Source organism: Halomonas sp. MMH1-48, assembly GCF_022348105.1.
Taxonomy (GTDB): Bacteria; Pseudomonadota; Gammaproteobacteria; order Pseudomonadales; family Halomonadaceae; genus Vreelandella; species Vreelandella piezotolerans.
Genome location: NZ_JAKRFL010000008.1, coordinates 1 through 57,671 on the forward strand (window position 1 = coordinate 1; position 57,671 = coordinate 57,671).

General features: G+C 58.8%; 51 protein-coding genes, 1 pseudogene and 1 riboswitch (1 of these 53 running past the window's edge). Of the genes and pseudogenes, 24 read left to right on the top strand and 28 right to left on the bottom strand.

The genetic code is table 11. The features are described from left to right. Window positions 1-210: 210 nt before the first annotated feature. A complete protein-coding gene (locus tag MHM37_RS09120) occupies window positions 211-1,119 on the bottom strand; it encodes a protein kinase (RefSeq protein ID WP_239284928.1) in 909 nt (302 codons plus the stop codon). 226 nt (window positions 1,120-1,345) lie between these two features. Here MHM37_RS09120 and MHM37_RS09125 point away from each other — a divergent pair, with 226 nt between their 5' ends. From MHM37_RS09125 to thiC, 3 genes are all read left to right on the top strand, one after another. Continuing rightward, window positions 1,346-2,290, top strand: coding sequence for an integron integrase (locus MHM37_RS09125; RefSeq protein WP_239284912.1), 945 nt, complete (start codon window positions 1,346-1,348; stop codon window positions 2,288-2,290). Between the two features lie 91 nt (window positions 2,291-2,381). Continuing rightward, window positions 2,382-2,535: riboswitch (TPP riboswitch) on the top strand. Between the two features lie 82 nt (window positions 2,536-2,617). Further along, window positions 2,618-3,286: a thiaminase II gene (tenA, locus tag MHM37_RS09130; RefSeq protein WP_239284910.1), complete on the top strand. Its 669-nt coding sequence runs from the start codon at window positions 2,618-2,620 to the stop codon at window positions 3,284-3,286. Between the two features lie 25 nt (window positions 3,287-3,311). Beyond that, on the top strand, window positions 3,312-5,228 hold the full coding sequence (gene thiC, locus MHM37_RS09135) for a phosphomethylpyrimidine synthase ThiC (protein WP_239284893.1): 1,917 nt from the start codon (window positions 3,312-3,314) through the stop codon (window positions 5,226-5,228). Between the two features lie 17 nt (window positions 5,229-5,245). Here the strand turns inward: thiC and MHM37_RS09140 are convergent, their stop codons facing one another. The 9 genes from MHM37_RS09140 to MHM37_RS09180 form a co-directional block, all read right to left on the bottom strand. Beyond that, a complete protein-coding gene (locus MHM37_RS09140; protein WP_239296419.1) occupies window positions 5,246-6,325 on the bottom strand; it encodes an NAD(P)-dependent alcohol dehydrogenase in 1,080 nt (359 codons plus the stop codon). A 143-nt stretch (window positions 6,326-6,468) separates the two neighbouring features. After that, on the bottom strand, window positions 6,469-6,654 hold the full coding sequence (locus MHM37_RS09145) for a CsbD family protein (RefSeq protein WP_139525293.1): 186 nt from the start codon (window positions 6,652-6,654) through the stop codon (window positions 6,469-6,471). A 106-nt stretch (window positions 6,655-6,760) separates the two neighbouring features. Next, window positions 6,761-7,879, bottom strand: coding sequence for a DUF2955 domain-containing protein (locus tag MHM37_RS09150; RefSeq protein WP_239296420.1), 1,119 nt, complete (start codon window positions 7,877-7,879; stop codon window positions 6,761-6,763). Further along, window positions 7,869-8,930 carry an HlyD family secretion protein gene (locus MHM37_RS09155; RefSeq protein WP_062361374.1) on the bottom strand — a complete coding sequence of 354 codons (1,062 nt, stop codon included), beginning with the start codon at window positions 8,928-8,930 and terminating at the stop codon, window positions 7,869-7,871. The genes MHM37_RS09150 and MHM37_RS09155 overlap by 11 nt, the downstream gene beginning before the upstream one ends. A 168-nt stretch (window positions 8,931-9,098) precedes the next feature. After that, entirely contained in the window at window positions 9,099-10,427 is a 1,329-nt protein-coding gene (locus MHM37_RS09160) for a TRAP transporter large permease subunit (RefSeq protein WP_172515557.1), read from the bottom strand. Next, the gene (locus MHM37_RS09165) at window positions 10,424-10,939 is read right to left on the bottom strand and encodes a TRAP transporter small permease subunit (RefSeq protein ID WP_172515556.1); all 516 of its coding nucleotides are present in this window, start codon (window positions 10,937-10,939) and stop codon (window positions 10,424-10,426) included. The genes MHM37_RS09160 and MHM37_RS09165 overlap by 4 nt, the downstream gene beginning before the upstream one ends. Before the next feature lie 78 nt (window positions 10,940-11,017). Continuing rightward, a complete protein-coding gene (locus MHM37_RS09170; protein WP_153842251.1) occupies window positions 11,018-12,070 on the bottom strand; it encodes a C4-dicarboxylate ABC transporter substrate-binding protein in 1,053 nt (350 codons plus the stop codon). Between the two features lie 230 nt (window positions 12,071-12,300). Beyond that, on the bottom strand, window positions 12,301-12,810 hold the full coding sequence (locus MHM37_RS09175; RefSeq protein WP_239296421.1) for a porin family protein: 510 nt from the start codon (window positions 12,808-12,810) through the stop codon (window positions 12,301-12,303). Window positions 12,811-12,941: 131 nt separating this feature from the next. Continuing rightward, on the bottom strand, window positions 12,942-13,862 hold the full coding sequence (locus MHM37_RS09180; RefSeq protein ID WP_153842249.1) for a DMT family transporter: 921 nt from the start codon (window positions 13,860-13,862) through the stop codon (window positions 12,942-12,944). Window positions 13,863-14,014: 152 nt separating this feature from the next. Between MHM37_RS09180 and MHM37_RS09185 the strand changes: the two genes are divergently transcribed. Both MHM37_RS09185 and pta read left to right on the top strand, forming a co-directional pair. After that, window positions 14,015-15,199: an acetate kinase gene (locus MHM37_RS09185; protein WP_239296422.1), complete on the top strand. Its 1,185-nt coding sequence runs from the start codon at window positions 14,015-14,017 to the stop codon at window positions 15,197-15,199. Further along, window positions 15,196-17,379, top strand: a complete 2,184-nt coding sequence (gene pta, locus MHM37_RS09190; protein ID WP_239296423.1) for a phosphate acetyltransferase — start codon at window positions 15,196-15,198, stop codon at window positions 17,377-17,379. Before MHM37_RS09185 ends, pta begins: the two co-directional genes overlap by 4 nt. Before the next feature lie 95 nt (window positions 17,380-17,474). Here the strand turns inward: pta and cyoE are convergent, their stop codons facing one another. The 6 genes from cyoE to MHM37_RS09220 form a co-directional block, all read right to left on the bottom strand. Next, a complete protein-coding gene (cyoE, locus tag MHM37_RS09195; protein WP_139525284.1) occupies window positions 17,475-18,398 on the bottom strand; it encodes a heme o synthase in 924 nt (307 codons plus the stop codon). Then, entirely contained in the window at window positions 18,356-18,682 is a 327-nt protein-coding gene (cyoD, locus tag MHM37_RS09200) for a cytochrome o ubiquinol oxidase subunit IV (protein WP_074210925.1), read from the bottom strand. The genes cyoE and cyoD overlap by 43 nt, the downstream gene beginning before the upstream one ends. A gap of 1 nt (window position 18,683) precedes the next feature. Then, window positions 18,684-19,295, bottom strand: a complete 612-nt coding sequence (cyoC, locus tag MHM37_RS09205; protein WP_044629016.1) for a cytochrome o ubiquinol oxidase subunit III — start codon at window positions 19,293-19,295, stop codon at window positions 18,684-18,686. Continuing rightward, a complete protein-coding gene (cyoB, locus tag MHM37_RS09210; protein WP_239296424.1) occupies window positions 19,295-21,322 on the bottom strand; it encodes a cytochrome o ubiquinol oxidase subunit I in 2,028 nt (675 codons plus the stop codon). The genes cyoC and cyoB overlap by 1 nt, the downstream gene beginning before the upstream one ends. Window positions 21,323-21,324: 2 nt before the next feature. After that, window positions 21,325-22,371 (bottom strand): ubiquinol oxidase subunit II, encoded by a 1,047-nt coding sequence (gene cyoA / locus MHM37_RS09215; RefSeq protein ID WP_239296425.1) that lies wholly within the window; start codon window positions 22,369-22,371, stop codon window positions 21,325-21,327. Window positions 22,372-22,670: 299 nt separating this feature from the next. Next, window positions 22,671-23,438 carry a DeoR/GlpR family DNA-binding transcription regulator gene (locus MHM37_RS09220; protein WP_062374779.1) on the bottom strand — a complete coding sequence of 256 codons (768 nt, stop codon included), beginning with the start codon at window positions 23,436-23,438 and terminating at the stop codon, window positions 22,671-22,673. 291 nt (window positions 23,439-23,729) lie between these two features. On the opposite strand from MHM37_RS09220, the gene MHM37_RS09225 reads away from it, so the two are divergent. The 7 genes from MHM37_RS09225 (at window position 23,730) to cdd (ending at window position 30,714) form a co-directional block, all read left to right on the top strand. After that, the gene (locus tag MHM37_RS09225) at window positions 23,730-24,575 is read left to right on the top strand and encodes an outer membrane protein OmpK (protein ID WP_139525281.1); all 846 of its coding nucleotides are present in this window, start codon (window positions 23,730-23,732) and stop codon (window positions 24,573-24,575) included. A 34-nt stretch (window positions 24,576-24,609) separates the two neighbouring features. Further along, window positions 24,610-25,893 (top strand): NupC/NupG family nucleoside CNT transporter, encoded by a 1,284-nt coding sequence (locus MHM37_RS09230; protein ID WP_139525280.1) that lies wholly within the window; start codon window positions 24,610-24,612, stop codon window positions 25,891-25,893. Window positions 25,894-25,976: 83 nt separating this feature from the next. Continuing rightward, window positions 25,977-26,783, top strand: coding sequence for a deoxyribose-phosphate aldolase (gene deoC, locus MHM37_RS09235; protein WP_153842241.1), 807 nt, complete (start codon window positions 25,977-25,979; stop codon window positions 26,781-26,783). Continuing rightward, on the top strand, window positions 26,784-28,136 hold the full coding sequence (gene deoA / locus MHM37_RS09240) for a thymidine phosphorylase (protein WP_239296426.1): 1,353 nt from the start codon (window positions 26,784-26,786) through the stop codon (window positions 28,134-28,136). Further along, on the top strand, window positions 28,136-29,380 hold the full coding sequence (locus tag MHM37_RS09245) for a phosphopentomutase (RefSeq protein WP_139525277.1): 1,245 nt from the start codon (window positions 28,136-28,138) through the stop codon (window positions 29,378-29,380). Before deoA ends, MHM37_RS09245 begins: the two co-directional genes overlap by 1 nt. Before the next feature lie 164 nt (window positions 29,381-29,544). Continuing rightward, on the top strand, window positions 29,545-30,270 hold the full coding sequence (gene deoD, locus MHM37_RS09250; protein ID WP_239296427.1) for a purine-nucleoside phosphorylase: 726 nt from the start codon (window positions 29,545-29,547) through the stop codon (window positions 30,268-30,270). A gap of 36 nt (window positions 30,271-30,306) precedes the next feature. Next, the gene (gene cdd, locus MHM37_RS09255) at window positions 30,307-30,714 is read left to right on the top strand and encodes a cytidine deaminase (protein ID WP_139525275.1); all 408 of its coding nucleotides are present in this window, start codon (window positions 30,307-30,309) and stop codon (window positions 30,712-30,714) included. Here the strand turns inward: cdd and MHM37_RS09260 are convergent. The 5 genes and pseudogenes from MHM37_RS09260 to MHM37_RS09280 all read right to left on the bottom strand — a co-directional run bounded on the left by MHM37_RS09260 (window position 30,711) and on the right by MHM37_RS09280 (window position 36,485). Next, on the bottom strand, window positions 30,711-31,700 hold the full coding sequence (locus MHM37_RS09260) for a LacI family DNA-binding transcriptional regulator (protein ID WP_239296429.1): 990 nt from the start codon (window positions 31,698-31,700) through the stop codon (window positions 30,711-30,713). The two genes, cdd and MHM37_RS09260, sit on opposite strands and share 4 nt — an antisense overlap. 84 nt (window positions 31,701-31,784) lie before the next feature. Then, window positions 31,785-33,047 (bottom strand): annotated as a pseudogene (locus MHM37_RS09265) (ABC transporter substrate-binding protein). Between the two features lie 64 nt (window positions 33,048-33,111). Further along, window positions 33,112-34,161 (bottom strand): Gfo/Idh/MocA family oxidoreductase, encoded by a 1,050-nt coding sequence (locus tag MHM37_RS09270; RefSeq protein ID WP_239296430.1) that lies wholly within the window; start codon window positions 34,159-34,161, stop codon window positions 33,112-33,114. Next, window positions 34,158-34,937 (bottom strand): ThuA domain-containing protein, encoded by a 780-nt coding sequence (locus MHM37_RS09275; protein WP_239296432.1) that lies wholly within the window; start codon window positions 34,935-34,937, stop codon window positions 34,158-34,160. The genes MHM37_RS09270 and MHM37_RS09275 overlap by 4 nt, the downstream gene beginning before the upstream one ends. A gap of 138 nt (window positions 34,938-35,075) precedes the next feature. Beyond that, the gene (locus tag MHM37_RS09280) at window positions 35,076-36,485 is read right to left on the bottom strand and encodes a hypothetical protein (RefSeq protein ID WP_239296434.1); all 1,410 of its coding nucleotides are present in this window, start codon (window positions 36,483-36,485) and stop codon (window positions 35,076-35,078) included. Window positions 36,486-36,596: 111 nt separating this feature from the next. Here MHM37_RS09280 and MHM37_RS09285 point away from each other — a divergent pair, with 111 nt between their 5' ends. Next, entirely contained in the window at window positions 36,597-37,565 is a 969-nt protein-coding gene (locus MHM37_RS09285) for a DnaJ domain-containing protein (RefSeq protein WP_239284820.1), read from the top strand. A 31-nt stretch (window positions 37,566-37,596) separates the two neighbouring features. After that, window positions 37,597-38,028 carry a hypothetical protein gene (locus tag MHM37_RS09290; RefSeq protein ID WP_239284803.1) on the top strand — a complete coding sequence of 144 codons (432 nt, stop codon included), beginning with the start codon at window positions 37,597-37,599 and terminating at the stop codon, window positions 38,026-38,028. On the opposite strand, the gene MHM37_RS09295 is transcribed toward MHM37_RS09290, so the two are convergent. After that, complete coding sequence (locus MHM37_RS09295) at window positions 37,945-40,371, bottom strand: mechanosensitive ion channel family protein (RefSeq protein ID WP_239284800.1); 2,427 nt, start codon at window positions 40,369-40,371, stop codon at window positions 37,945-37,947. The two genes, MHM37_RS09290 and MHM37_RS09295, sit on opposite strands and share 84 nt — an antisense overlap. A 126-nt stretch (window positions 40,372-40,497) precedes the next feature. Between MHM37_RS09295 and MHM37_RS09300 the strand changes: the two genes are divergently transcribed. Together MHM37_RS09300 and MHM37_RS09305 are read left to right on the top strand one after the other, a co-directional pair. Beyond that, entirely contained in the window at window positions 40,498-41,505 is a 1,008-nt protein-coding gene (locus tag MHM37_RS09300) for an amidoligase family protein (protein WP_139525266.1), read from the top strand. A 46-nt stretch (window positions 41,506-41,551) separates the two neighbouring features. Further along, window positions 41,552-42,235, top strand: coding sequence for a type 1 glutamine amidotransferase (locus tag MHM37_RS09305; RefSeq protein WP_239284785.1), 684 nt, complete (start codon window positions 41,552-41,554; stop codon window positions 42,233-42,235). Here MHM37_RS09305 and tpx read toward each other — a convergent pair. After that, entirely contained in the window at window positions 42,225-42,728 is a 504-nt protein-coding gene (gene tpx / locus MHM37_RS09310; RefSeq protein ID WP_239284769.1) for a thiol peroxidase, read from the bottom strand. The two genes, MHM37_RS09305 and tpx, sit on opposite strands and share 11 nt — an antisense overlap. A gap of 112 nt (window positions 42,729-42,840) precedes the next feature. On the opposite strand from tpx, the gene MHM37_RS09315 reads away from it, so the two are divergent. Further along, on the top strand, window positions 42,841-43,551 hold the full coding sequence (locus MHM37_RS09315; protein WP_139525263.1) for a glutamine amidotransferase: 711 nt from the start codon (window positions 42,841-42,843) through the stop codon (window positions 43,549-43,551). On the opposite strand, the gene nfi is transcribed toward MHM37_RS09315, so the two are convergent. Continuing rightward, window positions 43,548-44,252 (bottom strand): deoxyribonuclease V, encoded by a 705-nt coding sequence (gene nfi, locus MHM37_RS09320; RefSeq protein ID WP_239284751.1) that lies wholly within the window; start codon window positions 44,250-44,252, stop codon window positions 43,548-43,550. The two genes, MHM37_RS09315 and nfi, sit on opposite strands and share 4 nt — an antisense overlap. A gap of 133 nt (window positions 44,253-44,385) precedes the next feature. Next, window positions 44,386-46,098: a DEAD/DEAH box helicase gene (locus MHM37_RS09325; protein WP_139525261.1), complete on the bottom strand. Its 1,713-nt coding sequence runs from the start codon at window positions 46,096-46,098 to the stop codon at window positions 44,386-44,388. A 519-nt stretch (window positions 46,099-46,617) separates the two neighbouring features. On the opposite strand from MHM37_RS09325, the gene MHM37_RS09330 reads away from it, so the two are divergent. Further along, window positions 46,618-46,815 (top strand): CsbD family protein, encoded by a 198-nt coding sequence (locus MHM37_RS09330; RefSeq protein WP_139525260.1) that lies wholly within the window; start codon window positions 46,618-46,620, stop codon window positions 46,813-46,815. A gap of 96 nt (window positions 46,816-46,911) precedes the next feature. Beyond that, window positions 46,912-47,391, top strand: a complete 480-nt coding sequence (locus MHM37_RS09335) for a PRC-barrel domain-containing protein (protein ID WP_219863009.1) — start codon at window positions 46,912-46,914, stop codon at window positions 47,389-47,391. 78 nt (window positions 47,392-47,469) lie between these two features. Here MHM37_RS09335 and MHM37_RS09340 read toward each other — a convergent pair whose 3' ends face one another. Together MHM37_RS09340 and MHM37_RS09345 are read right to left on the bottom strand one after the other, a co-directional pair. Beyond that, window positions 47,470-48,468 carry a glutathione S-transferase family protein gene (locus MHM37_RS09340; RefSeq protein ID WP_153842227.1) on the bottom strand — a complete coding sequence of 333 codons (999 nt, stop codon included), beginning with the start codon at window positions 48,466-48,468 and terminating at the stop codon, window positions 47,470-47,472. Window positions 48,469-48,549: 81 nt separating this feature from the next. After that, the gene (locus MHM37_RS09345) at window positions 48,550-49,470 is read right to left on the bottom strand and encodes a LysR family transcriptional regulator (protein ID WP_139525664.1); all 921 of its coding nucleotides are present in this window, start codon (window positions 49,468-49,470) and stop codon (window positions 48,550-48,552) included. A 617-nt stretch (window positions 49,471-50,087) separates the two neighbouring features. On the opposite strand from MHM37_RS09345, the gene MHM37_RS09350 reads away from it, so the two are divergent. Then, window positions 50,088-51,782, top strand: a complete 1,695-nt coding sequence (locus tag MHM37_RS09350; RefSeq protein WP_239296436.1) for a peptidoglycan DD-metalloendopeptidase family protein — start codon at window positions 50,088-50,090, stop codon at window positions 51,780-51,782. A gap of 88 nt (window positions 51,783-51,870) precedes the next feature. Here the strand turns inward: MHM37_RS09350 and MHM37_RS09355 are convergent, their stop codons facing one another. Beyond that, complete coding sequence (locus MHM37_RS09355) at window positions 51,871-53,502, bottom strand: L,D-transpeptidase family protein (RefSeq protein ID WP_153842225.1); 1,632 nt, start codon at window positions 53,500-53,502, stop codon at window positions 51,871-51,873. A 170-nt stretch (window positions 53,503-53,672) separates the two neighbouring features. On the opposite strand from MHM37_RS09355, the gene MHM37_RS09360 reads away from it, so the two are divergent. From MHM37_RS09360 to MHM37_RS09375, 4 genes are all read left to right on the top strand, one after another. After that, window positions 53,673-54,401, top strand: a complete 729-nt coding sequence (locus MHM37_RS09360; protein ID WP_153842224.1) for a murein L,D-transpeptidase catalytic domain family protein — start codon at window positions 53,673-53,675, stop codon at window positions 54,399-54,401. 154 nt (window positions 54,402-54,555) lie between these two features. Beyond that, entirely contained in the window at window positions 54,556-55,653 is a 1,098-nt protein-coding gene (locus MHM37_RS09365; RefSeq protein WP_153842223.1) for a CZB domain-containing protein, read from the top strand. An 84-nt stretch (window positions 55,654-55,737) separates the two neighbouring features. Then, on the top strand, window positions 55,738-56,757 hold the full coding sequence (locus tag MHM37_RS09370) for a patatin-like phospholipase family protein (RefSeq protein WP_219863002.1): 1,020 nt from the start codon (window positions 55,738-55,740) through the stop codon (window positions 56,755-56,757). Window positions 56,758-57,093: 336 nt separating this feature from the next. Further along, window positions 57,094-57,671, top strand: partial view of a NarK family nitrate/nitrite MFS transporter gene (locus MHM37_RS09375; RefSeq protein ID WP_139525252.1) — the 5' portion only. 775 nt of this gene lie beyond the right edge of the window; the window shows 578 of its 1,353 coding nt (coding positions 1-578); its start codon is at window positions 57,094-57,096; the stop codon falls past the right edge of the window.

Genomic DNA, 57,671 nt, shown 5'->3' on the forward strand with positions numbered 1-57,671 from the left:
CACGCAACAAAATGCGACTCTAAAAGTCTGTGTAACCGCTCATCGATCAAAGCCGCGCCGACCAAGGCCGCGCCCCGATCGGTCTCCCCTTGAAATTCACCGAGGAACTGCGAGAAATACTCTACGTGCTCATCCCGCACTCGACTCTCCTTCTGCCCTTAACGCTTCAAACACCGGCGGAGCGTAGCGACGTCCGAGTGCTTTGACTTGTTAGCCCATGAAAGATACGCCATGAAACGCCTCATATTCTTTTGCATAAGTCTCAACAAGACCTGTGAAACGTCCAAGTGCTGTGCTTATGGAGCACCTGTTTTCTGGTTTGAGAGAGGTCATTTCCATTATGGTTTTGGCTACTAGCCCCCCATGCTTCCCCGGGACGTGCCCAATGTTTTCCAGCTCTATATCAGACAGGCTATCTTCCATATACACGAGAGGATTTCTACCAGTGAACATTTGAGCAATAACAAGGCCTAGCTGGAAGATGTCTGACCTCAGATCTAGTGCACCTTGCCTTTTGGCGTAAGCAACCAATTCTGGCGTGCGGTAGTATTTCGGCATCGCAAAATACCCCTCAAAGTCATTCCTGTCTTGTTCGTCATGTGCCGTGTCTATCTTTTTGAGTAACCCAAAGTCACCCATGTAGATAGTTAGATTATCGACAAATATGTTTTGAGGCTTTATATCTCGATGTATGAAAGATTGGGAATGCAATGCCTGCAAAGCAGAAAGCAATTGGCAGGAAAATAACAATGCCTTGCCAAATTCAATCGATTTTCCGTCTAGCTCTCGGTGAAGCGTTTTTGGCATATAGTCTTGTACGACAAAAGGGTGACCTGCATACGTTCCTTCGTCTAATTGCTTCATTAAATTTGGGTGATTGCTAGATTTGAGAAATTTTACCTCTTCAAGAAATCTTTCCTGCCTCCTTTCAGAAGAAAGCATATGGAAGACTTTTAAGGCAAACAGACCGCCTCGCAAAGGCCCATCAGTAGCCATAACTAAAAATGCAGTCCCATTCCCACCTTTCCCCAGAAATTTTAAGTTCTTAAACCAATTTTCTGTGGCGTGAACGCTCTTATATGGTTCCAAGTAAAATCCATCTTTCTTTTGCTCTGTCAAAATAGACTCCTAAAGGGCTAACAGTGATTATACCCCCTGCCATGAAACCTCAATGAACGTGACATCACAATGACTGAGGTTTCATAGCCAGCAAATTGAATCTACCTCATTGATTCTACAGCGTGCAAAGAGAATTTCGGCGATATAGCCAACATTCGCGGGCTTGCGCGTTTTGCTCGTCTCAATAATACTGTTTTTATATACAGTATTATTGAGGCATCCTGCTATGAAACTGATGGAACGCGTCAAGGCAACCATGAGGGTCAAGCGCTATAGCTTGCGCACCGAGAAAACCTATTGCTACTGGATTCGCTTTTACATTCGGTTCAATAACTTACAACACCCTGCTACCCTAACAGATCATGAAGTACGGCAATTTTTGGAGTATCTGGCAATCGAAAGGCACGTGGCGGCGGCGACACAGAATCAAGCACTCAATGCCATCGTCTTTCTTTATCGCCACGTGCTGGAGCAACCGCTTGGAGAGATTGGTCAATTTAGCCGAGCCAAGCGCCCTCAGCGCTTACCAGTAGTGCTTTCCCATCAGGAGGTAATGGAGGTATTTCAGCACTTGTCTGGCTCTATGCTTCTCATGGCCTCACTGATGTACGGCTCAGGTTTACGTGTCTCCGAAGCTTGTCGGCTTCGCGTCAAAGATATTGATTTCTCACGGCAAATCATCACTGTGTATTCTGGCAAAGGCAACAAAGACCGCACCACGCTACTGCCACCTTCGTGTATCCAGCCATTACATACGCATATACAAATGGCAGAACAACAGCTGAACGCTCGCATTGAAGACAACGCTATTCCTGTGTCACTGCCTTATGCTCTGGACCGTAAATACCCGAACGCAGGTGTTTCACTTGCATGGCAGTGGCTATTCCCTTCCTCCAAGCCTTGTTTCGATGAGCGGGGCCGCGTCGTTCTACATCACATTCATGCCTCTGCCGTCCAGAGAGCCGTCAAATATGCCATGCGCTCATCTTCTTTAACACGCCCTGGCTCATGCCATTCCTTGCGGCACAGTTTCGCCACTCAACTACTAAGCCAAGGTACTGACATTCGCACCGTTCAAGAGCTGCTGGGCCACAAAAGTATCGAAACCACCCAGATATACACCCATGTGCTCGGCAATGGCTTTGCGGGCGTTAGAAGTCCATTGGGTTAGTGAAGGATAGTCATCCTTCAATGAAGCCCGTGGTCTATCAAGTTAGCGCCCCCTTGCATCTCCCCCACCCGCCTCCTACACTCCATCGACGAACAGCTTGACGGGGTGCCGGTGATATCCGGCTGAGATGGCGCAGGGTGGGCTTTTGGCTACCGAGCGCTGGTCCCGCTGAACCTGATCCGGCTAATGCGCTGCTCTTTTACGAGCGCGCGGGTACCGGCGTAGGGATCAAGCGATGGCCGCGGCGCTCCTTTACGCCACCCTTCCGTGCCACTCCCTCGATCTTTCTCGCCCGCCCTCCGGATCATTACCCCCCGGAGGCACACAATGGGCTACCGCTTTACCGATCTCACCACCGCTTGCCAGCAAGATTGGCGCGCCTATATCGAGCACGACTTCGTGCGCCAGCTGGCCAACGCCACGCTGCCTGAGGCGTCGTTTCGCCACTACCTGAAACAGGATTACCTGTTCCTGATTCACTTCGCCCGCGCCTACGCGTTGGCCGCCTACAAAAGCCCCACCCTAGCGGATTTGCGCCAGGCCCATGAAGGACTGAAAGCCATTGTGGATGTGGAGCTGGGCCTGCACGTGGGCTTTTGCCAGGAGTGGGGCATCAGCGAACAGGAGCTTGCCGAACTCCCCGAAGCCCGCGCCACATTGGCCTACACCCGCTACGTGCTGGATACCGGCAACCGTGGCGACCTGCTGGATTTGCACGTGGCGCTGGCCCCGTGCCTGGTGGGCTACGGCGAAATCGCCAACTGGCTCAACGCGCAGTCTTCTACGCTGCGCGGCGCGCAGAACCCGTTCGATGCCTGGATCGCCATGTACGAAGGCGAGGAGTTTCAGGCCGCCATGCAGGCAGAGCTTGCGTGGCTCGATGCCCGCCTGGCGGATATCGCCCCCGCCCGTTTTGCTGAGCTGAGCAAGATCTTCCGCGATGCCACCCGCCTGGAAATCGACTTCTGGCAGATGGGTATAGACCTTTCTGAATAACCTCCTACAACACAGAGCAACCGTCATGACCAAGACCGTCAAAAGCAACACCGCGCACTTTTTAGCCGAAACCGCCCAGGTCGATGCCGCCGCCGTGGCGCCGCTGCCCGGCTCGCGCAAGGTGTACGTGGAAGGCTCGCGGCCGGATATTCGCGTGCCGTTTCGGGAAATCTCCCTCTCGCCCACCAAAACCAGCGGCGTGGATGAGCAGAACCCGCCGCTGCTGGTGTACGACACTTCCGGCCCCTACACCGACCCTAACGCCCGCATCGATTTGCGCCAGGGCCTGCCGGAGCTGCGCCGGGCCTGGATCGAAGAGCGCAACGACACCGAGTTTTTGGATGGCCCCACCAGCCAGTATGGCCAGCGCCGCGCCAACGACCCTACCCTTGCCCAGCTGCGCTTTGATTTAAGCCGCACACCCCGCCGGGCGAAAGCGGGCAAGAACGTGACCCAGCTGCACTACGCCCGCCAGGGCATCATCACGCCGGAAATGGAGTTCATTGCCCTGCGGGAAAACCAGCGCCGCCAAGCGTTGGGAACGGCAGAAGTAGAGCGCATTCTGGGCCATCAGCATGCGGGCCAGAGCTTCGGCGCCAGCCTGCCCAAGGAGATCACCCCGGAGTTCGTGCGCGATGAGGTGGCTCGCGGGCGGGCGATCATTCCCAACAACATCAACCACCCGGAAAGCGAGCCGATGATCATTGGCCGCAACTTCCTGGTGAAGATCAACGGCAACCTGGGCAACTCGGCGGTCACCTCTTCCATCGAGGAGGAAGTGGACAAGATGACCTGGGGCATCCGCTGGGGGGCGGATACCATCATGGACCTCTCCACCGGCCAGAACATCCATGAAACCCGCGAGTGGATCATCCGCAACTCGCCGGTGCCGATTGGCACGGTGCCCATCTATCAGGCGCTGGAGAAGGTCAACGGCATTGCCGAAAACCTCACCTGGGAAATCTTCCGCGATACGCTGATCGAGCAGGCGGAGCAGGGGGTGGATTACTTCACCATCCACGCGGGGGTGTTGCTGCGCTACGTGCCGCTCACCGCCAACCGTGTCACCGGCATCGTCAGCCGTGGCGGTTCCATCATGGCGAAGTGGTGCTTGTATCACCATCAGGAGAGCTTCCTGTACACCCACTTTGAGGAGATCTGCGAGATCTGCAAGCAGTACGATGTGGCGTTCTCACTGGGCGACGGCCTGCGCCCCGGCTCCATTGCCGATGCCAACGATGAAGCGCAGTTTGCTGAACTCGAAACCTTGGGTGAACTGACCAAGATTGCTTGGAAGCACGACGTGCAGGTGATGATCGAAGGCCCCGGCCACGTGCCCATGCACCTGGTGAAAGAGAACATGGACAAGCAGCTAGAGTGCTGCGACGAAGCGCCCTTCTATACGCTTGGCCCACTGGTGACGGATATCGCCCCCGGCTACGACCACATTACCTCGGGCATTGGGGCGGCGATGATTGGCTGGTTTGGCTGCGCGATGCTCTGCTACGTGACGCCGAAAGAGCACCTGGGCCTGCCCAACAAGGACGACGTCAAAACCGGTATCATCACCTACAAGATTGCCGCCCACGCGGCGGATTTGGCCAAGGGCCACCCGGCGGCCCAGCGTCGCGACAACGCCCTTTCCAAGGCGCGCTTCGAATTCCGCTGGGAAGACCAGTTCAACCTGGGGCTGGACCCGGACACCGCCAGGGAATACCACGATGAAACCCTGCCGAAGGACTCCGCCAAGGTAGCCCACTTCTGCTCCATGTGCGGGCCGAAGTTCTGCTCCATGAAGATCAGCCAGGAAGTACGCGACACCTACCGCGACCGCACCCCGGAAAACGCCGCTGAAAGCGACGCCGAAGCAGTTAAGCGCGGTATGCAGGAGCAGGCGGAGAAATTCCGCCGGGAAGGTAGCGAGCTGTACCAAGAGGTATAGCCCGCTACCGGTGGCGCTTAGCCAGCGCTAAGCGCCACTTTTAGCACGCCATCGCGCTGGTGGGAGAAGAGGTCGTAGGCTTCCACGATCTCCTCCAGCGCGTAGCGGTGCGTAACTAGCGGGCCCAGATCTATGCGGCCTGATGCGATCATGCTCATCAGCCTGCGCATGCGCTCTTTGCCGCCCGGGCACAGCGAGGTAATGATTTTATGATCGCCCAGCCCTGCACAAAACGCACCCAGCGGAAGGGTGAGGTCTTCGGAGTAGACCCCCAGGCTCGAGAGCGTGCCGCCGGGTTTTAGCACCCGTAGCGCGGCCTCAAAAGTTTGCTGTAGGCCCAGCGCTTCGATGGCGGCGTCTACCCCCCGACCACCGGTGAGTTTCAGCACCTCTTCCACCACATCGACCTTGCGGAAATCCAGCGTTACATCCGCGCCCATCTGCTTGGCCATGTGCAGGCGCTCATCCACACCGTCTACGGCGATAATCATGCCCGCCCCCCGCAGCCGCGCGCCTGCGGTGGCGCACAGGCCAATTGGCCCTTGGGCAAACACCACCACCGTATCGCCTATTTTAATGCCTGCGGATTCCGCACCGGCAAACCCCGTCGACATAATGTCTGGGCACATCAGCACCTGTTCGTCGGTTAGGCCATCGGGGACGGGCGAGAGGTTCGCTTGGGCATCGGGCACCAGCAGGTACTCCGCCTGGGCACCATCGATGGTGTTCCCAAAGCGCCAGCCGCCCATGGGCTTGTAGCCGTGGCTGTGGTGGCCGCCATCCTGTGCACAACAACCGTCCTGGCAGGCGTAAGAGGTGAAACTGGGGCAAATCGCGCCAGCAATCACCCGCTGGCCTTCTTGGTAGCCTTTGACGTTGGCACCGAGTTTTTCAATCACCCCCACGGGCTCGTGGCCGATGGTTAAACCGCGCTCTACCGGGTATTCGCCTTTTAAGATATGAACATCGGTACCACAGATGGTGGTGGTGGTGATGCGCATGAGGGCATCGTTCGGACCAATCTCGGGGATGGGTTTATCGTCGATTTCGATGCGGCCGGGTTCAACGAAAATTGCCGCTTTCATCATGGTAGGCATGGGGCACGTCCTCAGTGAGGGGAGTCATGACACATTGCCATTAAGCGTGAAATAGCAGCCGCAAATCGTGCGCTGGGTCACGTAAAGTGCCAAAACAGCCACCGGAGCCTGGGCTCCGGTGGTTGATGGGGTGCCATCGAGAATTACTTTTTCTTCTTGGCCCCCTCCTTGGCATCGCCTTTGCCTTTTTGCAGTTCGCCTTTGGCTTGCTGGGCTTTGCCTTTGGCTTCGGTTTTGCTGCTGCCGGTGGCCTTACCGGCGGCTTCTTTGGCTTTCCCGGCGGCTTTGTTGGCCGCGCCTTTCACTTTGTCTTCTTTGCCACTTGCCATGACGAACACCTCTAATCCGTTAGGAGGGAAAAGGCCGCTCGTCGCGTGCATGGGACATCGACGGCGGCTCTTTTCAGCGTAGTGCCTCGTTAAAAAATTACCTCAACTACTTTTCGAGCAGGCGAGTAGGTTCCCAGCGGTTGAGCAGATAGTGCAGACAAATCATCACCGATAGCGTGCCGATCAGCGCTATGCTCATGGACGAAAAGCGATACAGCGCGCTGTAGACCAAGTCCTGCTGTGGCCCCAAGGACTGGCCGAACAGAATGCCCATGGTGGTGAGCCCGCCAAACCCGATGCCGGAACCGCCGCCTTCCAAGATGTGCTCCCGCGCAAACAGCATCAAACCCAGCCAATAAAGCAGAATCACCAGCACAAAGTGGTGGCTTTGGGTGTAGAGCGCCAGCTGCATCACCAGCGCGAGGTTACAGCCCAAGAGCGTGCCCACCGCGCGCTTGGCCGCCGACACCTGCGCGCCAAAGTAGCCCAGCGTAAACAGAATCAAGATGGTGGCCATTTGCGCCGAGAGCGACCCGCGCAGATCGAGCACCTGAAACACTACGAACGAAAGCGTGGCGGTGATGCCGCCAATCAGGGTTTCATGGCGGATTTGCGCCGTCGATTTGCTGCCTCTGGGTGGCGGTTGGCGGGGTTCCCTATCGGGGAACAGGGTGTACATCAGCATGGCGATGAACACCGCCAGCACACTGGCCATGAGGTTGCTGGCCAACAGGTCGCTCAAATCCACACTGGGGTAGCTGGCAAAGTGCAGCAGTATGCTGAGCGTCAATACTCCGTTGGCACCAAACAGAAACAGCGGGCCTTTGGCCATTAAGTTGAAACGCAGCAAAAACAGCCCCAGCACTACCAGCGTCATCACCACGGGCATGTGTTTTAACAGCCCGACCACCAGGCTCACCTCCAGCACGTTGAGGCTCACGTTGGAGAGAAACTGGCGAATGATCGAGCCATTCAACACCGGCACCAACCCCAGCAAGAACATCGGAAAGACGGTAAAGAAGACACCGTAATTCCAGCCCATCAATTGGCTGATGATGAACCCCAAGGTGCCGCCGCCCGCGACCCGCAGGCACTGGCGCAGTCCGTTTTGGCTAAGTCCGCTCTGGCTAAACCCATTCTGACTGAGCGCCGAGGAAGCGGGCACTGAGCGCGTAGCGGATGTTCCCGTACGCGAGGTTGATTGAGTAGGCGATTTAGTAGACATAATGAAGCCAGCTCACGAGCCGAGCCTGCAGCCAGGCAAACGGCTTGGCCAGCGCGTGCTCGCCGGGCACTAGCTGCACCGTGGCCCGCGCGCCGCTGGGTGGAAGCTCGTCCAAAGGCTCGTCCAGCGCGATGTGAATACGCACCCGCTGGGCATCGCGCACCCAGCGGTCGGAGGTCGGAATGTCCACCAGCTGCCCGTCGGCCACCTGCTGCCCTTCCCGCACACCGGCATCGAACGCGCTCACGTGGCCTGCCAACAGTCGTCCCGGCAGCGCATCGAACACCACCGTTGCTTCGTCGCCTTCCTTCACGTGGCGCAAGCTTTTCTCGCGAAAATCGGCCACGACGTCGACACGGCTGGCCACCAGCGCCACGGCGGGCTGTCCGGCCTGTACGTAATCCCCCGGCTGTAGCTGCAGGTTGGTGACTTCGCCCGCCTCCCGCGCTCTTACCGTGGCACGGGCCACGTTTAACTCGGCTTGGGCGAGCGCATTGTCGGCCTGGCGCAGCCGCAGGTTGGCGTCGCCCTCTTCACCTAGCTGCACTTCTAGGCTATCGATTTGCGCGCGGGCAGACGCCACGGCAGCTTGGGCCGTATGCTCGGCGGCCACTTGCTGCTCGTACTGCTGGCGGGAGATGCCCTGCCGCCCTAACAGCGCCTCAGCGCGGTGGCGCTCACCGCTGCGCTCTTCAAACGTGGCTTGAGCTGATGCCAGCGAGGCTCGCGCCGCCGCCAATTCGGCGGTTAGCCGAGCGTTCTCCTGCTCGGCCTGCTCGCGATTCAGCGCAGCCTGCTGGCGTGCCAGCTCGAACGGCGCCGGGTCTAGCTGAAACAGCACATCGCCCGCGTTCACCCGCTGATGGTCCCGCACCACCACGTCTTTCACCGGCGCGCTGAGCTCCGGCGCAATACGCGTCACGGGCCGCATCGCGCGCGCTTCCGGAGTCATGGGCATAAAGCTATCGGCGAGTAAGAAATAGACGAACAGCACTACAAACGCCGCCAAGGCTATTTTCACCCAGCGGGTAAATCGTTGATCAGGGGTCATGGGTATTACTCGTTCACTGGCCCCCAAGCGGTCACGTGCACTCGGGGTAGCGTTAGAAGGAATACCTTAGTCTAACAAATTTATTAGCACGCTAACAATAAGCCCGACTGATCAATAAAAAGCCGCTCTGGAGTGAGCGGCTTGTCATTACTGGGAAGTTTCAAAAGGCTAGCGCCAGGAAGGCCCTCCCATCACATCCGGTAGCCACAGGGCAATGGCTGGGAACATCAGGACCAATGCCAGCACCACCAGTTGGGCAATGATAAAAGGCACCACACCTTTATACATGTGTTTGAGCGTCACTTCTGGTGGCGTGATTGCTCTCAAGTAGAAAATTGCCGGTGCCAATGGTGGTGTCAGGTAGCTGGTTTGAAGCACGACCAGGAACGCAACGCAAAACCAGATTTCATCGAAACCGAGCATCCTTACAATGGGCATGGCAACCGGGATGATAATGAGCACCACCGAGATCAGATCAAGAACAAACCCGGCAATAAAGGCAATCAGTAGAATCAGCCCCAAAATCATCCACGGGCTTAGCCCCGTGTCCATTAGCAGTGCTTGGACAGTCGCCATGCCACCCGAGGCAAAAAAGACGCCCGCAAACATACTGCCCCCCATTACGATTAGGAGAATCATCGCGGAGATGTTCACGGTCTTGATCGCCGAGGTCCAAAGCACCGACAGGGACAGATTACGGTAGGCGGCCGCCAAAATAATCGCGCCAAGCGCCCCACAGGCAGCCGCTTCCGTGGGCGTTGCCATACCCAGCAAAATGGTCCCCAGCACGGTGAAAATCAGCAGCATGGTAGGGACTAACGCAATCAAGGTGATGCGCAGTTTGTCGCCAAAAGGAATATCCGGCTCCTGCTCCTGAATGCGCGGCGCCATCTCTGGCTTGAGATAGGCGACACCGACGATGTAGATCAAGAACATCACGGCCATCAAAAAGCCAGGAATCAATAACCCGCTGAACAGTGACCCCACCGACACACCCGCCACGGGCCCTAGCACCACGACCGTAATGGAGGGCGGTATGGCCGTGCCTAGTGAACCGCTGGCACAAATAGTGCCCGACATCAGGCTCTTGCTGTACTGGTGCTTCAACATCACCGGGATTGCGAGCATACCGATGACGGCCTCGGTGGCCCCCACTACCCCGCTAGAGGCGGCAAACAGAGTGCCGAGGATGATCGCGCCAATGCCCAGCCCACCCGGCAAGCGGCGTGTCCACATGTGGATGGCTTCGAACAAGCGCTCGGCAATGCCGGAACGCTCCAGCATGGCGCCCATAAAGATAAATAGCGGCACCGCGGCCAGAATGGAATTGGAAGCGGTATCTTCTATTTTGGTCAGCAGCTGGTAAGCCGCCACATCACCAAACTGGATGATGCCAAAGCCGGTGGCCACCAAAATCATCGAAAACGCAATCGGAAACCCTGCGATGATGAAGGCCATCAACGCCGGGAACATCAATAACGCGAGATAGCTACTCATTTGGCTGGCTCCTCGACGTCAGTCATCCCCAGGAGCACCCTGATCGATTTGAGCAGCTCGGCCACCACCTGCAGTGCCAATAGGGCAAAGCCTAAAAACCACACGGTAAAGATTGGCCAAACCACCGGATTCCACGCCGAGCGGCCCGAGCGCTCGTTGGTATCGAAAGCGGACCAAGCGTATTTGGATAGCTCCCAGACCAGCCACACGAGTACCGGCAGGAAAAGCACATAGCCCACCGCCCGGATCAGTGCGTTCGCCCGCGGTTTCAACTGCAGCGTCACGATATCGACGCTCACGTGCTGGCCCACCCGCAGCGCATTGGCCATACCCAACATGAACATGGCGCCCATGACCATGTAGCTGACCTCGAATGCCCATAGGGTCGGTCGACCCGCCACATAACGGCTGAACACCTCGACGATCAGTGCCCCTATCAATGGGAAGACCAGTATCGCTCCCAACCAACCAGCAACGCGTGTCAGCGCCTCTATGGATCGGATTAGTTTCATGGGAATTCTCAACGTATAGGAAAAACAAATAAAAGAGAGGCCTGTAGAGGCCTCTCTGTTGGTTGACGCTGTTGCCTCTTAGCGTGCCATGACGCCGATGGGCAGACGATACTCCGACCAGCTGCTCATATCGTTCTTGAACGTGCGCTGAGATTCGAGCACCCGCGCAAACCATTCGTTTTCAGCGGCGTATTCGTCTTCCCATTTCGCAGTCTCTTCGTAAATAGCGTCAATGAAGGATTGATCCAGCTCGACGATTTCGTTGGGCCCCTCCACCAGCGCTTGATACGCATCGAGATCGGCAAACGAACTGGCAAGCCAGGTATCGAACACGGACAGTTTGCCCGCGAGACGCAGCATGTTTTGCTCACGCTCGGATAGTTCTTCCCACGTGTCGCTGTTCACTTGGCACTCGAGGAAACCGCCTGATTGATGGACGCCCGGCGTAATGACGTACTGAGCGACTTCCTGAAAACCCGTCGGGCGGTTCATTTCTGGGCTGCCCCATTCGGCAGCATCAATCACGCCGCGTTCCAAAGCGCTGTAGATATCGCTGCCCGCCATGACCACCGTTGAAGCTCCCAGGCGCGAGGCGATTTCGGCCCAAGCGCCTGACGTGCGCAAGCGCAGCCCCTGGAAATCTTCGAGCGTTCTAACGGGCTTGTTGGAGTGAAGGAAAATCTCGGTGCCCAAGATGGCACAAGGAAACGCGACCACATCAAAGACGTCACGGCGATACTCTTCATAGAGATCTGCACCGCCACCTTCATACATCCACAGCATGAACTCTTCGGGAGTCAGGCCGCTAGAGTGGCCCGCCAGCAATGCCGTGGTGGGGTCTGTTCCGTAGTCGTAGTTGATATAGTTATGGCTCACTTGTGCAACGCCAGACATCACCGTATTGGTGACGCGCAGCGCACTACCGAGGGTGCCGCCTGGATAGACTTCGATGGCGATCTTGCCATCGGTCAGCTCGGCAACGCGGTCTGCAAACATTTGCGCATCGCGCTCGAGCCAGGGGCCGCCGCTCCAAGGCGTGGCCATTCGCCAGTTCATTTCCGCGGCAGAGACGGTGGCCGAGACACCGATACTGAGACCAACGGCAAGTGCGATTTTGTTTAGGTTGCGCATGGGGGTTTCCTCATAAATGGAGCGTTATAAGTTTGTTCGCTGGCCATTCGTTATGTTTATCGTTTTTTTGAAGGTACCACCTTCGCGCTTGCAGCATTTGGCCCAAACTGAGGGAAATTATGCTGATCCTCAGAATTGGCCCACTCACAACCAAAAACCCCGCTGCCGAGTCTGTGCTCGGTCAGCGGGGTCGTATTCCCTTGATGAATAAGCGCTAAACGCTTTCCGTGTTAGAAGCGGTAGCGAAGGCCTACGCTCGCCGCATCGAAATCGTAGGTAGATTCGTCCAGGTAGCGCATGTAGTCGGCACCAATCGAGACGTTGTTGGCAATGTCCATCTCGGCACCCGCGCCGTAAGAGAGACCACTTTCGCGATTATCGCTGATCTCGATCTCGGAGAAACCCGCTAAACCGTAAAGACGGAAGTTGGGCGCTACCGGGAGGATACCTTTGGCATACGCACCCGCCAGATGGTCTAGATCGGCGCCGCGATCCGAACCGCCGGTGCCTAGGTGGCCCTCGAGGGCGAAGTAATCGTTGAATTGGGCACCACCGCGCAGGCGTAGGCCGACATCGTCACGGGAGTCGCCACGGTCAGGGTTGAGGCTCCAAAACATGGCATCGCCACCCACGTATCCTTGTGGGTATTGGAAAGATTCTTGGGCTTGGGCGGATGCCGCAAACGCACCTGCACCTAACAGAAGCGCTGCAGAGGTCAGTGATAGTACGGTCATCTTCATGGGGATCACCTCAGTTAAAAAACAGTGTTTCCTTACGCTTTCAAAGTGTGGCCTAGGCCCATGAAGAACGCAATTCACCTACTGACGCTTGCATCGAGTTTCCTTTTTTCTTGCGCTGTTGATGACGTTTTCTAGCGCCCTTTGGAAAGGCTCAGTACGACGATGCCCCCCACCACCACCGCGCCGCCCACGAGTTGGCTAGGGCTGAGCATTTGGCCCAGTACCAGATAGGCTATCAACAGCGACGCCACCGGCTCGAAGTTCATCACCGGCGCGTTGCGGGCCATATCTAGCCGGGGCACGAAAATGAACAGAATCGAGAATCCACTGCCGTACAGCAGCGCCAGCAGCGTTAGCCCCACCCAGCCGGTGCTGTTGTCCGGCAGGCTCATGCCGCCGGGCACCGCCCCTAGAAACCCTCCAATGATCATGGCGATGAACACGGTTTGCATGGTCAGCAGACTGCGCAGCGTGCTGCCTACCCCAGACAGGCGATGCTCGGTGACCCACAGCGCGCAGGCAAACGCAAAGGCCGCTAGTAGTCCAAAACCAATGCCTGCCAGCCATTCAGGGCCCATGGCATCGGCGTTAGCCACCCAGCTGGGAATGTCCAGCACCACCAGAAGGCCGATCAAAATGGTGCCCATGATCAGACAGCTACGTAAAGAAGGCCTAGGCCCGCCCAGCGCCCAGCTAATCAGCGCCAGCTGAATGGGGAAGGTATTCACCAACAGCAAAGCAATCACCACCGGAAGACGCGCGACGGCAGAGTAAAGGCTAACGCTTTGCAGCGTAATGAGTAGCCCCACCGCCAGCTGCCAGGGCCACGTTCCGGCAGGCAGCCAAAGGCGCTTTTTCTGCAGAATCACCAGCGAGAGTAGAATCAAGCAAGCCACCCCCGAGCGCATCAACACCGCCAAGAGCAGCCCCGTGCCGTTATCGAAGGCCAGACGGGCTGAAACGTGGTTCGCGGCGAACATCGTCGCCACGGTCATCATTAGCAGAATGGCCAGATGGCGGGGTAACAGCTTGGGGCTAGAAATCGAGGACATAAGAACAAAACGGCTCACGATGGGTTATATAAGGAACAGGATGCCGACATTTTACATAGAAGGCTAACTAAATTCTTCGCTGATTTTCCGCGTCGCAGCATGTTAAACTAAAGTCTATCTCCTTACTTCCTCATTACGTTACAAAGGTGGTTATGAACGCACCGGTGCTGGTCATTAACTGTGGCTCTTCTTCTATTAAATACGCTTTGATCGATGCGGACCCGCAGGCACCACGCTTGGCCGGGCTAGCGGAGCGCTTAGGCAGCAGCGCCGCCCGCTTGAAAGGTAAAGACAGCGCCGGTGAAAGCTTTACCCAACCGCTGCCGAATGCTGACCACGCCGACGCCTTGAACGCCATTCTTCAGCGTTTGGAGGGTCGCGTACCGGGGGCCGTGGGCCACCGCATCGTTCATGGTGGCGAGCACTTCACCCAAGCAGCGCTGATCGATGACAGCGTGATCGAGGCCATCGAGACCACCGCTGCCTTGGCACCGCTGCATAACCCCGCCAACCTGGCGGGCATTGCCGCGACTCGTAAGGTGTTTCCGGACCTGCCTCAGGTGGCCGTGTTCGATACGGCGTTCCACCAGACGCTGCCGCCCCGCGCCTATCGCTATGCACTGCCGGAAGCGCTGTATACCGAGCACGGCATTCGCCGCTACGGTTTCCACGGTACCAGCCACGCCTTCGTTAGCCAGCGTGCCGGTGAGCTCAGCGGCCGTGGCGCGGGCGGCTGGCTGACCGCCCACCTGGGCAACGGCTGCTCTACCGCTGCGGTGTGGAACCACCAAAGCCTGGATACCAGCATGGGCCTTACGCCGCTGGAAGGCCTGGTGATGGGCACCCGCAGCGGCGACGTGGACCCCGGCCTGCACGCTCACCTGCACCGCCAGTTGGGCTGGTCACTGGACGAGATCGACGACGTGCTGAACAAGCAAAGTGGCCTGCTGGGGCTTTCCGGCTTGACCAACGACATGCGCGAAGTCGAAGAGCAAGCGGTGGCTGGCCACCCCGCTGCCAAACTCGCACTGGACGTCTTCTGTTACCGCATTGCCAAATCGCTGGCGGCGCTGTCTTGTGCATTACCTAAGTTAGACGGCGTGATCTTCACTGGCGGCATTGGCGAGAACTCGCCTATCGTACGTCGTGAAGTGCTGGCGCTGCTGCCCCACTTTGGTTTCAGCTTGGATGAAGCGAGCAACGAAGTCACCATTCGTGGCAAAGAGAGCAAGCTGGATAGCGCTGGCCACCAAGGCCCGGAAGTGTGGGTGATCCCTACCGATGAAGAGGGCCGCATTGCCATGGAAACCCGCCACTGCGTGGAGACCGCTGAATGAATAGCTCCCCCGAGCAACCGCAAGCGATTCTACTCGTACCTACCAGCATGGGCGCGGGGCTCACCTCCGCGTGCCTTGGTCTGATTCAGGCGCTCGACACCATCGGCCTGAAAGCCGGTTTTTTAAAGCCATTCATGCAGAACGAGCTGAATGGTCCAGGCTTGGACCGCTCGACGGCGCTCGTATCACGCACATTGAATCAGCGCCCGCCGTCGCCCATCTCTCAGACGCGCCTGGAGCGTCTCCTGCGCGACGACCAAACCGATGAGCTGATGGAAAACGTCATCGAGCTCTACGAACAAGTCGTGCAGCAAGCCTACCGAGATGGCAGCGCGCTAGACCTGGTCGTGGTGGAAGGCGTGGTACCGACCCAGCACACCACCTACGCCACTCAAACCAATGCGCAGCTTGCGCATGCGCTGAACGCGCGGATCATTCTGGTGGGCTCTGGGGATCTCAACGAGCCCCAGGCGCTGGCAGAAGAGCTGGATATGCACGCCCGCAGCTTTGGTGGCGTCAGCTCTAGCCGCACCTTGGGCGGCATCTTGATGCGCATGAAGAACCTGCCCTACGGTCAGGAGGATGATCTTTCCGCTGCACCGGGCACCATCAAGCCGCAGCTAGAAGAGCCAGTCCTCAACGAACTGCGCCGCTACTCGCCAGCGCTGGCCACCGATAGCTTTCATCTGATTGGCGTCGTGCCCTACAGCAAAACCCTAAGCGCTCCGCGCACGCTAGACGTGGCCCGGGCGCTGAACGCAAAAATGCTCAACGAAGGCGACGCCGCTAGTCGTCGCGTCCTCTCTACCAGCCTGTGTGCTAGAAGTGCGGCCAATGCGCTGCATATCTTCACGCCGGGTAGTCTGGTGGTCGCCTCCGGGGACCGTGATGACGTGGTGCTGGCCTCCGCGCTGGCCACCATGAACGGTACGCAGTTGGCGGGCGTACTGCTTACCAACGGATTTTTGCCCAACGAGGGCATGATCGAGATGTGCCGCCCGGCGCTGAAAACCGGCTTACCGGTGCTGGCAGTCGACACCGATAGCCTGACAACGGCGCAGGACCTAAGCCAGCTCAACACCGAAATCCCCATGGATGATTTCGAGCGCGCCGAGCAAGTGGCACGCTACGTGGCTGCCCATATGGATTTAGAGTGGCTGAAAGCCAAACTGAGCCGTGGCTATACGCGCCGCCTGTCGCCTTCGGCGTTCCGGCACCAGCTGGTGAAGCTGGCCCAACAGGCCAAAAAACGTATCGTGCTACCGGAAGGCGACGAGCCGCGCACCATCGAAGCGGCGATCATCTGCCAGCGCCGTGGCATCGCCGACTGCGTGCTGTTGGGCAAACGCGACGATATCGAAAACGTCGCCCACCACCGCGGCCTCACGCTGCCCGATGCGCTGACCATCATCGACCCGGAAAGCACCCGCGCCCGCTACATCGGCCCCATGGTGGAACGTCGACGCGGCAAACTGAACGAGCTAACCGCCGAAGCACAGCTTCAAGATACGGTAGTGCTGGGCACCATGATGCTGCAGCTGGATGAAGTCGATGGACTGGTGTCAGGGGCGGTGCACACCACCGCCAACACTGTTCGCCCGGCGTTTCAGCTGATCAAAACGGCGCCTGAGTACAACCAGGTCTCTTCGATCTTCTTTATGCTGCTGCCGGAACAGGTGGTGGTGTACGGCGACTGCGCGGTGAACCCAGACCCGGATGCCGAAACGCTTGCCGAAATTGCCCTGCAAAGCGCCCGCTCTGCTGAAGCGTTTGGCATCGAACCCCGCGTGGCAATGATCAGCTACTCCACTGGCGACTCCGGCACCGGTGCGGATGTGGATAAAGTGCGTGAAGCGACCCGCATCGCCAAGGAGCGCGCACCGCATCTCGCTATCGACGGCCCGCTGCAGTACGACGCCGCCGCCATCGAAAGCGTGGGCAAGCAGAAAGCCCCCGACTCCCCCGTGGCGGGCAAGGCAACGGTGTTCGTGTTTCCCGATCTCAACACCGGCAACACGACCTACAAAGCCGTTCAACGTAGCGCCCGCGTCGTCAGCGTGGGCCCGATGCTGCAAGGTTTGAACAAGCCGGTGAACGACCTGTCGCGCGGCGCACTGGTGGACGACATCGTCTACACCATCGCCCTCACCGCCATTCAGGCCAGTCAGCGGGAAAGCTAAGCACTCACCGGTCTATACGCGCTAAAAGCAACGCCCCGAACGGTCACCTGTTCGGGGCGTTTTGGTTTTGCGTCAGGTTTAATTGTTCGGAGGTATCACGCCCACATGGGTACCATCGCCTCCAGCACCATCACTAAGCTCATGGCGGTAATGGTCAAAATTGATACGCCGAATACCTTCTTCGCCCAGCGCACGTCGTCTTCTAATCGATAGCCACACAGCGCCAAGTAGAGCCAGTAGCCCCCCATGGTGAGCGCCACACACAGGTAGCCTGCGCCCGCTTGGCTCGCCAGTACCAGCGCCAGTGACGCGGGAATGAAGGCCACGATATAGCCCAGAATATGGTGTTTGGCACGTTTGATACCGTGAACCACCGGCAGCACGGGTATCGACGCACGGCGATAATCGGCGTAACGGAAAATCGCGATGGCGTAGGAGTGCGGCATTTGCCACAGGCAGAAAATCACCAACAGCATGAACGCGCCGCTGTCGAACTGCCCCGTGACCGCGCAGTACCCCACTACCGGCGGCATGGCGCCAGAGAGACTGCCCACCAGCGTGCCGTACTCGGAGTGGCGCTTCATGTAGAGGCTATACACCCCCACGTAGACGCCCCAGCCGATTACCGCCAGCGCGACCGTCAACCCGTTGGTGCCCAGCGCCAAGCAGACAACACCGGCCACCCCCAACAGCGCTGAAATACCCAGCGCCTGAGTGATCGAGATGCGCCCTTTGGCCAGCGGGCGATGGCGCGTACGCGCCATCAGTGCATCGATATCCCGGTCAATCACGTTGTTGCAGGCGCAGCCCGAGGCGATGACCAGGGCAATGCCCATCATTACCGAGGCAAAGGTGATCCAATCGAAAGTGCCGTGGGCGGCCAAAAAGTAGCCGCCCAAGGTCGCAATCAAGTTGCCACCAATGATCCCCGGCTTGGTGAGCGCCAGCACGTCGCGCCAGCGGCTCGGCGCCACGTTTAGCCGATCATCATGTTGAGATGCAGATGCTGCATGATCCATAACGAGCCCCCTACCACCAGGACGAGTATCGTCAGTGTGAAAACGAAGGACATCACGTTCCAGCCTTCGTCGGCTTTGGTATTCATATGCATAAACATGACCAGCTGGACCAAAATCTGCAGCACGGCTGTTATAGCGATGACCACCACCGTCGTGGCGGTGCTCAACGCACCGCTCATAACGACCGCGAACGGAATCACGGTTAGCACTAAAGATAGCAGAAGCCCCGTCACATACGATTTAACGCTGCCGTGAGAAGACGTTGAAGATGATGAATGACCCATGTCACAGCACTCCCATCAGATAAACGAACGAGAAGACGCAGATCCACACGATGTCCAGGAAGTGCCAGAACAGGCTCAGGCACAGAATCCGCGGACGTGTCATCGGGGTGATGCCCTTGGTCGAAAGCTGCACCAGCATCACTAGAATCCACACCAAACCAACGGTCACGTGGAGGCCGTGGGTGCCGACCAGGGTAAAGAAGGACGAGAGAAACGCGCTCTGATCAGGGCCGTAGCCCTGATGAATCAAGTGCTGAAACTCGTACACTTCCATACCGACGAACGCGGCACCGAGCAAGAAGGTGATCGCCAGCCACGCTTTTACTTGGCCGACGCGTTCGGCATTCATCGCCAGTACGCCCATGCCAAAGGTGAAGCTACTGAACAGCAGCAGGAAGGTCTCCACCAGCACGAAGGGTAGTTCGAAGATATCTGCTGCCGTGGGTCCGGCGGCCGTGCCTTTCATCAGCACGGCGTAGGTAGCGAACAGTGACCCGAAGATCACCAGGTCACTCATCAAGTAGACCCAGAAGCCAAATACTTTCGTGCCGGTCGCGTCGTGGTGCTCATGGGGCTCGGACGCGGCGCCATGATGTAGGGTATCGGTGGCCATTACGCGCGTGCCTCCACATAGTTGGTCTGTTCACGGTCAGACGCTGCGCTGCTCGGCGCAGACGTTTTGCGCTTTTCATGCGCGCGCTCGATGCGCGCCACTTCGGCAGCGGGCACGTAGTAGTCGATATCTTCGTTGAATACACGGGCCAAGAAGCTGGCGACGGCACCCAACGCACCGACGGCGGCCAGCCACCAGATATGCCATACCAGTGCAAAGCCTAGAATCAGCGCAAAGAAGCTAATCACCGGACCCGCCACGGTATTACGCGGCATGTGAATATCGGTGTAGGGCGCTTCGTCCAACTGCTCGTTGCTACGCTGCTTTTGCGACCAGAAGCTGTCGATGTCGCCGACTTCCGGCAGGCGCGCGAAGTTGTAGAACGGTGCAGGCGACGAGGTGGACCACTCCAGCGTGCGGCCATCCCAGGGGTCGCCGGTCAGATCTGCATTCAGCTTGCGGTCGCGGATACTGACCCAGAACTGAATGATGGTGCAGGCAATCCCCATCATGATGATCACGGCACCTACCCAGGCCAGAATCATCCATGGTTGCCACTCAGGATTGGCGTAGGACTGCATACGGCGCACGGCACCGAAGAAGCTCAAGACATAGAGCGGCATGAACGCGACGTAAAAGCCAATGAACCAGCACCAGAACGAGCGCTTGCCCCACTTCTCGCTCAGCGTGAAGCCGAACGCTTTCGGGAACCAGTAGGTCAGGCCCGCCATCATGCCGAACACCACGCCGCCAATGATCACGTTGTGGAAGTGGGCAATCACGAACAGGCTGTTGTGCAACACGAAGTTGGCCGCCGGTAACGCCAGCATGACGCCGGTCATACCGCCTAGGGTAAAGGTGATGATGAAGCCCAGAGTCCACAGCACTGGCGAGGTCAGCTCTAGGCTGCCGCGGAAAATAGTGAACAGCCAGTTGAACACCTTCACCCCGGTGGGGATGGCAATGATCATCGTCATGATGCCGAAGAAGGCATTGACGTTGGCACCGGCCCCCATGGTGAAGAAATGGTGCAACCAGACGATGAACGACAGCAGCGTAATGGCCACCGTGGCCCACACCATGGTTTTGTAACCAAACAGGCGCTTGCGAGCGAAGGTGGCGATCACTTCAGAGAACACGCCAAAGGCCGGCAGAATCAGAATGTAGACTTCGGGGTGACCCCAGGCCCAAATGAGGTTGACGTACATCATCATGTTGCCGCCAAAATCATTGGTGAAGAAGTGCATACCGAAGTAGCGATCGAGCGTCAGCAGCGCGATGGTCGCGGTCAGAATCGGGAACGAGGCAATGATCAGGACGTTGGCGCACAGCGACGTCCAGGTAAAAATTGGCATGCGGAACATCGTCATGCCTTTGGTGCGCATTTTCAGAATGGTGACGAAGAAGTTGATGCCGGTGAGCGTGGTGCCTATCCCGGATATTTGCAGTGCCCATATCCAGTAATCGACCCCCACCCCGGGGCTAAACTCTACCCCCGATAACGGCGCGTAAGCGAGCCAGCCGGTTTTGGCGAACTCCCCTACCACGAGGGAAATATTGACCAAAATCGCCGACACGGCGAATAGCCAGAAACTCAGGTTATTCAAAAACGGGAAAGCGACGTCGCGGGCGCCGATTTGCAGGGGCACCACCAGGTTCATCAGACCGATGACCATGGGCATCGCCACGAAGAAGATCATGATCACGCCGTGGGCGGTAAAGATCTGATCGTAGTGTTCAGGAGGGAGATAACCTGCGGCCCCACCGGCCGCCATCGCCAGTTGTGTCCGCATCATGATCGCATCGGCAAAGCCGCGAAGCAGCATCACCAAGGCCACCACGAAGTACATGATGCCGAGCTTTTTGTGGTCAACGGAGGTAAACCACTCGTTCCACAACCAGCCCCATTTTCGGTAGTACGTCAGTGCGCCTAGTAGCGCGGCACCCCCAATCGCCATAAAGGCGGCAACGACCATAATGATCGGTTCGTGGTATGGAATGGCTTCTAACGTGAGTTTTCCAAACATGCTTAACCCCCCGCTTCAACGCTTGTGGGATGGCCGCCCAGGGCGTGGTCATCACCTGCATGCTGATTGGTAACATGGCCGATCGCGGCCTGCTGTTGCGACGCGCTGGAGCTCTCTAGCTCGCTGGATTCGCCGTGACTGTCGTGGGCATCACTGATGGCGTCACCGTGGCTCGAATGACCGTCGTGACCGCTGCCGTCACCGCTGTGGAAGCTGCTCACGATCGACTCATACAGCTCGGGCGTGACCGCCGAGAAGTACTCCACCGGGTGATACTCGGTCGGCTGCGCTAGGGCTTCGTAACCGTCCGGGAAGGTCAGGGTGTCATCGGCGGCACGCACGTTGTCCACCCAGGCGTCGAATTCCGCCGAAGAGGTGACGTGGGCATCGAAGGTCATGCCAGAGAAGCCAGCACCGCTGTAGTTGGTGGAACGACCGGGATAGACGCCCTCTTCGTCGGCAATCAGGTGAACGTCGTTATCCATGCCCGCCATGGCGTAGATCTGGCTGCCCAGACGTGGAATGAAGAAGGCGTTCATCACCGAGCCAGAGCTCACCCGGAAGCGCACCGGCGTATCCACTGGGAACGCCAACTCGTTGACACTGGCAATCCTCTGTTCGGGATAGATGAATAGCCATTTCCAATCCAACGCGACGGCTTGAATCTCCATGGGTTCCACGCTGCCTTCGATCGGCTTGTGGGGGTCCAGGCTGTGAGAGGTTTTCCAGGTAAGAAAGGCGAGAACGGCAATGATCAAGCAGGGAACGGTCCAAACCGCCGCCTCGATGGCATTGGAGTGCGCCCAATCCGGCAGATACTTGGCAACGCGGTTGCTGCGGCGGTAACGCCAGCCGAACAAAAGCGTCATCACGATGACCGGAATGACCACGATCAGCATCAACCCAAAGGAGGTCAGAATCAGCGAGCGCTGCTCAACGCCAATCTGCCCCTTCGGATCCAGCAATGCAGAACTGCAGCCCGTTAACAGCAAGCACAATACGACGAGCACAAACGTGCCTCGCCTGCGCCAGTGGGTAGGTAGTTGCATGGTGTGATCTCATCAGAGAGTTGTCTAAAACAGCCTGCTGTTTGGCTGGCTAACTAGCCAGCTATATAGCAAGCTAACTATCACCCCATACTTTTCCCAGAACAGTGAGAGCGTAAGCGTTGCTCCGGGAAAAATATGCGCCACCGCATGGGGTTGGTGGCGAGCCTCGGCCATGCGCTGATGCGCATCAACTAAGACTAAAGTATTTTCTATTGATCTGAGTCAATCAGAAAGAGACGTTATGCCGCACCCCGCGCACCGTTTTGAAGAGGGCGATACGGAGCTTCGACCGTCTTTCATTAGGCGAGCGTGACGTTAAGCGCGGGCAGCGGATGGCGCTCCAGCAAACCAGGGGCGCGCTCGTCGTCGGTGACGATGACATCGAAGTCTTCCAGCGAGGCAAAATAGGCCGGGCGCACCACGCCAAATTTGCTGGCATCGACCACCAACAGTCGCTGCATTGCCGTGGCAATGGCCGCTTGCTTTGGCCCTACTTCGTGAAAATGGAAGCAGCTGACGCCTCGTTCGCAATCCACGCCGGCAGCAGAGATCAGCGCCTTGTTGATGCCCAAGCGCTCGATGGCCGCGCCCATACCGTCGCTGCCAAACGATTGAGAGGACGCGTAGAAAAGCCCACCTAGCAATACGAGGCGCACATTGGGCAGCCCAGCGACGGCGTTGGCTACGTTGAGGGCATAGGTCACCACGGTTAGCTCTCGGAAACGACTAAGCTGACCCAGCAGTGGAATGAGCGTGGAGCCGCAGTCGATAAACAGCGTATCGCCCTCTTCGATGAAGCTGGCCGCGCGCTGGCAAAGGCGCTGTTTGACTTGGTAATGGCTCGCCTGCTGCTCGGTCAAATCGTATACCGGCGTCACGCCGGGGTAGCTGGCCATCACCAATCGCCCGCCCAACAGGCTAATGGCCGACGGCTGCGTCGAGAGATCCCGTCGAATGGTCATTTCGGAGACGCCGCACAGCTCGGCGGCATCGCGAAGATGCAGGGTTCCCCCGCTGGCCAGCGCTTCTTGCAGCATGGCCATGCGCTGTGCGCTGCGATCGTTCATGTCCGGCATCTCCTTATGATTCATTTTGTTATCGGCATTGCGTCCCGCCAGGCATCCTATGCTGAGCTAGGGCCCTGCCAATTTCCACTACTGCGCACTCTTTTCACTGGCGTCACCCACCCGTGATGCGCTTATCACATTTAAATAGCGTTGATGTGACGATACTTGCAAATCAGCGTTAAAAAAATAACACTAAATGTTATAATTTTAACATCAACGCCAGCCCACACGACCCATAACGTCGGAACGCCATTCCCTCTGGCTCCGAGATACAACCCTGTTGAGGCTTCCATGACTGCTCACTCTCACACTCGTTCTTCTACTTTCGTCACGCTTGGCGCTGGTGTTTTACTGACCGGTGCGGCGCTCGCTACACCCGCTTTGGCAGACGATGCCGAACCGCGTACCCTCGACCGCTTGTGGTCGTTTGCCAACGTCTCGGTCAACTACCTGGATTGGTCCAACGGCACCGAAGCGCGCACGGCTAGCAATGCCGCGAAAAGCGACTTTACATTCGTCGAAATCGAAGGCGGCGTCGGCTTTAGCTGGGGCGAGTTCTACGGCTTCTTCGATTTCGAGAATCCGACCAATGATCAATTCGACCAAGCCAGCGGCGGTAAAGACAACTTCCGCACCGCTGGTAAAGTGACCTCGCACATCTACCTGGGCGACAGCCCGCTGTCGATTTACGCCCACCTGTACGATTTCCGCGACTACGGCTTCAACGGCCGCGAGCAGGATCAAATTCTTGGCCTCGGCTATCGCACCACGTTCGATAATGGTCTGTGGTTCAAGCCCTTCATTGGTGCCGCGCGAGTACAAAGCGATGGCTACACTGGCATGAATGGCTTCATGGCAGGCTGGGTCGCGGGCTACGATTTCACCGCTGGCAACCAAAATTTCAGCGTCACCAACTGGCACGAGCAGACCTTCGGTCGTGACGATGAGTATCTTTCTCAGAACTACGTGAATGGTACCGCTGGCAGCGTGGGCACCAACGGAGCGCTGAGCCTATGGTGGCACCCGTCCGACCTGATCACGACGGGCGTGCAGTACCGCTACTCAGAGAATAAACTGGGCACCCCGGATGCTTACCAAAACGCGATGATCTACTCAGTGAAGTTGAACTTACTGTAATCGCTCACACTCCTCACGATCCGAAGGTACTCCCATGACCCTCATCATGAGCTTGGTTGGTATGGTCACCCTAGTGGCCATTGCCCTGATTTTTTCTTACGACCGCAAGTCGATTCGGCTGCGCACCGTGCTGGGTGCCTTTGCCATCCAAGCCGGTATTGGCGCGTTCGTGCTTTACGTACCGTTTGGCCAAGCGGTGCTTCAGGCCATCTCGGCGGGCGTTAGCCAGGTGCTGGTGTACGCCAACGACGGTATCGGCTTTTTGTTTGGTGGCCTTGCCGATGTAGAAAACGTCGGTTTTGTCTTCGCCATCAAAGTACTGCCGGTCATCATCTTCTTCTCGTCGCTGATTGCCGTGCTCTACTACCTGGGCATCATGCAGTGGGTCATTCGGATTCTGGGCGGCGCACTGCAAAAAGCATTGGGCACCTCGCGTACCGAATCGCTCTCGGCCACGGCCAATATCTTCGTCGGCCAAACCGAAGCACCACTGGTGGTACGCCCGTTCATTGCCCGCATGACCCCTTCGCAGTTGTTTGCGGTGATGTGTGGTGGTTTGGCCTCAGTGGCGGGTTCGGTACTGGCGGGCTACGCCGCGCTGGGCATTCCGATGGAGTACCTGGTGGCCGCCTCGTTCATGGCAGCACCGGGCGGTCTGCTGTTCGCCAAGCTGATCATGCCGGAAACTCAGGACGCCGAGGATAGCGATAGCGTCTCCAAGGTCGATGAAGAGCTGAAAGAGCAGGACGACAAGCCTACCAACGTACTGGATGCCGCGGCGTCCGGCGCGACCTCCGGCCTGATGCTGGCGGCCAACGTTGGTGCGATGCTGCTGGCGTTCATCGGGTTGATCGCGCTGATCAACGGCATTTTAGGCGGCGTTGGCGGCTGGTTCGGCTTTGAATCGCTGAGCCTCGAGCTCATTCTCGGCTGGCTGTTTGCGCCGCTGGCGTTCCTGCTCGGCGTGCCGTGGGAAGAGGCAACGCTGGCAGGTTCGTTCATCGGCCAAAAGCTGGTGGTCAACGAGTTCGTCGCCTACATCAATCTAGCGCCGTACATCGATGGCGAACAGGTCGTGGCGGCAACGGGTCAACTGATGACCCCGCACACCATGGCCATCCTGTCATTTGCCCTGTGCGGTTTCGCTAACCTGTCATCGATTGCCATTCTGCTGGGTGGCCTGGGTAGCATTGCTCCCACGCGCCGCAAAGAAATTGCCCGCTTCGGTGTCAAAGCGGTCTTGGCCGGTACGCTCTCTAACTTGATGTCTGCTTCCATCGCCGGCTTCTTCATTGCGCTAAGCAGTTTGACGGCGTAACGCAGCGAGCACCACACCATTCAACGGGCGCTGCTATGTTTTCGCAGTGCCCGTTTTGTCTTTTATCGATTTGCGAGAATGTCATGAACGCTACTGCCTCCCCCCAGCTCACCCAAGCCCAACTCACCCAAGCCGCTCGTCAAGCTTTGTCGCTAATGGATTTGACCAGCCTGAACGACAGTGACACCGACAGCGTGATCGAAGCGTTGTGCCAGCAGGTAAAAACGCCGTTCGGCAACCCGGCGGCGGTGTGCGTTTACCCGCAGTTCATCGTCACCGCTGCCCGCGCGCTCAGTGCCCACAAGCTGGAGAGCCAAGTCAAGATCGCCACGGTCACCAACTTCCCCCACGGCGGCGACGATATCATGGGCGCTGCCCGTGAAACCCGCGAAGCGGTAGCGTCAGGTGCCCACGAGGTCGACGTGGTGTTTCCTTACCGTGCGCTGATGGCAGGCGATGAAGAGACGGGGCGCGAGCTGGTGGAAATGTGCAAAGCCGCCTGCGGCGGGCAAGCCCAGCTTAAAGTCATCATCGAATCTGGCGAACTCAAGGAGCCTGCGCTTATCCAACGTGCAAGCGAGCTGGCCATCGAAGGTGGCGCTGACTTCATCAAGACATCCACCGGTAAAGTACCGGTGAACGCCACGCTAGACGCCGCCGAGATCATGCTAAAAGCCATCAAAGCCAGCGGTAAAAATGTCGGTTTCAAAGCCGCTGGTGGCGTTCGCACCGCCGAAGAAGCGGCCCAGTATCTGGCGCTGGCTGCCGACATTATGGGTCCGCAGTGGGTGACGCCCGAGCACTTCCGGTTCGGTGCGTCCAGCCTACTGACGAACCTACTGAACACGCTCAACGGCAATGCCGATGCCGCGACCAATGGAGGCTACTAAATGTCGTCAAACGCATCTCACCACGCCCTGCTCCCCCAAGAACTGATTCGCCTGAAGCGCGACGGCCAGCCGCTGCCCGCTGAAGAGATCAAAGCTTTCGTGCAGGGCATTGCCGACGACCGCATCAGCGACGCGCAGATCGGTGCTTTCACCATGTCGGTGTTTTTGAATGGCATGAGTCGTGAAGAGGTCGTGGCGCTGACCACCGCGACGCGCGATTCTGGCCACGTGATGCAGTGGGATTCGCTCAACCTGCCTGGCCCGATCGTGGACAAGCACTCCACCGGCGGCGTGGGTGACCTAGTATCGCTGGTGTTGGGCCCTTGGGTCGCCGCCTGCGGCGCCTTCGTCCCGATGATTTCTGGCCGCGGCCTGGGCCACACCGGCGGCACGCTGGATAAGCTGGAATCGATCCCTGGCTACGACCCCTACCCCGCTCCCGAGCGCTTCAGTGACGTGGTGAAATCCACCGGCGTTGCGATCATCGGCCAAACCGGCAACCTCGCCCCGGCGGACAAGCGCATCTACGGCGTGCGTGACGTGACCGCCACCGTGGAATCCATTCCGCTGATCACTGCGTCCATCCTGGGTAAAAAGCTGGCGTCTGGCCTGGACGCCCTGGTCATGGACGTCAAGGTCGGCAGCGGCGCGTTCATGCCCACCCCGGAAAAATCCCGGGAGCTGGCGAAAAGTATCGCCAATGTCGCGACCCAAGCAGGCACGCCCACCACCGCCCTGCTGACCGATATGAGCCAGCCGCTGGCCCCGTGTGCCGGTAACGCGGTGGAGATCGTCGAAACCCTGGCGCTGCTGCGCGGCGAGCGCGCCAACAGCCGCGTGATGCAGGTCACCCGCGAACTCGCCGTCGAAATGCTGATGGCAGGCAAACTGGTGGCTAACCGCGAAGAAGCCCTTACCAAGCTGGACAAAGCACTCACCTCCGGCGCGGCCGCAGAAGTCTTCGCCCGCATGGTGCGCGAACTGGGCGGCCCCGCCGACTTCATGGAGCGTTCGGACAGCTACCTGGCCACCGCGCCGGTCATTCAGGCAGTGTACCCCGAGCAGAGCGGCATCGTGCAGCGCTTCGATAACCGTGCTGTGGGCATGAGCGTGGTGGAGCTGGGCGGTGGCCGTCTGCGTAACGACGCCAGCGTCGACCACAGCGTCGGGTTTAGCGATATCGTCGAAATCGGTGACCGTGTGGATAGCCAGCGCCCGCTGGCCATCGTCCACGCCCGCACCGAAGAGGCCGCCGCTCGTGCCGCCGCCCAGTTACGCGCGGCGGTCACCGTCGGCGACGCCGAGGCCACCGCCGACGCCCTGCTGCAAGAGACCTTCCGAGGAGAAGCCTAATGCGTCGTGCCATCGTCTTAGTTCTGGACTCTTTTGGAATCGGTAGCGCGCCAGACGCCGCTACCTTTGGCGACCAAGGTGCCGACACCCTGGGCCACATCGCCGCGGCCTGCGCCCGTGGCGAAGCGGATACCGCCGAGCGCTCCGGCCCGTTGAAGCTCCCCAACATGGCCGCGCTCGGCCTGTTCCACGCCCACCGGGATGCCACCGGCAGCGTCGCGGAAGGCGTCAGCCTGCCCGAGCAGTTGAGCGGCGCTTACGCCCACGCCAAAGAGATCTCCAGCGGTAAGGACACCCCTTCCGGCCACTGGGAAATTGCTGGAGTACCGGTGCGCTTCGACTGGGGTTACTTCAGCGACAAGACCGACAGTTTCCCCCAAACGCTGCTGGACAGCATCGTCGAGCAGGCCGACCTGCCTGGCGTGATCGGTAACTGCCACGCCTCGGGCACCGAGATCATTGCCCGCCTGGGTGAAGAGCATATCCAGAGCGGCAAGCCGATCGTCTACACCTCGGCAGACTCCGTGTTCCAGATTGCCGCCCACGAAGAGCATTTTGGCCTGGAGCGCCTCTACGCCCTGTGCGAAACCGTGCGCGAACTGCTGGCGCCGTACAACATTGGCCGCGTCATCGCCCGCCCGTTCATCGGCGATGACAGCCAAAACTTTGCCCGCACCGGCAATCGCCGCGACTACAGCATCGAGCCGCCCACCCCGACCGTGCTGCAAAAACTCGCCGATGCCGGGGGCGAAGTGGTCTCGATTGGTAAGATCGCCGACATCTACGCCCACTGCGGCATCACCCACAAGGTCAAAGCCAGCGGCCACGACGCGCTGATGGAGGCCACCCTGGCCGAAGTCGCGCGCACCGCCCGCGAGACCAGCGACCGCCCGACCATGATCATGACCAACTTCGTGGATTTCGACTCGGTCTATGGCCACCGCCGGGACGTGCCGGGCTACGCCGCTGCGCTGGAGCACTTCGACGCCCGCCTGCCGGAGCTGCTGGCGGCGCTTAACGACGACGACCTGCTGCTGCTCACCGCCGACCACGGCTGCGACCCCAGCTGGGAAGGCACCGAGCACACCCGCGAATACGTACCGATCATGGTGCGCGGCGCAGGCTTCGCCCCCGGCCCGCTGGGCGAGCGCGGCACCTTCGCCGACATCGGCCAAACCCTGGCCGACTACTTCACGCTCGAGGCGATGGCCGACGGCGACAGCTTTTTGACCAAAGCGGCATAAAGGCCAGTCAACCACTATTAGCACGCATGTTTACGTGTACCGCCAGAATCAGCCCGTAGCGGGGGTCTTTCGCCATGGATGGCGAAAGTAGCGCCCAGGGAAGGGTTTACAGCGCCCCCGCCTAGGGTTGTTCTGGCTACTAACTTCAATCAGAGGAGCTCTCCATGGCTACCCCCCATATCAATGCCGAAAAAGGCGATTTCGCCGATACCGTTCTGATGCCCGGCGACCCGCTGCGCGCCAAGTACATCGCCGATACCTATCTCGAGAACGTGCGCCAGGTGAACGACGTGCGCAATATGTTCGGCTACACCGGCACTTATAAAGGCCGCGAGATTTCCGTAATGGGCCACGGCATGGGTATTCCTTCCGTCTCCATTTACGCCAAAGAGCTGATTACCGATTACGGCGTGAAGTCGATCATTCGCGTCGGCTCCTGCGGCGCGGTGCGCGACGACGTGAACGTGCGTGACGTGGTGATCGGCATGGGTGCCTGCACCGACTCCAAAGTGAACCGCATGCGCTTCAACGACCACGACTTCGCTGCCATCGCCGACTTCGAGCTGACCAGCCACGCCGTGGCGGCCGCCAAAGCGCAGAACGTGCCGGTCAAAGTCGGCAACATCTTCTCAGCGGACCTGTTCTACAACCCGCAAACCGACATGGCCGAGCTGATGAAGCGCTACGGCATCGTCGGCGTCGAGATGGAAGCCGCTGGCCTTTACGGCGTGGCTGCCGAGTTCGGTGCCCGCGCGCTGACCATCTGCACCGTGTCGGATCACATCCTAAAAGGCGACTCGCTCTCCAGCGCCGACCGCCAAACCACTTTCAACGACATGATGGTGATTGCGCTCGATACCGTGCTACGCGACGACGCCGCCCGCGCCTAAGACGATGCCCACTCACGCCATTCAGAGGATAACAGCATGAATCGAGCGGATCCGGCCTTGGTCGACACGCTGCTGACCACCCTGGGCAACGCCTACGCGCCCTACTCCAACCACCCCGTGGCGGCGGTGATGGAGTGCCCCGACGGCCAGCAGTTTGCGGGTAGCAACGTAGAAGTGGCCCACTACAAAGGGCTGTGTGCCGAAGCCTCGGCCATTTCTGCCATGATCACCGCTGGCCAGCGCGAGCTTGCCAAGGTGTATGTGATGGGCCCTGGCGAGCACCTCTGTACACCCTGCGGCGACTGCCGCCAGCGCATCCGCGAGTTCGCCACCCCCAGCACGCAGATCATGGTGCTCTCTAAGCAGGGCGAGGTGCTAAAAACCTACACCATGGACAGCCTGCTGCCCGACGCCTTCGGCCCAGAGCAGCTGCCGGGGCGTTAAGCAGTTTCCCGCAGCACCAGCGCCACCGACAGCGACACGTGCCGGGGCGCTTTTCCCGCCAGCGCTTCGCTCAATAGCTCGACACTCATCGCCGCAATGGCGGCAATGTCCTGGCGCACCGTCGTTAATCCGGTGGCTAGGGTAGGCAGGTCGTCAAAGCCGGTAACGGCCACGTCTTCGGGCACACGAATATCGCGATCTTCCAGCGCAGCGACACAGCCGAGCGCCAGTTCGTCGGTGGCGCAGACCAGCGCATCGAACGGTAATGACGTAGTGCTTCCATGATCGAGAAAGCGGTTGAGGTGGCGGTAGCTAGTGAGCGAGTCGGAAGTGAACCGATGGGGCAGGCTCAGAAGCTGTTCGCTCAGCCCCGCTTCCGCTATGGCTCGTTGATAGCCGGAAAGACGACTATGGGGGCGCGGCACGTCCAACTCGCCACCCACGAAGGCAATCCGTGTTCGCCCTTGCCCGATCAGATGGCGCGTGATTTGGTACAGGCCTGAGACATCGTCCGGGGCCACCGAGAACCCTTCCCCGGCGTTGCCAATCCGCACGAACGGTATGCCGGCTGCGCGCAGTACGCTGGGGCGCTCATCCTCTCCCGTTTCCCCTAACAAAATCGCCGCGCCTGCCCGCTCGGGCAGATCCGAGGTTTGGTTGTGGTGAAAGAAGATCGGCACCATGCCCTGCTGGTGCAGCGCGACGGTCAAATGCTGGTAGAGCAGAATGTAGTAAGGGCGCAGTTCGATATCTTGCCGCCCCAATGAAATGCCCACCACGGCGGCTTTTCCGCTAATCAACTGCCGCGCCGCCGCGCTGGGCTGATAGGCCACTTCGCGGCTGATGGTGAGAATTTTATCGCGCAGCGCGTCGCTGATCCCCGGCTTACCGTTGAGCGCCCGGCTGACCGAGGCAATCGAGACCTCGGCGCGCCGGGCGATTTCGCGGATGGTGGCGGTTTGCGCGCTCGGTGTGTTCTGTTTCATGCCATGCCTCAGCCAGTCGGGCCCTGATTGTACAAAAAGCGTGGCCGAAAATCGCTGAGTACACGGACGCTAACGCCGTTCGCGCTACCAGCCACGCCGCCCTAATCGCGCCAGTTCGCTATCCAACTGCTGCACCGCCTGCTCTGGCGTGACGCTGCCGGACAGCGCTTCATGAACGCGATTGAAGATCGCGTTGGAGACACGTGGGTAAGCATCGCCAGTGACGCTGGCCGGGCGCGGCACGCCGCTCATCACCGTTTCATACAGTTCGCCAATGAACGGATGCGCGGCCAGCACCTCGTCGTCTTCGTACAGCGCGGGGCGCGTGGGGTTGCGGCCAAACTTGATGGCATGCGCTTTTTGCTGCGCTTGCGCGGTGAGATAGGCCACCAAGTCGGCGGCGGCCTGTGGCTCGTCCGAATAGCGGGAGACCGACCAGTTCCAGCCGCCCAGCGTCGCAACGGACTAGCCCTCTGGCCCGCTGGGCAGCGGCGCTACGCTGAACTTGTTCTGGATCGGCGTGCCGTCCGCTTGCCCCAGCGACCATGCATAGGGCCAGTTACGCATGAAGACGGCGTTGCCCGCCTGGAAAACGCCGCGGGCTTGCTCCTCCATGTAGTTACGCACGCCCTCTGGACTGATATCTCCTATCCATGAGGCCGCCAGCGTCAGGGCCTCTACCGCTCGAGGGTTGTTCACCGTCACCTGCCCCTCGTCATCCACGAAGGTACCGCCGCCGTAGCTCGCCACCCACTCCAGCGCGTTGGTGGTCAGCCCTTCGTAGGCGCGCCCCTGAAAGACGAAGCCATGCATCCGCTCGTTGCCCGCCTGCCGCTCGGCGTTTTGAATGCGCCGGGCGGTATCGGTCATCGCCTGCCACGTCTGCGGCACCTCCGCATCGTACTTGTCCAGAAGATCGTGGCGGTAGTAAAGCAGCCCTGCATCGGTGAACCACGGCAGCGCGACCAGTTTGCCCTGCACGGTATTGTTCTCCATCAGCGAAGGAATGAAACCCTCGGTGGCGGATGCGGGTAGATACTCGTTCAGATCCAGCAAGTGCTCTGCCAGCAGCCCCGGCCAGACGATATCCACCATCAGCACATCGACATCTTCCGACTGGCTGCCCAGCAGCTGTTGATAGAGCGAGAGTTTTTCGGTGGGCGACGCAGGCGTGGTGACGATAGTGACCTGGTGGCCGTTGGCCTCGGCCCAGCGCTGGGAGAGTTCTGGGCAGAAATCGGCGGCCCCACCGTCGCCACAGGCGACGGTGATCTCGGCGGCCAAAGCAGGCAGTGCCACTGGCAGTAACGTCATCAGCAGCAACAGTGTTTTCAATGTAGGGCGCATCGGGGAATCCTCATCTTGTTATTGGGTGTCTTGCCTCAAAAGATGCGTGATGAAATGGTACTCGTTAGCTGGCAATTGCCAGGCTGCGGTCCTCCTGGCTGGAAACGAAACAGGCGTCCAGCACGGTTTGAATGGCCGCGCCACGGGCAAAGTCGGGCTGATCGTTTTCGCCGGTGCGAATGCTTTCGATAAAGCGCTGGTAGATGCTGGGCGTTGGCGGCGCCTTGACGGTGCTCCAGCGGGCGGGGTGCACGTCATCGTTCAGGCACACCTGTACGTCGTCTTTGGAGGCGTCCAGATCCAGGCGAATCGCGCCTTTATCGCCGTGAACGCTCAGCGTGAGCGAGTTGTGGTGGCCGGTGGCCCAGCGGGTCGCTTGAATCGTGCCCATGGCCCCATTGGCAAAGCGCACGCGCATCAGCGCGGTGTCGTTGGCGTCCAGCACGTAGTCGCCAATGCGGTTATCCGGGGCTTTGTCGAAGCAGGTGAGTTCGCAGTTGACGCGGGTGATGTCGCCCACCGGGTAGCTGGCAAAATCGACGATATGCACGCCCACATCGCCCAGTACGCCTTTGCTGCCGTGGGCTTCCGAGAGCCGCCAGAGCCACTGGCTATCTTCATCCCAGCGCCCCCAGGCGTTGCTCACCAGCCAGCTTTGGCGGTAGCTGGCATCCACATGGCGCACGGTGCCAATGGCACCACCGGTAATCAGTGCTCGGGCGTGCTGAATGGCGGGGGCGTCCCGGTAGCTCAGGTTGACCATATTGATGACCTTGGCGGCTTGTGCGGCGGCCGCCATCTCGTGGGCATCCTCGGCGTTGGTAGCCAGGGGCTTTTCACACAGGATGTGTTTACCCGCCGCAATGGCGGCCAACGACGTGGCCTTGTGCACGCCATCCGGAGTGACATTGCTCACCGCGTGAATATCATCGCGAGCGAGCATGGCGTCCAGCTCTTGATATACATCGGTAATGCCGTGACGCTGGGCAAAGGCCTGGGCCTTGGGGAAATCGCTGTCGCATACGGCAACCACTTCGACGCCTTCGAGTCGGCCATAGTGCTTGGCGTGTTCCCCCGCCATGCTGCCCGCGCCAATAATTGCGATACGGATCATTTGAAGCCCTCCTCACCGGGTTTGTGCAGGCTTTCGCCCTTGATTTCGACCGGGTTGGGTGCCTGGTCGGCGGGGACGTTGGGGCAGCTGTCGATCCACCGGGCGCCCTCCGGCTGCGCCCAGAGCACGGCGTTCTTGAGCACCCGCTTGACCTGCTCGTCGTAGTAGATCGGGTAGGTTTCGTGTCCGGGTCGGAAGTAGAAAATCTTGCCGTTACCGCGCTTGTAGGTCAGGCCGGAGCGGAACACTTCGCCGCCTTCGAAGGCACTGATGAAAATCACCTCGTCCGGGTTGGGCACCGCAAAGGGCTCGCCGTACATTTCGGTATGGGGCAGCTCCAGATAATCCCCCAAGCCCTGCACGATGGGGTGCCCAGGGTTGACGACCCAAAGGCGCTCGCGCTCGCCGGCCTCTCGCCATTTCAGCGAGCAGGTGGTGCCCATCAAGCGTTTGAAAATCTTCGAGTAGTGGCCGGAGTGCAGCACGATCAACCCCATGCCCTGCAGCACGCGCTTTTGCACCCGATCAACGGTCTCTTCCAGCACGTCGCCGTGGGCGGCGTGGCCCCACCACAGCAGCACGTCGGTATTCTCCAGCGTCTCTTCGCTGAGCCCTTGCTCTAAATCTTGCAGCGTGACGGCGGTGGCGGACAGCGCCTCTGACTCATTCAAACCGTCGGCGATGCACTGGTGCATGCCGGTGGGGTAAATGCGCGCTACCACCTCGTTGGTTTGCTCGTGGACGTTCTCGCCCCATACGGTGACTCGCAGTGCCATCGCTCTCTCCCAAGCGTATTCGTATATCGCCTCACCAGCCGTTTTGACCGGCGCCTGGGAAAAAGTAAACGTTTACGCTTGCAGAGTAAACGTTTACTTTTTAGCTTTTAGTCGCATTCAATGGCAAAGGAAAAGCGATTAGGTGTCGCGGTTTTCGGCAACTCGCTCGACATCCACGATACCGGAACGGCTCACCACGACTTTCCAACGGGCCAGATAGGGTGCATCTTCACTGCCGGTCTCGCGGATCACCAGATTGAAAAGATGGCGACGCTCGACGCTCTCCCGCACTGCCTGACCCTCTTTGAGACGATAGATGTGGTGTTTGTCTTTGCTCATCAAACGCGTCAGCATCGAGAGGTCGATATGCAGCGTTTCACGAGTGTGTTCGTATCCGCTTAGAAAGCGGGTGGGCGACATATGCGAGCTGGAGCGGTAATGCATGACCACTTCGTCCCGCTGGGCAACGGTGCGCCGCCGCATCTGCTGAATGTCACGATCCAAGGCGGCGTAGCGTTTGTAGTCGAACCACTCGAGCTGCCGCCCCACCAGGGCATTGCGGGTAGGGTCGATATACTGACGTCGCCATTTGGGACGGCCACGGCGTAACCAGCGCCATAGCGTGTTGCGCAGATCGTCTTTGAACACTTCCCGCAACGCATAGAGCAGCGCCATGGCCAGTACGAACAGGGCGGTGATATCGCCCAAGGCGCTGCGCAGTTGCAGCACGCCCAGCGAAACGAATGCCATCACCACCGCTGTTGCCAGGGCTTTCACTGCTTTCTGCTCGCCATTACCCAGCTCCAAAGCACGCTGTTTCAGGGTGATGGGATGCTCGATGAGACGTCGCAATAAACGCATTTTATTCGACATGCGAGTGGGGTCTTCCACCACTCGCTCAGCGTTGTACTCCTGCGCCTGACGATACTCCCCTTCGCGCTGACAAACCGTCAAGAAGCGCCGTTTGATGTCGCTAAATCGCCCTCCCCTGGGCATGTGCGCGATCAGCGCCAACAGCTGCTGCTCGGTGAACCAGGAGAGGTAGTTGTCGATATTGGCAAAGTATTTATAAAGACGATCGTCGCTGGGCGGGTTGCGCCGCAGGCGTTTGAGAATGCCGTCACTCAGGTCACTCATTTCCGCGAGCCGTTCGCTCAGTGCGTTGGCCTTCTCATCCCAGGCGTCTGGCTCATCGGTTGGCTCGCGACGCAGCTTACGGGCGTCAGCCAGCAAGGCTTGGGTGGTGCGCTCCAAGGCCCCCACGTATTGATAGGCGTAAAGGCTGAGGCTCAAGCGGTAAGAGTCGCTACCCAACTGGTTACGGCTAGCCAATCGGCTATGCACCAGCGGCAAGTGATACTCGTCGCTGTAGTAGGTGCGCGAGACACTGATCGCACCATGATAAAATGCCTCTTCGGAAATGACGTGAGTGCTCAACCCAAGCTCTTTGGGCACGAACAAATACACATCGAGCGTATGCGAGGTTTCTTCTTTTAGCCGCCGCGATAGGCGCAGTTGGAAGCTATTTTTACGCTCAACGTTGATCACCTCACGAATCTCCTACTTCATTGCCAAACACGATGATATACCATGGTGAGCTCGCCATAGTGGTCTGCTAAACAGAGGCTACGGTTTACTACTTCGCCTTGGAGCTAGGGAATGTCCATCGCCCGTTTTTCACCCTTTGAGCTGCTGCTGCTCAAAAGCCGCAGCCAAGTGGATACGGCCACACTACTACTGCTGGGCTGGGTGCTGGTGCACCGCCAGCACGTCTCGGAAGGCCAACGGCGTCGCCGCTTGGCCCAGGTGACATCGCAGTTTCGCCACGGACACGAACTGGGGCCGGTGATGAGTATTGCCCACAGCCAAGACCTGCACGCCATTCAGCTGGCCGCCGAGGTGGTACGCAAAGAGTGTTCTAAAGAGCGTAGCCTGAGTGTGATGCACCAAGCGATTACCGTGGCCACGGACGACGGCGATATTTCGTTGGCTAATCATTACATTCTGCGGTTTTTAGCCGATTTGTTAAACGTGACGCCCACGACCCTGGGTACGCTGTTCCAAGAGCTGACCGGCCAGCCGCTGCGCCAGCCGGAAGACCCGAGCCGCGACGCCTACTGGCAAGCTCACGACCCGGACTACTATGCCCGCAAAGCGCGGGAAGAAGCCGAGGCTGCACAACGCGCCAAGGCATCGCAGGCCGAGCAAGAACAGCAGCAGCGGGCCAAAGCCGATAAGCAGCAGGAAAAAAAGCAGCAGAAAGAGGACGCCCGCCGCGCCAAAGCGCGGGCGGAACAGTCCAGCGCCGAACAGGCCCGAGCCGAACAAGCGCGTCAGGAGCAGGCACGCCAAGAGCGAGCACGCCAGGAGCAGGCGCGGCAAGAGGAGTCACGACGACGCCAGCAACGTAGCAGCCCACCGCCTCCCGATCGCACCACTCGCGCCCTCGCCGTCCTGGGGCTGACGCCAGGGGCGAGCAAAACCGATGTACGCCGCGCCTATCGCCGCATGGCCCAGCTTCACCACCCAGATCGCTTCTACTCCGAGAGCGAGCACCAGGTCGCTCTAGCGTCGGCGCGTTTTCAACGCATCAAAAATGCCTATGATTATTTGATGCAAACCTACTAATCACTACGCTTGGAAAGAGACTTCCTGGATTATGCGCGACCTGTACCAACGCCTCGCCCTGACACCAGAGGCCAACGACCAGCAGATCAAGAGTGCCGTGGACCGCTGCCCCAATAGCGCGCTACGCCAGGATGCCACGTCCGTGCTCGCCGTGCCGCCTCACCGGCAAACCTACGACACCCTGCACCATACGCTGAGCGACATTGGCCGCCTGCGCGCTCGCCTAGGCCTGACCCACGGTGCCCATTGGCAGGGCGACGTGGCCAACGACTTCTCTTTACCGCCGGATCATGCAATCTCTCGCCACGATGAACTGGTCGATCGCGTCAGCCATGCGGTCTCGCTCTACAACCGCTGGCGCCGCCTGCGCGGGCCATGGCTACTCATCGCCGTTTTCACCGTGGGGGCGAGTATAGGACTCGCTCTGGGGTTTGCCCTGAGCATGGGGCTTGGCTTGGGCTGACGTGCCGTGGCGCTCCCGCTCGTCTTGGCGGATTTCCGCCTGAGTGGGGCGTGGTGCGGGTTTCGGGGGCGTCGGCTTTTTGTGCGCCTCGTCTGCCGAAGAGGAAGCACTCTCCTCCCCTCGCTCCAGGCTTAGGTCGGTGCCGGAGGCGTCTTCCATACGCGACTCGGAGCGTGCCTCCATGCTGACACTCAAACGCGGCACGCCCAGGTCGATCTCTTGCGCTTCCATGCGCTGCTTCAGCAGCAGATTGAAGGCACGAGAGACATCCCACTGCATTTCCGGTGCGGTGCGAAAACGCATCCGCAGGATGGGGCAGCCCTCTTCGAAGCCCTGCACGCCCTGCATCTCTAGCGGCGACCAGATGTAGTGACGCATCATCGGGTCCTTGCGCAGCTCCTGGGCGGTCTCCTGCATCAGAGTAATCGCATCGTCGATTTTCATATCGTAAGGAATGCGAATACGCATCAGCGCAATACCGAACTGGCGAGACATATTGTGGATCGATTCGATGCGGCTAAAGGTGATGATGTGCACCACGCCATCCAGGTCTCGCAGCCGCACGGTGCGCAGCGTCAGACCTTCTACCGTGCCCATATGCCCGTTGATCTGCACGAAGTCGTCCACCGCCAACGAGTCTTCGATCAGTATGAAGATACCGGTGATCAAATCCTGCACCAGGGTTTGCGCACCAAAACCGATGGCCAGACCGATCACACCGGCACCGGCCAGCAGCGGCGTGACGTTTACCCCAAGATTGGCTAGCCCTGCGATCACCGCGATGATGAGAATCGCTACGAAAATGACGTTGCGAATCATCGGCGTGATGGTTTGTGCACGGGCTTGATTTACCCGCCGCCCGCGTGAGCGGGCCGACGAGGTCAGCGCCCGCTGAATGGCCGTATCGGCAAAGATCCATACCAACCACGCCAGTAAGATCGTTGCCCCAAGGCTCACCAGTGCTTGCCCGATGCGGGCGCTGGCCACCGCCTGCTGGCCTAAACCAAACAGCGAACCGCCCCACACTTGCATGGAGAGCTCGGCGAACACCATCCACGCGCAAATATGTGCCAGCACGAACCCGAAACGTTCCAAACGCTTGCGGTACTGGCTGAAGCGGCGGCGATGGCGGCGCTTGTTGAGCCGCTCGGCTTGGCGGCGCAGCAGCCCGGTCACGACTAGCGTCAGCACCAGTAAACTGGCAGAGACAATCGAGCGCGCCAGGGCCGTCCCCACATCCCCCACGGTAATGAAAATCGCCAGCAGCGAGCCGCCCACCATCAGCAATGCCGGAATATGCCATAGCCCGCCAAGCGCCCGTACCATCTCGACGGCGGTGCTGGCATCGCGTCGCTGTTTGTAGGGTCGGTTACAAATCAGATGACGGATCGGCCGCTGAAATTTGAAGATGAAACGAGCCGACAAGAGCGCTGCCAGCATGTTCGCCAATACCGATACGAGGCTGGAGAGCTCTGCCCCCAGCAACTCCACCAGCCGCGTGGAGTTCACCGCATCGCCCAAGGCAATCAGCGCGCCGATGACGAACAGACCGCGTAGCGCTTTGTGCTGTAACACCTGCACTGCCGGGAAGCGGTGCCCACGGCTAAAGAAGGCAATGACGGTCTCGAAAACCACCGAGAGCGCCCGACCACATAGGCAGATGTACGCCACCACCAATACCACTGCCCGCCCGGGGCTATAGGGGAGAATTTGCCCGATACCGAGGGTAATGGCGAAGGCCAGCGTCCAGGGCAGCATTCGACGCAAAAAATGCACTGCCAACAGCCACGCTTTGGGGTCCCTTGGCAGGTCCAGCGGCCAGTGACGTCGCGTGGCGATCAAGCGACCAAAGGCGATCATGACGACCAATAACGCGCTCCACACGAAGGCCAACACCGCGCCGTCGGCTATCGCGCGAATGGCTTCTCCTTGATCTGCATCATCGTTCAGGGCGCGTAAGTCCTCGACACCCTGCACGAGCTGGCGAGACCACTCATCGATGGGCGAGTCGCCCGCCTGAGCCTGCTCGCCAATGTCGGTCAACGTGTCGGCCAGCGCGCCTAACAACCCCTGGCGAACGACGCCATCCTCCTCGGCGGCCTCGGTGCTCACCTGCAGCTCGCGCAGCGAGTCCAGTAGTGCGGTGCGCTGCTCCTCGTTTTCGAGCATCGAGATCACATCGCTCAGCGAGCTCTGAAACTCCTCGTTGCTCACCTCCGCCTGCTCCGACGACTCACTGCCGGTCAGGTTGGGCAGCGAGACACTTTGCGCAGACGCCGCAGAACCGAGCAGCAGGCTGAGTAAGATGCCGACGATGATCTTGGTTATCCAGTGCTGTCGCACGCATTGCTCCCGACATAGACCGGCCAAGGGAGCCGGTGATTAACATTGAACACGCGGATGGCGCTCAGCCTCGACGCGTGATTATGATAGGCTGACGCTACAAACGTTCACCTCAAGGATACCGAGATGACGCTGCAAGCCCCACCCAAACGCGACAATAAAGATGGCCAGCGGCGCCGTGTCGGCGTCGAAATCGAATTCGCTGGTTTACCGCCACGCGAGACCGCCGAGCTGGTGCGCATGCTGTTTGGTGGGGAGCTTAACGTGGTCAGCCCTCATCGGCTACAGGTGGAAGGCACCCGTTGGGGAGAGTTCGGTATCGAGCTGGACACCCAATATGCCCACCCCGATAAAGCCCTGCTGGAAGAGCATCACGAAAGCGATAGCGAGTGGGCACGTCAACAGCATCAGCGTCGGGTCGAGTTCCATCAAAAAACCCGAGAACTGATTGGCGACATGGTGACCGGCTTGGTGCCCACCGAAATCGTCTGCCCACCCATTCCATGGGACGAGCTGGAAACGCTGGATACGCTCTTCGAAACGCTGCGAGAAAAAGGTGCCAAAGGCACCGATGCCAGCCTGCTCTATGGCTTTGGCCTGCATCTCAATCCCGAGGTGGAGAGCGATGAGGTGGATTATCTGCTCGCCATGATGCGCGCTTATCTGCTGCTGGCCAGCTGGCTACGCGAAGAGATCAAAGTCGATATCACTCGGGAAATGCTGCCCCACGCCAACCCGTTTCATAAAGAGTATGCGCTGAAGGTGCTGGACGCCCGCTACCAGCCGGACCTGGATACTTTCATCGAGGACTACCTGGACCACAACCCCACCCGCAACCGAGAGCTGGATCTGCTCCCGCTGTTTGCGTATCTGCGTCCCAACCACCCGCACCCGCTGCTGCATGGCGAGTTGACCAAGCCGCGCCCGACCTTCCACTATCGCCTGCCCAATGCCCAGCTCTCACAGCCAGGCTGGGGATCGGTACTGGAGTGGAACCGCTGGGTCGAAGTCGAGAAGCTAGCCGCCAACGATGACGTGCTGCGAGCGCGCTGCGATGAATACATTGCCGAGCATGGCAAGCCTTGGTGGGAACGCTTGAAGGCAGCGCTATCGAGGCCGTTTGGCGCCTCATGACTCTCCCCTGCCTTCATTCATCACAGCAATAAGAGACGCTCACCGCATGCCTCGACCGCTGATCGGAATCACCACCTCGGATCGTAAAAGCCAACTTGCCTGGTGCTTTGACTGGTTTGCCGTCTGGCGACATGGCGGCAAGCCGCTTCGCCTGTCGCCCTCTCGGGCTCTCCCAGACCACCTGGACGGTTTGATCATTGGCGGTGGCGACGACATTCAAGCGCACCTATACGGCGGCGAAGTTCAGCTCGACGTGCGTTTGGACCCCGCCCGAGACGAGCTGGAGCTGAGCCTGCTCAACCGCTTCATCCCGCAAAACACGCCGGTACTCGGCATTTGTCGTGGGGCGCAGTTGATCAACGTGCACCTAGGCGGCACGCTGGATCCGGATATCTATACCACCCATGAAGGTTTGAAGCGGCGGCGTACCGTGCTGCCCCGTAAAACGGTCGATATCGTCGGCGGCAGCCAACTGTATCAACTGCTGGGCGTTACTTGGTGTCGGGTGAACAGCCTGCATCACCAGGCCGTCAACCGCGCGGGAAAAGGCATCCAGATCGTTGCACGGGATCGCGACGGATTGGTCCAAGGGATCGAATCAGAGGACCACGACTTTCTGATCGGCGTGCAGTGGCACCCGGAGTGGCTGATTTTCAACCGTCCCCAGCAGCGCCTCATTAGCGCGCTGGTGACGGCCGCCAAACAGAGCCGCGAACGGGCTAGCGCTTGAGCGCTGCCAGCGCCGCGTCGTAATCCGGTTCGTTTTTCAGTTCGCTCACTAGCTCGCTATGCAGCACACGGTTGTCCGTATCCAGCACGACCACGGCCCGCGCGCACAGTCCTTCCATGGCGCTATTGCAAAGCGCCACGCCCCAGGCCTTTTGAAATTCGCGATGACGAAAGGTGGAGAGCGTTTCGACCTCATCCAATCCTTCGGCGCCACAAAAGCGTTTGGCGGCAAACGGCAGGTCTGCGGATACGACGAGAACGATGGTATTCTCCAACTGGGAGGCCAGCTCGTTGAAACGCCGAGTGGACATCGCGCAGGTAGGGGTATCGACACTGGGGATGATGTTTAGCACCTTACGCTTGCCCTGATAGGTCTCCAGGGTGACATCTTCGAGGTCGGTGTTAGTCAGCGTCATCTCGGGGGCAGCTTGACCTACGGCAGGCAGCGTGCCCGCAACGTCCATCGGCGCACCCGCGCGGGTAATCTGTTGCATCTACAGCTCCTAATGTATGGTAAAACGGTGGTCGAGGAAGACGTTTTAGCTTACAGCGGAATCACCCGATTCGGCTATCTTTCCACTGCCGCGATACGATAACGAGAATGCCATGGCCTCTTTAGTCATCATCAAAACCGGGGATGCCTTCCCTGAAGTGGTCGACCAACACGGTGATTTCGAGCAGCTGTTCACACGCCGATTGAACGAGGCGCTTCCTTCGGGAGTCACGCTCGAGGTATGGGATGCGCGGTTGACGTCGACCCCACCCGACGACATCGTCGGCGCCGTGATCACCGGTTCGCATAGCATGGTAAGCGAGCAACCCTCCTGGAGCGAGGCGCTCAAGCCGTGGCTGCAGCAAGCCCTTGCCGATGACCTGCCGCTGCTGGGCGTTTGTTACGGACATCAGCTCATGGCAGCGGCCTTTGGCGGCATCAGCGACTACCACCCTGCCGGGCGAGAATCGGGCACGCGCACGGTGCGATTGACCCAAGCAGGCCAGCAAGACCCACTCTTTCGCCAACTACCCGAGCACTTTCCCGCGCACCTCACCCATGCCCAGTCGGTAATGCAGCTTCCCCATGGCGCCACGATTTTGGCCCACAACTGTCACGACGCTCATCAAGCGCTGCGTTACGGGCCGCGCCAATGGAGCGTGCAGTTTCACCCTGAGTTCTCTTCCCCGGTGATGCGCGCCTATATCGAGCGCCAACGCGCCGCCCTACGCGACCAGGGCGACGACCCTGATCGACTGCTGGACGACATTCGCGAAACGCCAGACGCCACCAGCCTGCTGCAGCGCTTTCTCGGCTTTATCTAAAGCAGCCGCCTTTGGCTCGCTTTGTGGTCCCTCCGTGACGCCAGCCGATCGGCCAACCGGGTCGGCTCGGGCAGCTTGGTGCGTCCCAGGCATCGCAACACCCACTCGAGCGACGTTTCCAGCGTGAGCCGATGCCCCGGCGAGACGAACACCGGCTTGACGTTTTCCCGCGAGCGCAGCACGGCCCCGATCACCTCTTGATCCGCCATCAGCGGCACCCAATCACCCCGCGCGTCGCCTACCGCGCCATGCGTGCCGGTTAAGCGTGACTTGGCGATACCGATGGTAGGCAGATCGAGCCACAGCCCCAAGTGTGCTGCTACGCCCAGTCGCCTTGGATGGGCAATGCCTTGGCCATCGACCATAACCAGCTGTGGCCGCGTTTCGAGCTTGGCAAATGCGCCTAGCGCGGCAGGAATCTCCCGAAAGGAGAGCAAGCCGGGAATATAGGGCATGCGGGTAGGTTCGCGATGCACCACCTGCTCGACCACGGGCAACTGAGGAGCCGCCTCAGGTGACCACTTCAATACGACCACCGCCGCCCGCGTTACCGCGCCCTCCTCCTCGAAGCCAATATCCACCCCCGCGATATACCTCACCGGATCGATGCGATCACGGCTCTCCAACCGTTGGGCGAGCTGTGACTGAAGGGCAATCGCCTGTTTGGGTGACAGGTTCCATTCGTGTAGCGCAGCGTCCATGCAGGCTCCTTGTATCGAGGTAATGAACGTTTAGCGTAGCCAAAAAAAATCCCCCTACGCCAGCAGGCACGGGGCCAGTGGCATAGGGGGATGTGACTCATCGGTTAGGCGCTAACCAGCGCCTAGCAATGAGTTATGCGCGTTCGCGACGGCGAACCGGGGCATCGCCATCGTCACGACGACGGCGCGGGGCGCGTTCCGGCGCACGGTCTTCGCTGATTTCCAGCGGGCGACCGGCCACACGGGCGCGGGCCATTTTCGCCAGAATCGTGGAGGGCAACCCGCTGGGCAGCTCGACCACGGAGAAGGCGTTACGGATATCGATACGGCCGATGCGTGCGCCTTCGATACCACCTTCGTTCGCCAGCGCGCCGACCAGTTGGCCCGGCTTCACGCCGTCTTTATGGCCTACCGAGACGCGGTAGCGGGTCATGCCTTCGCTGGGCGCACTGGAGCGCTCGCGGCGGGCACCACCCGGCTTGCCCGGTGCGCCATCGCGCGGGGCACGCTCTTTGCGCGGTGCCTGAAGACGACCGATCGGCGCTTCGTCGGCACGGGCCATGGCGGCAAACGCGCAGGCCAGCTCAACGGCGTCATGCCCCTCTTCCACCAGACGCTCGACCAGGGCGCGCTGCTCTTCAGCGCCTTTGGTCAGTGCAGCCACCACGCGGTGATGGAATACGTCGTCACGGTGAGCGCGGATAGCGGCTTCGTCAGGTAGCGGCATTTCGGTCATTTTCTGACCGGTGGCCTGCTCCATCCAGCCCACTTTGCGGCCTTCACGGAAACCCGCGAACGTAATCGCGATGCCGCTACGGCCCGCACGCCCGGTACGACCGATACGGTGGGTGTAGGCTTCTGCATCTTGCGGTAGGTCGTAGTTGATCACGTGGGTGATACGCGGAACGTCGAGGCCACGGGCCGCCACATCGGTCGCGATCAGCACGTCGACCTTGCCACGCTTCAAGCGGGTAATGGTGCGCTCGCGCAGGCTCTGATCCAGATCACCCGATAGGCCAGCGGCGTTGACGCCACGAGCGGTCAACTGCTCGACCAGCGTGGTACAGGCCGCACGGGTGCGCACGAAGACGATAGCGGCATCGACCGGCTCGACTTCGAGAATACGCGACAGCGCTTCCAGCTTGGCACCACCGTCGACACGCACGAGGCGCTGCTCGATGTTTTCACCTGTGGTCGTGCGCGACTCGATCGCCACCTTCACCGGGTTGACCAAATAACGGTTGACGATGCGCTCGATTTCCGTCGGCAGCGTGGCCGAGAAGAAGACACGCTGGGCATCTTTCGGGGTATCGGCAACCACGCGTTTGACGTCGTCGATAAAGCCCATGCGCAGCATTTCGTCGGCTTCGTCCAGTACCAGTGCGGAGAGACCGTCCAATTTCAGGCTGCCGCGATCCAAGTGGTCGATCACTCGGCCCGGTGTGCCAACGACCACTTGTGCGCCACGCTTCAACGCACCTAGCTGTTCACGGTACTCTTGACCACCGCAGAGGGTAGCCACTTCCAACCCCTGAAGGTTTTGGCCATAACGGCTAAAAGAGACGGCGACCTGTTGAGCCAGTTCGCGGGTCGGCGCAAGCACCAGTACCTGGGGCTCGCGACGCTGCATGTCGAGACGCGACAGCAGCGGTAGTGCGAAAGCAGCAGTTTTGCCGGTACCCGTTTGCGCTTGGCCCAGCATATCGCGACCTTCCAGCAACGCAGGAATGGTCTGCGCCTGGATGGGTGAAGGAGTTTCATAGCCCTGTGCTTCAACAGCAGACAGAACGGCAGGCAATAGAGCCAGATCGCCGAAGCTCGGCGAGGCGACAGAAGTCGAGGTCATTAATCACACCTTGGTAGGCCGGAAGAACCGGCAAAAAACATCGTAAGCGTCTCTGACTCTGTTTTCATGCAGCGCGTAACAGTACGCTGCAAAAGAACAAGGCTCCGCATCGCGGATATCGTCATCAGTGGAGTCGGAGACGCCGGTCGCACCTGGCATTCGGCTGGCAACACCGCATTTGCGGGCCAACCGCTGTGGCGACCTTCTGCGCCGATTTCACCCGTTTGGTGAAATACTGGAGGCGCGCCATCTTCACAGCAATGAACATCTGCAGTCAGTGAGATGTTCCCGCAAACGTTTCGACTGGCGTGGCACGTACTACTCAGCGTCAGTGATGAACGTTTATCGTCGTGATGGAGGGGTCAACACATGCGAGGAGCGCGCATCCTAACACCCCCCACGGGTTCTGACCAGCCTTTTTGTTTTAACCCATATCAATACCCGAGCTTGCACATGTGCATATGTCGTCTAACCTGAGAAATGCCTGATGACGTTCACGAACTTCAAGGAGTGATAAACATGAACTGGGATCAAATCGAAGGCAGATGGACAGAAGTGAAAGGTAAAGCCCGCGCGAGTTGGGGTGAGATCACTGACGACGAGCTGGATCAGATCGGCGGTAAAAAGGATCAATTGGTCGGTAAGCTTCAGCAAAAATACGGTTTGGAGCGTGAAGAAGCTGAGCGCCGCGCGGATGATTGGGCCAACGGTCTCTAAACTCTGTCGTACGACGACCTTTCACTAAAGGTCTTAATATCGAATTCACCAAGAGTAGCATGACGCTACCTACCGATAGCCACATGGAGAGAAGCTATGCGTAAATCCATTCTAACGACTGCCATCACAACGGCCCTCTTAAGCGGCATGGCGTTTGGTGTTCACGCCCAAACCGAGCCTCAGGGTATGTACTCCGCTGAAGACATCCTCGATGCAGACGTCTTCTTTGCCAATGGTTCTGGCGAAGAAATCGGGGAAGTCGACGATATTCTGTTCGATGAAGAGATGCGAATTTCTGCACTTGTCATCGAGAGCGGTGCGGTATTGGGCTTAGGTGGCCGTGAAATCGTCGTCGACACGGACAATTTCACGCTCGAGACGCACACTGAAAGCGATGGTGAAACCGAACACCGCATCATGCTTGAAGCCACGTCAGAAGAGGTAGAATCCTTCCCAACGTATGATCGTGATTGGTGGGAACAGACCAAAGCCAATGCGCGGGATGCGTGGCAAACCACTAAAGAAGGCGCCCAGAGCGCCTGGCAGACGACTCGTGAAGCCGTGAACGACGAGTAATAGGTTCTAAATTCGTCCTGCTGTGACAAAGTCAAAGGCCATCCATGCGGATGGCCTTTTTACATTTGAAGCACGGGGTCAGGATGAGTGGCGACGTATTCCCTGGCCTGGCAAACGCTCACGGTCATGAGAACGAGTAAAGTCCAACAGCGGCCCAGCAGGTACGATACGGGTAGGATTGATCGTATCGTGACTATAATAGTAGTGACGCTTGATGTGATCCATGTTGACCGTCTCGGCCACTCCAGGCCACTGATAAAGCTCGCGTACGTAATTCGAGAGATTGGGGTAGTCATCAATGCGTTTGAAATTGCACTTGAAGTGGCCAAAGTAGACCGCATCGAAGCGAATCAGCGTAGTGAAGAGACGAATATCCGCTTCGGTCAGCCACTCACCCGCCAGATAGCGTTGCTCTCCGAGCCGCTTCTCCATGCGGTCTAGCGCATCGAACAGCGCCGTCACGTGCTTCTCATAGACCTGCTGATCCGTGGCAAAACCGGATTTGTACACCCCATTATTGATGTGGTCGTACACATCATCGTTCACGTCATCGATGACGCTGCGCAAATCGTCTGGATAGAAGTCCAAGTCATTGCCAGTCAATTCATCGAAGGCGCGGTTGAACATGCGCAACAGATCGGCTGATTCGTTATTGACGATGGCGCCGCGCTTTTTGTCCCATAAAACCGGCACAGTGACCCTGCCAGTGTACGTTGGGTCTGTCATGGTATAGAGCTGATGGTGAAACTCAGCATGGTTGATGGGGTCACCGCTTGACCCTTCGTCTTGATGATAGGTCCAGCCGTTTTCCAACATCAGCGGACTCACGTGGGACGCGCCGATCAGCGACTCCAGCCCTTTTAGTTTACGCATGATGAGCGCCCGGTGCGCCCAGGGGCACGCGAGCGATACGTAAAGGTGGTAGCGATCGGCTTGAGCCGGGTAGCTATCCCCGTCAGAGGCTTGGTCGCTACCCACCCAATCGCGCAGCTGCGCGGATTCGCGAACGAACTCCCCGCCATGCTTTTTGGTGTCGTACCACTGATCGACCCATTCGCCGTTGACTAACAGTCCCATCGGGCATCTCCTGCATTGAACGTTTTTCGATGTGTATACCGTTCAGCATACCCCCGACGGGATAAGGCTCAAGCGGATGTTTTACGGCTGTTCATTCGAGGGAATCGAACGTTGCTCGCATACCTCTTTCACTGCTCGCTTCAGCGCTGCCGCCATGGCATGGGCGGCTGGACCCGCACGATCACGATCACGAAAAATAAGCTGAACAGGGACCTCGCGAACGCCTCCCGCAGTGAGCGGCAGCGGCTTCAAGGCTCCGCTGGCCAGTTCGTCGGCAATACGGGTTTCCGGAATCCAAGCGAAACCGAGTCCGCGTCGCAGCATGTCCAATGAGGTGCCCACATGCCCGACGGTCCAGCGCTGCTCGGCTTTCAACCATCCCGCATTGGTGGACTGACGCAGCGCGGAATCGCGCACCACTAGCTGACGATGTTGGGCTAAATCACGCAAATCCAGCGAGCGCCCAAGTTGATGCAGGGGATGACGCGGATGCGCTACCGCCACGAAACGAATGTTGACCAGCGGCTCTCCCAAAAACCCTTGGGCCTCGATACCGGAGACCACTAAGTCGGCACGGCCATCGTAGAGCATCTCGGTCCCCCCGTTCAGCACGCTCTCGTGGAGCTGCACGCGTACCTGAGGATAGGTTTCCGAAAAGCGTTCCAGTGCTTTGGCTTGCGCCGCTGCAGGAAAAATCTGATCGATCGCTACGACGATCTCTGCTTCAAGCCCCGCCGCCAAGCGCGAGGCGACGTCTTCCAGAGACGCCGCGCTTTCGATCAGCTGCCGGGCCCGTCGAAGCAGCAACTCACCCGCTTCGGTCAGCCGCACCTGCCGCCCGATGGGCTCGAGCACCTGGATACCCAACTGTTCTTCTAATTTATGCACCGCATGATTCAGCGTAGAGGGGCTTTTATGGATCGCCTCTGCCGCCCTTGCGAAGCCGCCATGATCCACCACGGCGGCCAGCATTTGCCACTGCGCTAGTGTTACCCGAGACATTTCGATTTCCTCGACGCCATACAGCGAAACCATCCGCTTCATCTTCGAAAAACAATCCTAGAATGCCAGGAAATGATGGTGAGTACTTGTTTGTTAGCGAATTTCGTTGACTCACTGCTCCATCTCACGGAGTCATAGTCCCCAAAAAGCCCCAAAGAAACTCAATGAAACATTAAAATACAAAAAATTACCCTATTACTATTAGCAACTCCGCTGGATACGCCTTGCACTCATACGATTGACGCGGCGTTGCATTTTTGAATCGTTAACCGGTGTTATGGATGTTATTAATGCGGGCTTACATGCTGATATGGGCACAAAACGCTCGTTTATTTAGACGCACGTTATATTTCCCTGTCACAAGACTTCATTTGCGTCTATGGTGAAGGTGAATACACCGTTTTGTTGGCTTTAGAAAGCTGCGGCCTTTTGGTTACTTTTGTTAGCAAACGGTGTTCATGGCTGAATAAGAACCCTTCATATTTGCGCTATTCAGCGGAAGTATATTTTGTGTATGAATGTACAGTCTATTCACCCCCTTTCCCTTGGGGTATGGTTCCCGAGTTTGCTTACTTTCATGTTACTTTTATTTCACGAACTCGGCGGCCTATTTACTCATGTTGCGAATCCTCCATTCGCTGCCTCGCACGCACAAATTATTACTGTTACCCGTGGCCACCATGGTCACCGTGCTGGGCGCACAAAAACTCATCACCACCTATCATGACCTGAATCAACCTCAAACACCGCTGGAGAGCGTGCTCGTTCCGCTACCTAGCGACTCAGCCCCCGGCGTCCCGTCGCTTCGTCAAGAGCGAACGCCAGTGGCAGAAGCGATCGACCGTGCTTCTCGCGCCCTCGACGCGACCCGCGAACACATCCCTTTGAGTGAACTCACCGCCACCGAGATCGTCGATCTCGATGTGATTCCCAGTGCCGAAGCGTCCATGGCAAGTGATGCAGCCCCACACGCTGCGCATCCTCGGGTCGCGCTGAGCGACAGCCCGTTGGATGATGGCGCGCTGCATATGGCGATCGTGTTAGGCACGATTACAAGCGGCATGCTCAATGTCGACGACTCCGTCGAAATCGCTGATGCCACTTCTTACGAGGATTATGGGGTCGAACTCTACGAGGACGATGTGTCGTTCCTGGAACTGGAGCTGGCAGCCGAAGAGCCGTTCGTTCCTGAGTGGGAAACACATATCGTCGAGCCTGGCGAGACGTTTGCCGTGTTAGCGCAAAACGAGCTGGGCTTGGGGTACAGCGAAGTGCTCGCCCTGCTGGACGACCTACCCGATCCTCGTATGTTGACGCATTGGCGTGCAGGTCACAGCTTCGACTACCAGTTGGACGAAACGGGCCGGTTGCTGGCACTGCGCATGATGAAGAACACGCGCGAAGGCGTTCTACTAGAGCGGGATAGTGACCAATTCGCCATTACGGCTATCGAACGTCAGGGTGAGCCCGTACAGCGCCTTTATGCCGGTAGCGTAACGGGCAGCTTTGCTCGCTCAGCCCAAGCCACCGGCTTGAGCAGCAGCTCCGTCACGGAGCTTACGCGCATCTTGCAAAAAAAGCTGGACTTCCGTCGTGACAGCCGCCGGGGGGATCAGTTTCAGGTCTTGGTCGAATCTGACATGATCGATGGCGAGACACTTGATTCGCGTGTACTGGCCGTTAAGTATGACGGCGAGCGTATGGACCTGACCGTCGTGCGCAATACCACCGACGATAATTTTTATACGCCCGAAGGCAGCAGCCTCGATCCGGCCTTTGCGCGTCGTCCTTTCGAAGGTAATTATCGTCTTAGCTCCAACTTCAACCCACGCCGCCTACACCCGGTCACCGGTCGAGTGAGCCCGCACAACGGCACCGACTTTGCGATGCCCATTGGTACCCCCATTACCGCGCCTGCGAATGGTCGTGTCGAGCGTGTCGGCAACCACCACGCTGCCGGTCGTTACATTGTCGTGCGCCATGACAACGGCTACCGCACCCGCTATTTGCACTTGTCGCAACCATTGGTCAGCCAGGGCGAGCGCGTCACGATGGGCGAGCGTATTGCGTTGTCCGGTAATACCGGCCGCAGCACAGGCCCCCACCTGCATTATGAAGTCATCGTCAATAACACGCCGGTGAACGCGATGACGGTCGAACTGCCCGAGAACACTAGCCTAAGCGGCGATACGCTTATCGCGTTCCAACGCCAAGCCGAGCCAATGTTGGCCGCGCTGGAGAGTGGCGAAACCGGCACCATCAGCGTGGCTAACTATGAGCGCAATAACGACAGCGACGAAAGCCTCCAATAAGCACTCTCCACGGCGATACAAAAGAGCCGCTCCACACGACGTGGGGCGGCTTTTTTGACACTACCAGTCCTGATGAATGACGAGCGACTTACACTGCTTCGAGCGCTGCGAGCAGCGCCGCATCGCGGTGATAGATATCCTCTCTGAACACTACGTCGCCTTGCCCGTTGGGCCAAGCAGTCAGGTAGTGCAGCGCTACCGGAATACGGTTAGGCAAGTTCACGTTTTGATCGCTGCGGCCATTCGCGATCAGCGTATCGAGCTGATAACGGCTGCCGCTGTCTTGCAGTAGGAGCTGGGCAAATTCCGTTACCCCCTCAACCCTCACACAGCCAGAGCTCAGTGCCCTGTGCTCACGCTGAAAGAGCCCTCTTGCCGGGGTATCGTGCAAGTAAATCATGTCGTTATTGGGAAAACGCACCACGACACGTCCCAGAGGATTGCTGCTCCCTGCCACTTGGCGAAGCATCACGCCTCCCGGACGCTGCCAATCGATCGTGCTCGCATCCAGCGTTTCTCCGGATAGGCTCACTACCTGAATGTTCTGCCGCGCCAGATACTGCTCGTCCTGGCGGATCCGTGGTAGCACATCTTCCCGCATGATGGTCGGGGGGATCGTCCAGCTTGGGTTGACGGTCAAGTGGCTGATCGAGGAGTGGATGATCGGCGTTTCACGACTGGGAGAGCCCACCACCACTCGGGTATCCCAATGCTGGCCATTGGGGCGCGTATAATGCAAGCGATAGCCTGCAATATCGACCCACACGTTGGGCGTGCGCTCCAGCGAAGGGCGAATCCAGCGGGCTCGCTCCAGGTTGATGCGCAGTTGGTTCACTCGTGCGGAGACGGGCATGTTCAGTGCCAGCCGTGTGCGCTCTCCCACTACGCCATCTTCTTGCAACTGGTGGCGTCGCTGAAAACGCATGACCGCTTGCGCTAACTCTCGGTCGAAGCTGCGAGGGTCAGCTCCTGACGCCTGCACGTCGACCATGGGGTAAGCGCTACTATCTGCTGCCAGCAGGTGGGGCTCGCCCCATAGCGTCAAGCGCTGGCGAAGCGTTTGCACGTCATCGTCGATATCGCCGGGGCGCAGCGACTCATCGCGTCTTGGTAAATAGGGCACGCTCATCTGATCGGCCAGCCGACGATAGTGCACCAACGCTTCACGAAGCTGGGCATAGGCCGCCATATTCGGCCTCGCCAGTGACAGCGCTTGCTCGACCCTCCCCTCCTCGACGGCTTGCACTACACGTGGCAGCGCATAACGCCGCTCAGGTCGCTGCAGATCCCAATTCGGCTCGACGCGTTTAGGATCCACTTTACCGATCGATAGATGATCCAACGCCAAGAGCAGGGCCCGAGTGGCTCGCACGTCGAAATTGGCCTTCGCACGATCGTCCAATTGCTGGCTTTGCTGGAAGTCACTCAGCAACGACGAGGCTTGATAGTCGTCGGGCGTCAACCCGTCATCGGGCAACGTGTTCAACGCGCTGACCAGCGACTGAACGCGTTGAAGCTCTTGCCACGCCGGCTGCCCACCGCGCAGTTCATAGAACGACGCGATGGGCAGCGACCCTTCATGGTGTTGAAGATGCTGCGCGAGGGCTTGCTGCAACGCGGCGCTGGCTGGCTCATTGGCATCGGCCATTATCGGGCCGCTCAGCGCCAGACAGAGCGCCGCTCCTATCGCCCATCGTCTTAGTGGCTGGTGGTCGTTCATCGCCTCTCCTTGCGTTACTATGCTGCGTTGTAATGTGGCTTCACTCTTTTTGCTTACCGTCGTATCAGTAGTTCCCGTTCTGATACACGTTTTTTATCATAGCCGCTTACGCTGACTCTTGATGTATCGACCTCGTTACGCTTTTGACTCCTTCAGCAGGATAACGCCCCATGCTTTTTCGATCACGCATGATGAATGTACTGTTTTCTTTATCCATCGTACTGTTTTCTTATCCTCTTCAAGCCGCTGGCTTTTTCTCTCAAGTGGCCGCCGCCCCAGCTGCGGGGGTATCCCCCCTTCATCATCAGTTACTGCAGTTAGCGCCTAATGCCACGCCAACTGCCCTCAGGTTAGCGGCCCAGGCATTGAGCTGTGCCGATCCATCCGCAGAGCGGCTGGCCGTCATCGATTACTCGCTGCCATCCACAGAGCCGCGCATGTGGGTGTTCGATCTTCACCAACATCAGCTGCTGTTCGAGGAATTAGTGTCCCATGGACAAGGATCTGGCGATGCCGTGGCCAACGCGTTTTCCAATGTTCCCGATAGCCATCAATCCAGCATCGGTCTGTTTCGCACCATGAACAGTTACTACGGCCGCAATGGCTATTCACTACGCTTGGATGGCCTGGAGCCTGACGTCAACGATCTGGCCTTCGAGCGAGCGATCGTCATTCATGGCGCGGACTACGTAAGCCACGATTTCATCACCCAAACCGGTCGCCTAGGGCGAAGCCATGGCTGCCCGGCGGTACGTGAGGACATCACTTACCCGCTAATCGACAGTCTAAAAGAGGACCAGTACGTCTTCGCCTACTATCCGGATGAAGAGTGGTTAGCCACGTCAGCGTTTTTACGCTGTGAGTCGTCGACGCCCATGCACCTAGCCGAGATGAAATAGCGCAGGCGAGTGGTATGGCGATGCTCCTTTTTTGCGATGACAAGAGGCTGATTTTCATCAGCTAAGGCCACGCTTCACAGGCAAACATAAAAACCTTCTGCAATACTTTGTGACAAAACATCACAAATTGCGTCATCACTGAAGGTACCGGTCAATGTTTGCCTTTATGCACCCCTATCAAACGATCCGCCGCCTGGAGCAGCAAGTCGCCGAGCTACACGCTCAATTGGCCGTGGCCAAGAGCACGCGGGGCTGCCGCACGATTAGCTTAATGACGCCCCTGGAGTCGGTGAGTATGCTTCAGTCCAAAGGCGCGGATATGCTCACATCCCTAGAAGAGGGCGCCGAACGGCACGCCGAACAGCTTGCCAGTGAACGCGCCACGCTCACCGACCTGTTTACCCGGCTACATGACGCAGAAAAAGCGTCTCAACATCTTCAACAGCAGTGTCAAAGGCACCAGCAGGCCGATACGCATTACGCGGCGCCACTCGCCAGCGACACGGCCCTTCACGAGCTGCGCGGCATGAGCGTCGAACTCGCCCGTATGGCTGGTCATACCCGAGCCTTGGCGATGAGCACGGCACTCGAAGCGGTTCACGTTCAGGAAGCGCCCAGCGGCCTCACCGCCGTGGTGAGCGACATCCAGCACCTGGCCGAGCGCACCCAGCAGTTGGCGCACCAGTTGGATCAATGGGTCGAGCAAACGGCTACCATGCTGAAGGAGGATGCTCGGGTCCTTGGCCATCAACGCGAAAGCGCAAACGCTTTGGCGCGCGCCGCGCAAGACGCCGAACAAGTGATCGAACAGCTCACCGACCAAGCACGCCATATGTACAAGGTGATCCACCACAGCACTACGACGGCCTGTCTACACGCGGCCAAAGTGGAACATGCCGTGTGGAAAAGTCGTCTTTACCAGCAACTATTATCAGCTTCCCAAGAAGTTCCTCTTACGGATCAGCACCACTGCGCGCTGGGTCGCTGGTACTTGGCAGGTGACAGTCGCCGCTATCAGCAAAGCGATGCTTACCGTGCACTGGCCGTGGCTCACCGCCGTTTCCATGAGAGCGGTCTAGAGGCCTTGCGCTATTCCCGACAGGGGGACCTGACCGGCGAGCTGGCCTCGCTGGCGCTCATGGAAGAGGCCAGCGTGACGCTGGCCCAGCAGCTCGACCGGTTGATGGAGCATGCGGTGTACGACCAGCCGCTGCCCCAGACCCGTTCATCACCGTTGGCCGACGCTCCCTAGTCTGCGGGGTAGTTCCCCATTCTTCCGTCCGGCGACTTTTATGCCATGCTAAAGGCACTTCCATCAAAGACGGAAAGGATGACGATGGCACCGGTAAAAAAGCTCGACCTCGCGCTACAGGGCGGAGGTGCTCATGGCGCGTATACCTGGGGGGTGATCGACCGCCTTCTGGAAGATGATCGCATCGAGATCGAGGGCATCAGCGGCACCAGCGCAGGCGCCATGAACGGCGTGGTGATGGCTGATGCTTTGACTCGAGGCGGAAAGCGAGCGGCGCGTCAGGCACTGCGGGAGTTTTGGCAGGCCGTTAGCCGCGCAGGCATGGCAAGTCCCATTCGCCGCTCCCCTCTGGATATTCTGACCGGCAACTGGAGCCTCGACCACTCGCCGGGCTATATCGCCATGGACTTGATGACGCGCCTCGTATCACCTTACCAACTCAACCCACTCAATTTGAATCCGCTACGGGATATCGTGGCGGCTCATATCGACTTCGAACGCGTACGCCAGTGCGACCAGCTCAAGCTTTTCGTCGCGGCTACCAATGTACGCACGGGCAAGCAGCGCGTCTTTCGCCGCGAAGAGATGAGTGTCGACGCCGTCATGGCCTCCGCTTGCCTGCCGTTCATGTTTCAAGCGGTGGAGATCGATGGCGAAGCGTATTGGGACGGAGGCTACATGGGCAATCCGGCGCTGTTCCCTCTCATGGAGGAGTGCAGCGCGCGGGACATCCTGCTGGTGCAAATCAATCCGATTCGTCGCGAAGAGCTTCCCACCTCCGCCTCGGCGATCATGAACCGCCTCAACGAGATCACCTTCAACGCTGCGCTGATCAAAGAGGTACGTATGATCGCACTACTCAAGCACGCTCTCGAAGAGCAAGGTATCGAGAACTGCTATCAACAGGCCCTCTTTCACCGCATTAGCGGCGACCAAGCCCTGGATAACCTATCGGTTTCCAGTAAGCTCAACTCCGAATGGCCCTTCCTTTGTCACCTATTCGAGCAAGGCCGAGAGGCGGCCGAGCATTGGCTCGCCACGCATTTCGATGCCCTTGGCAGGGTGTCCACACTCGATATCGATACGGTCTACCTACACGAATAAGCGCGCTCACGCCCAGCCACTGCCCCAACTTAGCGCACGCTGCCCAAGCAGAGTGCGCTAAACGAGCGTTAAGTGCTCTACTCTCCCCCGTCTTTGCTATTTGCCAAGCAGTCTCCTATCTAAGCAAAATCTTTAACCAACTGTTTTCACTGATTTAAAAGAGTGATGGCGGAGTATTTGCTTATTTTTTCTACATGGTGATAGGCGTGGACCAGGCCCAACAGGGTACGAGTGCGTCGGACCTGACCTTCAACGATGAAGGCATGTTCCCGTAACCACGTAACGCCTGCGCGTTGCGTCTCGACAAACTCGTTCGTACGCTGTGAGGTCACTCCCATGGAGATCCGCAACAAAGCCAACCGTATCCGGTTGCTCAATTTCTCGACGCCGCAAATGCGGGCCTTTCACCTCTCCTGGTTTGCATTCCATATCTGCTTTTTTGGCTGGTTCGGTATCGCACCACTCATGGCCGTGGTGCGCGAGGATCTCGCGCTAACGCAAACCCAAATCGGCAATACCATCATCGCCTCGGTGGCGATCACCGTGATCGTTCGGCTGCTGATCGGTGTACTCTGCGACCGTATCGGCCCACGCAAAACCTATACGGGCCTGTTGATGCTGGGCTCCATTCCCGTGATGGGAATTGGCCTTGCCGACAGTTTCGAGACCTTCTTACTGGCACGCTTGGCGATTGGCGCCATCGGCGCATCGTTCGTCATTACCCAATACCACACCACCTTGATGTTTGCGCCCAACGTGGTAGGCACCGCCAATGCCACCAGCGCTGGCTGGGGCAACCTGGGCGGCGGTACCACCCAAATCGTCATGCCGCTGATTTTCGCCGGCGTTCTGATGCTCGGCGTGAACGAAGCCCTCGGCTGGCGACTCGCCATGGTGGTGCCTGGTGTGGTGCT

Bases quoted from the DNA above. Each gene is read 5' to 3' on its own strand.
- MHM37_RS09170 (WP_153842251.1), bottom strand. From the start codon at position 12,070: ATGCGCAACCTAAACAAAATCGCACTTGCCGTTGGTCTCAGTATCGGT.
- MHM37_RS09230 (WP_139525280.1), top strand. From the start codon at position 24,610: ATGACCCTCATCATGAGCTTGGTTGGTATGGTCACCCTAGTGGCCATT.
- MHM37_RS09325 (WP_139525261.1), bottom strand. From the start codon at position 46,098: ATGACCTCGACTTCTGTCGCCTCGCCGAGCTTCGGCGATCTGGCTCTA.
- MHM37_RS09185 (WP_239296422.1), top strand. From the start codon at position 14,015: ATGAACGCACCGGTGCTGGTCATTAACTGTGGCTCTTCTTCTATTAAA.
- MHM37_RS09245 (WP_139525277.1), top strand. From the start codon at position 28,136: ATGCGTCGTGCCATCGTCTTAGTTCTGGACTCTTTTGGAATCGGTAGC.
- MHM37_RS09125 (WP_239284912.1), top strand. From the start codon at position 1,346: ATGAAACTGATGGAACGCGTCAAGGCAACCATGAGGGTCAAGCGCTAT.
- cyoE (WP_139525284.1), bottom strand. From the start codon at position 18,398: ATGGATCATGCAGCATCTGCATCTCAACATGATGATCGGCTAAACGTG.
- cyoD (WP_074210925.1), bottom strand. From the start codon at position 18,682: ATGGGTCATTCATCATCTTCAACGTCTTCTCACGGCAGCGTTAAATCG.
- MHM37_RS09275 (WP_239296432.1), bottom strand. From the start codon at position 34,937: ATGGCACTGCGAGTCACCGTATGGGGCGAGAACGTCCACGAGCAAACC.
- MHM37_RS09155 (WP_062361374.1), bottom strand. From the start codon at position 8,930: ATGACCCCTGATCAACGATTTACCCGCTGGGTGAAAATAGCCTTGGCG.
- tenA (WP_239284910.1), top strand. From the start codon at position 2,618: ATGGGCTACCGCTTTACCGATCTCACCACCGCTTGCCAGCAAGATTGG.
- MHM37_RS09350 (WP_239296436.1), top strand. From the start codon at position 50,088: ATGTTGCGAATCCTCCATTCGCTGCCTCGCACGCACAAATTATTACTG.
- cyoC (WP_044629016.1), bottom strand. From the start codon at position 19,295: ATGGCCACCGATACCCTACATCATGGCGCCGCGTCCGAGCCCCATGAG.
- deoA (WP_239296426.1), top strand. From the start codon at position 26,784: ATGTCGTCAAACGCATCTCACCACGCCCTGCTCCCCCAAGAACTGATT.
- nfi (WP_239284751.1), bottom strand. From the start codon at position 44,252: ATGGACGCTGCGCTACACGAATGGAACCTGTCACCCAAACAGGCGATT.
- MHM37_RS09290 (WP_239284803.1), top strand. From the start codon at position 37,597: ATGCGCGACCTGTACCAACGCCTCGCCCTGACACCAGAGGCCAACGAC.
- MHM37_RS09285 (WP_239284820.1), top strand. From the start codon at position 36,597: ATGTCCATCGCCCGTTTTTCACCCTTTGAGCTGCTGCTGCTCAAAAGC.
- MHM37_RS09140 (WP_239296419.1), bottom strand. From the start codon at position 6,325: ATGCCTACCATGATGAAAGCGGCAATTTTCGTTGAACCCGGCCGCATC.
- MHM37_RS09340 (WP_153842227.1), bottom strand. From the start codon at position 48,468: ATGGGACTGTTAGTCAACGGCGAATGGGTCGATCAGTGGTACGACACC.
- MHM37_RS09270 (WP_239296430.1), bottom strand. From the start codon at position 34,161: ATGATCCGTATCGCAATTATTGGCGCGGGCAGCATGGCGGGGGAACAC.
- MHM37_RS09260 (WP_239296429.1), bottom strand. From the start codon at position 31,700: ATGAAACAGAACACACCGAGCGCGCAAACCGCCACCATCCGCGAAATC.
- MHM37_RS09175 (WP_239296421.1), bottom strand. From the start codon at position 12,810: ATGAAGATGACCGTACTATCACTGACCTCTGCAGCGCTTCTGTTAGGT.
- MHM37_RS09180 (WP_153842249.1), bottom strand. From the start codon at position 13,862: ATGTCCTCGATTTCTAGCCCCAAGCTGTTACCCCGCCATCTGGCCATT.
- MHM37_RS09160 (WP_172515557.1), bottom strand. From the start codon at position 10,427: ATGAGTAGCTATCTCGCGTTATTGATGTTCCCGGCGTTGATGGCCTTC.
- MHM37_RS09355 (WP_153842225.1), bottom strand. From the start codon at position 53,502: ATGAACGACCACCAGCCACTAAGACGATGGGCGATAGGAGCGGCGCTC.
- MHM37_RS09300 (WP_139525266.1), top strand. From the start codon at position 40,498: ATGACGCTGCAAGCCCCACCCAAACGCGACAATAAAGATGGCCAGCGG.
- MHM37_RS09165 (WP_172515556.1), bottom strand. From the start codon at position 10,939: ATGAAACTAATCCGATCCATAGAGGCGCTGACACGCGTTGCTGGTTGG.
- MHM37_RS09225 (WP_139525281.1), top strand. From the start codon at position 23,730: ATGACTGCTCACTCTCACACTCGTTCTTCTACTTTCGTCACGCTTGGC.
- MHM37_RS09365 (WP_153842223.1), top strand. From the start codon at position 54,556: ATGTTTGCCTTTATGCACCCCTATCAAACGATCCGCCGCCTGGAGCAG.
- cdd (WP_139525275.1), top strand. From the start codon at position 30,307: ATGAATCGAGCGGATCCGGCCTTGGTCGACACGCTGCTGACCACCCTG.
- MHM37_RS09150 (WP_239296420.1), bottom strand. From the start codon at position 7,879: ATGTCTACTAAATCGCCTACTCAATCAACCTCGCGTACGGGAACATCC.
- deoD (WP_239296427.1), top strand. From the start codon at position 29,545: ATGGCTACCCCCCATATCAATGCCGAAAAAGGCGATTTCGCCGATACC.
- MHM37_RS09315 (WP_139525263.1), top strand. From the start codon at position 42,841: ATGGCCTCTTTAGTCATCATCAAAACCGGGGATGCCTTCCCTGAAGTG.
- cyoB (WP_239296424.1), bottom strand. From the start codon at position 21,322: ATGTTTGGAAAACTCACGTTAGAAGCCATTCCATACCACGAACCGATC.
- MHM37_RS09360 (WP_153842224.1), top strand. From the start codon at position 53,673: ATGCTTTTTCGATCACGCATGATGAATGTACTGTTTTCTTTATCCATC.
- tpx (WP_239284769.1), bottom strand. From the start codon at position 42,728: ATGCAACAGATTACCCGCGCGGGTGCGCCGATGGACGTTGCGGGCACG.
- MHM37_RS09220 (WP_062374779.1), bottom strand. From the start codon at position 23,438: ATGAACGATCGCAGCGCACAGCGCATGGCCATGCTGCAAGAAGCGCTG.
- MHM37_RS09145 (WP_139525293.1), bottom strand. From the start codon at position 6,654: ATGGCAAGTGGCAAAGAAGACAAAGTGAAAGGCGCGGCCAACAAAGCC.
- pta (WP_239296423.1), top strand. From the start codon at position 15,196: ATGAATAGCTCCCCCGAGCAACCGCAAGCGATTCTACTCGTACCTACC.
- cyoA (WP_239296425.1), bottom strand. From the start codon at position 22,371: ATGCAACTACCTACCCACTGGCGCAGGCGAGGCACGTTTGTGCTCGTC.
- MHM37_RS09330 (WP_139525260.1), top strand. From the start codon at position 46,618: ATGAACTGGGATCAAATCGAAGGCAGATGGACAGAAGTGAAAGGTAAA.
- MHM37_RS09305 (WP_239284785.1), top strand. From the start codon at position 41,552: ATGCCTCGACCGCTGATCGGAATCACCACCTCGGATCGTAAAAGCCAA.
- thiC (WP_239284893.1), top strand. From the start codon at position 3,312: ATGACCAAGACCGTCAAAAGCAACACCGCGCACTTTTTAGCCGAAACC.
- deoC (WP_153842241.1), top strand. From the start codon at position 25,977: ATGAACGCTACTGCCTCCCCCCAGCTCACCCAAGCCCAACTCACCCAA.
- MHM37_RS09370 (WP_219863002.1), top strand. From the start codon at position 55,738: ATGGCACCGGTAAAAAAGCTCGACCTCGCGCTACAGGGCGGAGGTGCT.
- MHM37_RS09345 (WP_139525664.1), bottom strand. From the start codon at position 49,470: ATGTCTCGGGTAACACTAGCGCAGTGGCAAATGCTGGCCGCCGTGGTG.
- MHM37_RS09335 (WP_219863009.1), top strand. From the start codon at position 46,912: ATGCGTAAATCCATTCTAACGACTGCCATCACAACGGCCCTCTTAAGC.